Below are 57,671 nucleotides of genomic sequence, written 5' to 3'. Positions count from 1 at the left end.
TAAGAGCACAATGATAAAGAACGCAAGTCGAATGTCAATCTGAGTGGTTGATTTGTTGATTTGGTCTGAGAATTTAAAGAAGCGTTTGAACCACCAGAGTAGAAAGCCCGCTACCACAAAGAGAATCAAAATTAACCATAATGATTTACTGTCTTTACCGAAGACGGATGCATAGATCGTAAGGGCGAAGATTGGTAAGACTTCACCTAAAGCCGCAATTAATAGAATGGTTTGCCCAAAGGCACTACCGGTCACGTCCTTTTCTTTTAGGGCAGCAATTACGACTCCCAGTGAAATGGTAGCAAATAAAATGGAAGCTAACCAAAAATCACTGAAAAGGCCGCTTAATTTACAGAAGTATCCTAGAATTAATGATAGGATAATAACGGTTGCGTAACCCATGAAGGCTAGTTGGACCGAGGAAAAACGAGGAGCGTTCTTGTTTGACTTCTTTTCGAGTTCACTTGGGTTCTTGCTTTTGGGCTTAAATAGTGAAAAATCGATTTCCATTCCACTCAAAAACAGGAGGACAATTACACCGATTTTTGAAAGAATGGACAAGATATTTGAGTCCGATACAATGTTAAATAGACTGGGACCTAAGATGATTCCAACTAAGATTTCTACGACCGCCGTTGGTAGCATAGAAATGTGGAATCTAGCCATGATTAATGGCGTTATGAGGGCCGCCAGTAGAACAATTACTAATGAAATTGAATCCATATTACGATCACCTTGGTTTTTTATATTTTGTCGAGCTGATGTAATATGTTAGAATATTTAGTCAAGTTTAGCAAGCAGGAGGGATTGTCCGTTGGAAAATTCAATTAAGAAATCAGAACAGAAGCACCTTGATTTTGTGGAAAGCAAAATTGAAATGGCAGAAGTCGACGCTGCTAAAAAAATTAAAAAAGCGAAGGGTGACCAATCGGAAATCCAAAAAAACTTTTTTAATGATGTTCGTCTGAAGACCAGTACATATAGTGGTCAGATGGAAACCGGAGTCTCGGTCAGACAGCAACAACAACTGTTGTCAGAACGGGAAAACAGATGGAAGAATGCCGCTAGAGACTTAGGTACGTTAAAACGGCTGGATCAAAACCCTTATTTCGCACGCATTGATTTTCACGAAGAGGGTGAAAAGCACACCGAGACGATCTATATTGGACTAGCTTCATTCACCGATAATCCAGATGACTACTTGGTTTATGATTGGCGAGCTCCCATTTCCAGTATTTACTATGATAGTGGAATCGGTCAGATGACCTATGATTCACCAGCTGGACCACAGAAAGTGGATGTCAAATTAAAGCGACAAATTGAGATTAAAGACGGTAAGATTGAGACCATCTTTGATACGGATGAGGCGTTAGGCGATAATTTATTACTAGAAAATCTGAGTCACCAGTCCGATACGAAGATGAAGAGCATCGTAACCACGATTCAGAAGGAACAAAATCAAATCATTCGGGACACTGATTCTGACCTTCTTTTCGTTCAAGGAGCGGCTGGATCAGGAAAAACGGCTGCAGTTTTACAACGAATTGCGTACCTCCTTTACCGTTACCGGGGGAATTTGAACTCTGGTCAAGTCATCTTGTTTTCACCTAACCAATTATTTAATGATTATATTAATGAAGTTTTACCTGAACTAGGGGAACAAAACATGGTTCAGATGACGTATTATCAGTACACTAATCGGCGCGTTCCGCACCTAAGTGTGGAGACGGTTGGTGAGCGTTTTACTGAGACCCACGAAAAGCACCAGCAGAAAGTGGTCGACTTTAAGAACAGTCTGGACTTCTTTAAGTTGGTGGGGAAGTATGCTCATCATTTAAATAAGGAAAATTTCCAATTTAAGGATATTAAGTTTGAACAGAATGTCTTTATCTCTAAAGAAGAGATTAGTGAGATTTACTATCGTTTTAACCAGAACTATAACTTGCGAAATCGATTGGAAGCTACTAAGGAAGAACTAAGTAAGATTTTGAATCGCCACATTGGAAGTGAAATGCGTAAGAAGTGGGTGGAAGAGACCATTGAAGGTCTTGATCAACAACAACTGCAAGCCATTTACGCCAAGTTTGGTGAGAGTATGGATAACCCAGACAAGGAATACAATTTCCTTGCTAAAAAGATTGTCCAAAATGCCTTTCGAAACGTCAAAAAGGCCATTACCCGAGGTCGTTTTGTCAGTATCAACCGTCAATTCGTTAACTTACTAAGAAATGTTCCTCGAATCGCGGACCTAAGTAAGTATGGAATTAGTGAACAGGAATGGAACGATGGAGTGGAAAAATCGATTGATCGTTTAAAGAATGGGAAAATCAGTGATGCTGACATCTCCATTTATCTCTATTTATACGACTTGATCTCCGGGAAACGGCCTGATGTTCATATGCGTTATCTGTTTGTTGATGAAGTTCAGGACTATACTCCATTTCAGTTGGCTTATCTGAAGTTTAATTTTCCCCGTGCTAAGTTTACTTTACTGGGAGATCTTAATCAGGCCATTTTCACCCATGAAAGTAGCCAAAGTTTGTTAAAAGAAATGGAAACGATGTTTGATCCAGAGAAAACTCGGGTCATCGAGCTTAATAAATCGTACCGGTCAACCGAACAAATCACTGATTTTACGAAGCATTTGATTCCGGATGGAAGTAAGATTCAATCCTTTGCGAGAACGGGAGAACTTCCTAAGATTAACGTGGTAGGTGATGTTGATAGTGGCATTAACGCTTTAAAAGAGACGATTCAGAACAATGATCAAGCCAACGACACCACGGCCATAATTGCGAAATCATTGGATGAATGTAAACGAGTGCACGAAAAGCTCGAGCAGAAGGGGATTAAATCCACTTTGATTCAGACCGAAAATCAGCGGTTAGTTAAGGGTGTCATTGTGGTCCCAGCTTATCTAGCCAAAGGACTTGAGTTTGATGCCGTTGTGATGTGGAATGGTTCTAAACAAGAATATCCAACAGAACGTGACGATCAGTTAGTTTATACGATTTGTAGTCGTGCCATGCATCGTTTAGATGTGATTTCAATTGGTGAATTATCACCACTGTTTAATGATGTTCCAAAGGATGAATATCAGTTGGTAACCAAGTAGGTGATTGGCGATGAAAGATTTTTATGAATTCAGTAAAAATGAATGGAAAGAGTTTTATCCGAACGAATCAGCGCCGATTACTCAGGCTAATTTGGAGCGGTTAAAAGCCTTTAATGACCAAATTTCATTGGATGATGTGTCTAACATCTACATGCCATTGGTTCATTTGTTGGAATTGGCTTCGAAACATTATCAGAATTGGGAAGATACCGAGAGTCACTTTCTAAAACGTTTGACTCCCAAAATTCCGTTTATTATTGGAATTTCAGGAAGTGTAGCAGTTGGAAAATCCACGGCGGCACGCTTATTGCGATACCTTTTTACCGATTTATTACCGGACATGAAGACCCAATTGATTACCACGGACGGCTTTTTGTATCCAACAAAGATCTTAAAGGAGAAGGGAATCCTTGATCGTAAGGGTTTTCCTGAAAGCTATGACATGGAGTCTTTAATTCAATTTTTGGTTAAGATTAAAGCCGGGGTAAAAGAAGTGAAAGCTCCCGTTTATTCTCATCAGACTTATGACATTGTTCCCAACCGATACGATGTCATTAAGAATCCTGATATCTTAATTATTGAAGGGATCAATACCCTCCAAATCCCGGATCATCAGAAGCTTTACATTGGTGATTTTACTGATTTTTCAATTTACATTGATGCTGATCCGAAATTAATTGAAACGTGGTATCTCAACCGTTTCAAAAAGTTAATGAAGACCGCGTTTAAAGATCCGACCAATTATTATTACAAATATGCGAAAGAGGAACCCCAAAAAGCGATTGAAATGGCTGAGAATGTTTGGAATACCGTTAATTTACCAAATTTAAACGAGTATATATTGCCAACCCGAGAACGGGCTAACCTTATTATTCATAAGGGTAAAGGTCATATCGTGGATAAAGTTTACCTTAGAAAATACTAAAAAAGAGTGATTAATTACTGCTATGACAGTAACTAACCACTCTTTTCTTTATGTAAGAGATTTAAAATCCTTGCAAAGTTTACAATTGTAGATTATATTTAAAGCTGAGTTTACAGATGTAAATTAAATGTTTGAGGGATGATAGAGTTGAATGAAGTTAAAAAAATTGATGAAATCACACATGCTGAATGGCAAATTGTGCGGCTAATTTGGACCATGGGTGCTAGTTCATCACGAAGCATTATTGATGCTGTCGCCAGTAAACGGGACTGGAAGGAATCAACTATCAAAACCCTACTTGGTCGCTTGGTTAAAAAGGGACTGCTGACAAGAGTAAAACAGGGTCAGCACTTTGTTTATTCATCAACAGTTAGTGAACAAAATGCGATGAATCTGAGCGCTGAGGAACTTTTTAAACAGATGTGTGATATGCGAAAAGGGCAAACGATTATGGATTTAGTTAGTCAAAGTAAGATTAGTAAGGGCGATATTAATCAGTTGGTAAAAATGTTAAACCAAAAATTAAAAACGGCGCCTGATAAAGTTGACTGTAACTGCTTGCCGGGCAATATGAATATGGATTGTCAGTAGAGAGGAGCTTTTTAATGAAAGACATGAACAACGGGAAGCATGATTCAATGAATAATATGAACATGAATCATGACGACCACAAAATGAAAAATATGAATTCCCAAAATAATAAGTCACAAATGAACATGGGTAGTAATCATAAAATGAAGATGGATCATGGTTCGATTAAGATGAAACATGGATCCATGAACATGAATATGAGCGGTGGCTCAATGGACATGGGTGGCGGCCACATGATGAACATGGGAAACTTTAAGCGTCGCTTTTGGATTTCATTGATCCTTACGATCCCCATCCTATTACTTTCTCCATTCATGGGAATGAAACTACCATTTCAGATTACTTTTTCTGGATCAGACTGGGTTGTCATGATCCTCTCAACGATTTTATTCTTCTACGGTGGAGAACCATTCTTTAAGGGAGCTAAAGGTGAATTAGAGAATCGTGCTCCTGCCATGATGACGTTGATCACGCTTGGAATTGGTGCCTCTTATTTCTACAGTTTATATGCATTTATCATGAACACCTTTGTTAATCCAAGCGGTCACGTGATGAATTTCTTCTGGGAACTAGCAACGTTGATTGTCATCATGCTTCTAGGTCACTGGATTGAAATGGATGCGGTCATGAACGCTGGAGATGCTCTGAAGAAAATGGCGGCATTGCTTCCTAATACCGCTCATTTAGTTGAACCAAATGGCAAGACTAAGGATGTTAATCTGGATCAGTTGCAAGTTGGCAACGTGGTTCTGGTTCAACCAGGTGAAAAAGTCCCATCCGATGGTGTTGTTGATTCTGGCACGAGTGCCGTAAACGAGTCTTTAGTAACGGGTGAATCAAGAGCTGTTGCCAAGAAGCCTGGTAGTAAAGTTATTGGTGGATCTGTTAACGGTGACGGTAGCATTAAGGTAAAAGTTACCGCGACTGCCAAAGATGGTTACCTGGCTCAAGTTATCAAGATGGTTCAGGCCTCCCAGAAGGAAAAATCAAAGGCTCAAACGATGGCTGACAAGGTTTCACGTTGGTTGTTCTATGGTGCCTTGATAATTGGAATTCTGGCATTAATTATTTGGACCATTCTTAGTGGACTGAGTTATGGACTACAAAGAATGATTACCGTCTTAGTAATTGCATGTCCTCATGCTTTAGGACTCGCAATTCCCTTGGTTGTTGCTCGAAGCACCTCAATTGGAGCTCAAAATGGTCTTTTAATTCGCCACCGTCAGGCAATTGAAGAAGTTAAGCGCCTCGACTACGTCTTTATGGATAAGACTGGAACTTTAACCGAAGGGGTCTTCCAGGTTAATGACGTCACATCTGATTCAGATATGAGCGACAATGAATTACTTACAAAGTTCGCTGATCTTGAAGCTAATTCAAGTCATCCCCTTGCAACTGGAATTTTAGCTAAGGCTAAAAAGGAAGGGATCAATGTGACTCCTGCTAAAAATGTTCAAGCAATTCAGGGAGTTGGGTTGACCGGTCAGATTGATGGTCAAGAATACAAGATTGTTACTGCTAAATATTTATCAGACAATCATTTGGACTATAGCCAAAAGCAATTTGATGATTTAGCAAGTCAAGGAAATTCAATCAGTTACCTTGTAAGTAATGACAAGGTTCTGGGGGTGATTGCCCAAGGGGATGTCCTTCGTCCTAAGTCAATTGACCTTATCAAAGCTTTAAGAAGAATGAATATCACTCCAGTCATGCTCACTGGTGATAATGATTTAGCTGCTAAACGAGTCGCACATCAGTTAGGTGACATTGATTATCGTGCTGAACTACTTCCACAGAACAAGGAAGAAATCATTAAGGAGTATCAGAGTAAGGGTAACGATGTCATGATGGTTGGAGATGGTATCAACGATGCACCAAGTTTGTCTCGAGCTAACATTGGAGTTGCCATCGGTGCTGGAACCGACGTTGCAATTGAATCTGCTGACGTTGTTCTAGTCAGAAGTGATCCGGAAGATATCATTGATTTCTTGGATCTAGCTAGAGCAACTAACCGTAAAATGGTGGAGAACCTCTGGTGGGGGGCTGGATACAACATTATTGCGATGCCGCTAGCTGCTGGGATTCTTGCTCCATTGGGTATTATCCTTTCCCCAGCGGTTGGAGCCTTAATTATGTCAGCTTCAACGATTATTGTTGCTGTTAATGCTTTAACTCTTCACATGGGAAAAATTAAAGAATAAATTCTTAAAAGATCATAATTAATAATTAATTAGTTGATTAAGTTAGAGTGGCTTCCATTTGCCACTCTTTTTTTGTATAATCGATTCATTAAGTAACAAATTAAGTAATAAGGGATGGTGGAGTTCATGGATCAAGAAAAGAAAAAATATTCTCCAATGATGAAATTTTCATTATTGGCAGTTTCATTAGTTTTGGCGTCATCATTATCAGTTTCAGCTGAAGTGCCTCAATGGCAGCGTGCGTTCCCTGGACATTCTTACTCAAGTATTGAGTTAATTGCCACCATGCCTGCTCTTGCCGTTATCATTTTTTTGTTGGCAAGTAGTTGGATTGCTAAAAAAATTGGTCCCAAGCGAACGGTGATCTTTGGACTGTTGGTTAGTGGAGTAGCTGGGGTCATTCCCATCTTCGTCACTAATTATTATGTCATGCTCATTTCCAGATTTGCCTTTGGTATTGGTTTGGGATTATTAAATGGATTAGCCGTTAGTCTGATCGGAACCTTCTTTAAGGGAAAAGAGAAGAACCAGCTAATGGGGGTTAGAAGTGGCTTTGAGATGTTAGGGAATGCCATTTCGGCCTATGTTGCTGGTGCGCTACTGGTTGACTTTGGTTGGCACAGTGCCTTCTTGATTTATACTTTGGCATTTCCAGTGGCCATCCTGTTCTTCTTCTTTGTGCCAAATCCACCGCAAGAGGAACATTATCAAGCCGAACGAAAAAATCAATATTTCCCAAAAGTTAATACCGATGTTTTGTTTTGGACAATTCTTTTAGCTGTTTATCAAATTACTTACGTCGGAGCAACCGTTCGAATTGCCGAGTTCATCGAAGGAACAGGGATTGGTTCTACCCAACAATCTGCCGTGGTAATTAGTATTGCCCCAATCTTTGGACTAGTTGGTGGGATTATTTTTAGTGTGGCACTCATGAGATTAAAGAAGTATCTGTTGCCCGTTGGAATCATTGCGAGTGGAATTTGTCAGTTATGGATTGGCTTGTCACATTCCTTCTTTAGTGCCGCACTTGGATTCTTTTTGGTGACTTTCCTTGATACCATGGTAGTTTCATACATTTTAAACATTGCCACCGAAATCTCATCAAAGGGAACTTTAAACCTAACAACTTCGATTTTGTTGATCGGTAGTAATTGTGGAATTTTCTTAGCACCAATCGCTTTAGGTGGAATTGATTCAGTCTTTAGTTCCAATAAACCTGCTTTAACCTTTGTGGTTTGTGGAATTATTCTTCTTGCTATGGGAGCAGTTGGTTTATGGGACATTAAAATCTTTCGTAGAAAAATCTTTAAATAAGGCAGTGCGATGCACCGCCTTATTTATTTTGTCTGAAGGAGGAAATCATGAAAGTCGATTTTAAAAGTGAAAATCACCATCCCTTATCACTAAAAGCCTTTTTAACCCGACAAGGAATTAGTCATCGGATGTATGCTGACCTGAAACGACAAAGCCATCCTTTAGAAATTAATGGTAAGCGAGTTGATCCAGATGGAACCGTTAAATTTGGCGACTTGGTATCAGTTCATTTTCCTAATGAGCAATCAGATCCACGAATCATAACGAGTTTTCAGCCAATTAAAGTGATTTATGAGGATGATAATTGGCTTGTTGTCAACAAGGAGGCTGGGTTAACGTCAGTTCCTGGTCCAAGTAATCAAGACGAGACGTTAGTGAACCGGATTAAGGGTCATTTAGTGAAGGAAAAAGCAGCCAACTTAAAGCCCCATATTATTACCAGGTTAGATCGTTTTACGAGTGGGGTGGTTCTTGTCGCTAAGAATCGGTTAGCTAATAGTTATGCAAACATGGAACTTAATCAGCACCAAATTGATAAACGATATTTAGCACTGGTGGTTGGAAAAATGGATCATAAGCACGGGATGATCGATCAGCCGATTGGTCGGATCGGAAATGACTTTGCACGCCAGGTAACGCCAAACGGACAGTCAGCTCAGACGGAATACTGGGTAAAAGAGGAATTTTCTGGTTATTCATTACTTGAGATTAAGCTTCACACTGGGAGAACCCATCAGATTCGGGTTCACATGACATCCATTAATCATCGGCTTTTAGGTGATCAATTGTATCAAGGTCCCATGGACCAAGGGATTACCCGGCAGGCTTTGCATGCATCATTCATCTCTTTTTTTGATCCATTTCAAAAACAACAGTTGAGCTTTAAAGCCAAAGTACCCGAAGATATGCAGGGGTTGATTTCTAAAAACTAGTATGTAATTTTTTCAAAGTTTGCTACAATTAAATTAAAATAGTAAGGAGTATGATCGAATGGAGGACAACATTCAGTTAGGTGAAAAGCCGTTTGATAAGATGATGTTTGTACTTAAGAATCCGGTGACCGAAAAAAATCATCTCGATTATAAGTTCAAAGAATACGAAATGCAGCAGATTGCAGATGATATCTGGGCAATGCCTGCATATATGAAAAAAGACGATGATTTTACCATCTTTTTTATTGTTACTAAGGTTGACAGTGGAGAAGTCGTGGTAGCAATGGCAGAGGGTCAATCTGGTAAAAACGGCCAGTTTGATCTCTCACGTCCCATTAACACGGGAGCGGGTTTGAATGCTTTAAACAAACACGATCAAAGGCAAGCCCTTGAAGCACTGCACTTTTTAAATTTAATTTCAAAAGCCGGTGAGGGCGAATGGCGAATGGTAGAAGATTAGACAGAGACAAGGAGAATTAACATGGCCCAAATCTATTTAGCAAGTCCCTTTTTCAGTGACGAACAGATTCAAAGAATTGAAGTTGTTGAAAAAGCATTAGAAGCAAACCCAACGGTTACCGATTTTTATTCCCCACGGAAACATCAAGATGCCGAAAATGAACAGTTTACTCTGCCATGGGCAAATGAGATTTATCATCGTGACATGGAAAACCTAGCAGCTGCCAAAGTGGTAGTTGCTGTGGTTGACTTTGTTGGTGATAATGTTGATAGTGGAACTGCTTATGAAATTGGTGCTGGCGTTCAGATGGGCAAACCAGTGGTTGTTTTTCAACAAAAAGATGAACCATTAAATTTGATGATTTCAGAAAGTTTGCATGCTTACCTTAGAAACGGGGAGCAGCTTCAGGCTTATGACTTTTCTAAGATGCCAGAAAGTCATTACACAGGTAGTATTTTTTAATATAAATCGAAATAAAGGAGAAAGATTATGAATAATGATCAATTATCTGGAATGAGATTTTTCGAAGTCACGGTATTAAATGCAGTTATTACGATCCTTGAATTTTTAGGGGGAATTTTTTCTGGAAGCTTATCACTTCTTTCAGATGCATTCCATAATCTGGGAGATTCCATTTCAATTGTATTGAGCTATATTGCTCATCGGATTAGTAAAAAACAGCAAACCAAGCAGAATACGTATGGATTTAAACGAGCTGAAATTATTTCGGCCTTTCTCAATTCATTGTTTTTGATATTGATTTCCATTTTTTTAATTATTGAAGCGATTAGTCGAATTTCACATCCAGAAACCATTGATGGCCCAGTGATGTTGGGAGTTGCGATTGTGGGAACCATTGCTAACTTTGTTTCAGCGTTTCTGCTCAACAAGGGAGCCAAACACAATTTAAACATGAAGGCGACCTACCTTCATCTTCTAAGTGATTCATTGTCCTCACTTGGAATCATCTTTGGTGGAATTTTAATCTCATTTTTTAACTGGACGATTGTGGATCCGATTGTAACGATTTTGGTGGCTTTGTACATCATGTGGGAAAGCTGGCCTATCATTAAGAAGACGGTTGGCATTCTAATGGAATGTGCTCCCAATCTTAATTACGCTGCCATTAAAAAGGATTTGCTTAAAATCAACGGTGTGACTAGTGTTCATCACGTTCATGCCATGATGGTTGACGAGAATAGCATTGTCTCTTCAGCTCATGTCAACATGAAGGATATGCCACTTAGTCAAGTTCAATTAATTTATGATCAAATTAATAAATTATTAAAAGGAAAATATCACATTGACCACGTTACGATTCAACCAGAAGTCGATCGGGGTCGACACGATGATTTATTTTATGATAATGGAAAAGACATCTAAAAAAAGCTTCTATCCATGTAGGATAGAAGCTTTTTTAATGAATTAGAGTGAACTATAAAGTATTGTCAGGATCTAACTTATTAGTTGCGTTAACGTACCATTCTGACCAATCGACGGTAGGATTACCGTTTTCGAAGTAAGTCTGACTTAACTTACTTAATAGACTAGCGAAGTCATCATAGTCGAACTTGATGACATCAGCCACAATATCACGTGGGCTATTATTGCTTACGGTTACAATTTCCCGGTTAAGGTCGGCAATGACGCCTGATTCACCGTCAAATGTACTCATAACTTCCAAGTTGTTGTTTCTGAATAATTGGATATAAAAAGGAACAAAATCGTTAACAACCTTTTGTTGAGCTTGTTCACTTAAATCATTAAACTTTACATTGTCACTCATATTTTTCCTCCTGTGCGATACCATTACAAATCTAATTTAATTATATCTGTCTCGCTACCATTCGTAAAATAATTTTTTGCTGTGGTAACTCTTTGAGATTTTTTGGGGATATTTTGATATGCTAGAAACATTAAAGAAAAGGGGTGAGTCGAATGTTTGGGAAAAATCAGTTAGATCCGGATTCTCGTTTTCGTAACTATAGTGATTTGGTCATTAAAACCTGTATGTTAGCCGGTAAAATCATGATTGAGAATGGTTCTGAAATGACCCGTGTCAACGATACCATCAAACGAATTGCTAGAAACGCCGGCATGCCAAACTTGAAGACTTACATTACAATTACGGGGATCATGATCTCTGTTAACGATAATTCAGAAACACAAATTACTGAGATTGATAAACGAGCTTTTGATCTTCGTAAAATCACAGCCGTAAATGACCTATCCAGACGCTTTGCTGAGCATAAAACCACCCTAGAGCAATTTTATCAGGAGTTACAACACGTAAGTGACCTGGATACGTATTTTCCGTACTGGATGAAAATATTATCCGCAGCAATTTTATCGGGGTCAATTGAAGTGGTCTTTCGGGGAGACTATTCCGTGTTTTTTATTACCTGTGTGATTGGGATGCTGGGATGGATTATCTTTGATTACCTTAACCGCATTGTAAAGGTAGAATTCATTAATGAGTTTACGGCTGCTATTTCCATTGGAATGTTGGCCATGTTAGCGCGTAAATTAGGACTTGGCAGTGGGGTTGATAATATGATTATCGGAGGTGTAATGCCCCTAGTTCCCGGGGTTCAGATTACTAATGCGGTTCGAGATCTTATGTCAGGAAACCTTGTTAGTGGGCCAGCTCGTGCCATGGAAGCCATTATGGGTGCCTGTGCGCTTGGTTTTGGTGTAGCATTAGCCTTGAAATGGTTTGGATAGGAGGGTTGGATATCGAATTCTTAGTTAAAGTTATCGGGGTCTACGTAGCAACCCTTTGTTTTGCGATATTAATCAACGTTCCACCACGCGCACTTAATTTGGGTGGTCTTGTTGGGGTGGCCAGTTACCTAGTTTATCTAACTTACAATTCGATCTTTGGTGGTTACGTTGGTGGAAATGTCTTTGGGGCTTTCACGATTGGGATCCTTGGAATGTTGGCCGCAAGATACAAGAAAATGCCGATCATCGTTTTTAATATTCCTGCCCTGGTACCATTAGTTCCGGGAGGACAGGCTTATGAGGTGATGAAGTACATTGCAACTGGAAACACGCACCTGGCCTTTGTTTACTTGATGCAGGTGGCGATGATTGCTGGTGCTTTGGCAATCGGCTTTTTACTTGCTGAGTTGGCCATTCAACTCTTCTTTCACGTTACGCATCTTTTCAAAAGTTTTGTTTCATAACCATAAACTAAAAAATATCCTCATTGATTTTTTGTCAATGAGGATATTTTTAGTTAGTTTGAAGTTGTTTAACAAAATTCTGGTAATCACGTTCCTCACCAGTATCAGAAATTTGAATCTGATTAAGGTTGGAATTGTGAAGATCATCTTCACTAATGGTTAACTTGTTAGTGAAGGTGGCATTTCCAATTAGGTGAAGTTCATACTGATCTCCTGTCCGCTTGATGTGAGTTCTTACCATCCCACCAGGATTGTAGACGTTAACTAACTCATCAAAGTCGCCATCATGGGTAAGAATTTCATAGATGAGGCTAGTAGCAGTCATTCCAGTTCCACATGCATTGGTCAGACCGACACCACGTTCAAAGGTCCGCACGAATAACTCATTTTCATCCATAACGTTTGCAAAACTCACGTTGACGCCGTCGGTAAAGTATGGATTTTTTTTGTTTAACATGGTTCCGAGATGGACAAGATCGTCAGACTTCACTTGATCCATCCCCATGAAGCTAATGAGATGGGGATTAGGAACGGCAACAGCCGAATACTCTAATCCGGAAATAAAGTCGTCAACTGGCTGATCAATTAGTGGAGTTTTGAGATTTTCTAACGGGAGACTTTTACTATCGAATGAAATGGGGGAAATTTGAACACTAAATGCTGGAACGCCCTCAGCAATGTCAGCTTCCCTTTGAACGTCAAGATCGGCATCGTTGGTTTCTACTTTAAAATGCGTTTGGTTGAACTTTTGAGCGAGATATCGGGATACCGTTCGGAGTCCGTTACCACACATGGAAGCCTCACTGCCATCGGCGTTAAAGACCCGCATTTTACCAAGAGCGCCTGGATGACTGGATGAATCAACCATCAGAAGTCCGTCTGCACCATTTAAGACGTTATTTTCAGGGTCAGCGATGGTTTGTGCTAGTTGTTTTAATTCATTATCATTTAACTTTTGGTGTAGGGTGGTTTGATCCAGGATAAAGAATTGGTTCTCTGATCCATGGACTTTAAGTAAATTAGCCATTGTTTTTTCTCCTAGTAAATTAGTCGGTTATTATCGAAAAAGTTGCGGTATATTAATTTAACCGCTTTGTCTGAATCCTTAATATCGGTTCCGAGCATCACTGAAATCTTAGAGGCCCCCTCATTAATCATGTGAATGGAGATCCCGTTATCCGTTAGTGGACGAATGATTTTTTCGATGGTGTGATTGTCAGATTGCATGCCTTCCCCAACAATCATGATGATGGCATAGTCGTTAATCCAGCGAAGTTGATCGGGATGAAGGGCAGCCTTAATTTCCTTGGTAATTTCTTTTACGATGTGATCATTTAGTTGTGACTTATCAAAAATGATGGTCAAATCATCGATCCCGGAAGGCATGTGTTCGTATGAAACACCGTACTTATACAGAATCTTTAGGATGGTAAGGGTAAATCCAACCTGTTTATTAAGTAAGTAACGATGAATGTAAAGGGCGGAGAAGTGCTTGGCACTCGCCACACCGGTAATTACTCGCGTAGGTTGAAATTTATTTTCGGGAACGATCATCGTTCCTGGAAGATCAGGGGCTGACGTGTTTTTGACGTTGATCGGGATTCCAACCTGAATGGCTGGAATGATAGCCTCATCATGAAATACCGAGAAGCCAGCATATGAAAGTTCTCGCATTTCCCGATAGGTCATTACGTCAATGGCTTTCGGATTCTTAACCACCCGTGGATCGACCGAATAAATCGCGTTTACGTCGGTAAAGTTTTCGTACAAGTCAGCCTGAAGTCCTCTGGCAACGATTGAACCAGTAATGTCAGATCCACCTCGCGAAAAGGTGGCGATTTGGTTGTCATCATTGATACCGAAAAAGCCAGGAAAAACCATTTTTTCTTTTACGTCACGAAACTTGCGGATGTTTTCATAAGTGGCCGGGTTAATTTGAGCGTCTTCAACGTTACCAGTGACTTTGAAACCGATCTGTTTAGGATCCATGAATTTGGCGGGAATTTCAAGCTGATTTAAAATCATGGTTAACATCTGAGCATTCAGAAACTCACCTTGAGCCTTAAAAGTACTCATCAAGTGTGCCGTATCCGAGAACGATTGGTTGGGTAAATCATTTAATTGCGTAACAATTTGATTAATCTGTTGCTCATCAACGTGAAATGAACGGCCAATTTCTTGGTATCGATCAATAATCTGATTGAGGGTATCGGAGAAATCTTCGTGATTAATGACCTGGTTGGCGTACTCAATCAATAGGTCTGTCACCTTAATGTCACCCTTGAAACGGGTTCCAGGGGCTGAAACCACGATGGCTCTGCGATCGGGATCTGATTTAATAATGTTGATTACCTTTTGAAATTGGGGCCCGTTGGCTAGCGAACTACCACCAAACTTAGTTACTTTCATGAATTACTCATCCTTAAGAATTTGATTAAGTTGAATTGTAGCATTATTTTTAGATTTATCAATCGCATTAACAAAATATATGTGAAATAATTATTAATTAAGTTATATCAATTGACGAAATGATCGAAATGGGGTATATTCTTAACAAATTCAAATAGAGGTTGCAGACAACAAGATTAGCTAACGGAGATGTTACTCGTTAATGAACTTAGTGAAAGGGTTGCTTGCCGAAGCACTGTGCCAGAGTAGGGACATGGTTGCTGGGACGTGATTTAATAAGTTGCGGACTGTCGCAGATATTCTGCGGGGAGCTATTCAAGAATATTTGATCAAATAATGTCAAACGAATTATTTTTAGATCTTTTTGTTCAACTCCTGAGCAAAGAGATCTTTTTTTATAAATTATTTAAGAGGTGCGATGATGAAGTCGGTTATTGATAAGCAGGATATTAGGGATCATGATTTGTACATTGGCGGTATTAAAGCCAGTGATTTGGCAAAGGAATACGGAACACCTTTAGAAGTTTATGACGTTACTCAGATCAGAAGTCAGATCAGAAAATTTAAACAAGTGTTTGAAGAACGCCACGTTGATTACTCGGTGAATTATGCTAGTAAGGCTTTTGCCACGATCGGAATGTATCAGATTGTGAAGCAAGAAGGGGCTGGAATCGACGTTGTTTCTGGTGGCGAGTTGTTTACGGCTCTTCAAGCTGATTTTCCGATGAAACGTGTAAGTTTTCACGGCAATAATAAGTCAAAGGATGAATTAGAGATGGCCGTGAAAAACGGGGTAGGGACGATCATGTTGGATAATTTCCATGAGATCGACTTATTACACGATGTTTTAGAGGGACAAAATGCCAATATTGATGTGATGTTGCGAATTACTCCAGGAATTTCAGCTCACACCCATGAGTATATCCAGACGGGTCAAGTTGACAGTAAGTTTGGGTTTGACCTTGGCTCAGGCCAAGCCGATGAAGCGCTTCAACGGGTCTTAAAGGAAAAGCGAATGAACATGAAGGGGGTCCATGCCCATATTGGTTCTCAGATCTTTTCGACGAAAGGCTTTGTGGGAGCTGCCGATAAATTAGTGGATGTGATGAAACACTGGCACGATGACTTTGGGTACACTGCTAAGGTTGTTAATGTTGGTGGTGGATTTGGAATTCAGTATACTGACGAAGAACATCCGGTTGCACCCGAGGAATTTGTATCGGCGATCGTAGATGAGATTAAACAGAAGACAAAATCATATAATTTGCCGACACCCGCAATTTGGATTGAACCAGGACGATCGATCGTTGGTACCGCTGGTTATAGCTTGTACACCATTGGCTCTAGAAAAGATGTTTCTGGAATTAAGTCCTACGTTGCTGTAGACGGTGGGATGGGCGATAACATTCGGCCAGCTTTGTATGAAGCTGATTATGAGGGGGCCCTTGCCAACAACGCTGATGGCAAACCCGTTGAGGATGTTCGCATTGCTGGAAAGTATTGTGAATCGGGCGATATTTTAATTCAAAATCAGCCCATTCCTAAGAGCAAGCCTGGCGACATATTCGTTATTTTTAATACTGGTGCTTACGGATACTCGATGGCTTCTAACTATAATCGCAATCCACGACCGGCCGTGGTTTTCGTCGAGAGTGGAAAATCTCAGATCGCGGTTAAACGTGAGAGCTACGCAGACTTAAGTCGGTTAGATACAAAATTAAAGGAGAATTAGCATGGCACAATTAGACGCACAATCAATCATTAAATTTATTTCTGAGTCAGATAAAAAGACCCCAGTTAAGGTCTACTTAAAAGGTAAGCTAGGCAAAATTAAATTTCCTAAGGGAATTGAGAATTTTACCACGAATAAAACGGGAGTAATCTTTGGCGATTGGGCCAACGTCTCCAAATTTCTCAAGAAAAACAAGAAGTTAATTAGTAAGTATGAAATTGAAAGTGATGCTCGAAATTCGGCGGTGCCACTCCTTGATACCAAGAATCTAGATGCTCGAATTGAGCCAGGTGCCATCATTCGGGATCAAGTGGTAATTGGTAAACACGTAGTTATCATGATGGGAGCCTTGATTAACATTGGAGCCGAAATTGGTGATGATTCGATGATTGACATGGGAACCATTCTTGGTGGTCGTGCCATTGTTGGTAAACACTGTCACATTGGTGCAGGAGCCGTTTTAGCGGGTGTAATTGAACCCGCCAGTGCCGAGCCGGTTCGAATTGATGACAACGTCCTAGTGGGTGCAAACGCCGTGGTAATCGAGGGTGTTCACGTTGGTGAAGGAGCGGTCATCGCTGCTGGATCCGTCGTATTACACGATGTTGAGCCCAACACAATGGTAGCTGGAGTTCCTGCTAAAAAGATCAAAGATATTGATAACCAGACTAAGTCCAAGACAAAACTCGAAGATGATTTAAGGAAGTGATGGATGTGTCCAAGACTGAAACGAAGTTGAGTGATAACGATTTACTAAAAATTTATCGGCATCTTCATCAGATTCCTGAATTAGCCATGCATGAGTTTGAAACCCATGAATATTTAAAGCATGTGATTGACGGGTTGACGACTTCTTATATGGAAACAGAAGTGCCAGAAAAATTACCAACGGCCATCTTGGTGTTAGTTCATGGAACCAAGCCGAAACGGACAATTGGGTATCGAACTGATATTGACGCTTTGCCCGTTAGCGAAAAGACCGACTTACCCTTTGCGTCCAAGCATGCAGGAGTGATGCATGCATGTGGACATGATATTCACATGACGGTAGCTTTGAGTATCCTAAATTACTACTCTCAGCATCAGCCTCAGGATAACCTATTGATGTTTTTCCAACCGGCCGAAGAAAGTGAAAATGGTGGGAAGGTTGCCTATGAAGACGGCATTTTCACCGGAAAATGGCGTCCTGATGAGTTTTATGGATTACATGACAATCCACAGTTGCCGACTGGTGCGATTGGTTGTCGGATGGGAACCCTTTTTGCTGGGACGACTGAAGTTAATGTTGATCTAGTTGGAAAGAGTGGTCATGCGGCTTATCCGCAGGATGCTAACGATATGATCGTGGCCGCTAGTCAGTTTATTAATCAGGTCCAAACGATTGTGTCACGGAGTGTTGATCCCATTGAAGGTGGAGTTGTTACCTTTGGAAAGATGGAGGCTGGAACGATTCGGAATGTCATCGCTGGCCATGCTCGCATTGAGGGAACGATTCGAGGATTAACACAAAAGATGATTGAATTGATTGATCGACGGTTAAAAGAGGTCGCTAGTGGGATTGCTACCAGTTACGATTGCAAGGTTCAATTGGATTTGAATCAAGGCGGTTATCTTCCGGTTGAAAATAATCCAAAGTTAACCAGTAATTTTATTAATTACATGGAGAATCAAGCGGACGTTGATTTTATTAACACAATGCCAGCCATGACCGGGGAAGACTTTGGGTATCTTCTATCTAAGATTCCTGGCACAATGTTCTGGTTAGGCATTGGTGATCCCGATTCTCAACTTCATGAGGCAACGCTTACTCCTAATCCAGCAGCAATTAAGGTTGGCAGTGGAGCCATTATTGGATTTTTGAATTTCCGGATGCAGCAAGCAGCAAAGTAAGGAGATTATATATTATGGTAGAAAAAGCAGATTTACTTACGGCCATCGTCACTCCATTTAGTGATGATGGGGCAGTGGATATTGGACGACTGAAAAAGTTGATTCAACACTTAATTGATACGGGCACCAACGGATTTGTGGTTGGCGGAACAACTGGTGAGACACCAACGTTATCGGAAGACGAAAAATTAAAGTTATACGGCGAATTTGGCAAGATCGTTGGTGACAAGTATCCTGTGATCGCCGGCACTGGTTCTAATAACACGCAACAAACCGCTGAATTCAACCAAAAAGTCATGCAGTTGGATGGAATTGATTACGGACTCGTGGTTGTTCCTTATTACAACAAGCCTAACCAACGTGGCATGAAAGAGCACTTTAAGTATGTGGCGGATCATTCCGATAAACCTATTATCATTTACAATATCCCTGGTCGTACGGGAGTAAACATGGATAAAGAGACGGTGGTTGAATTGTCAGAGTACAATAACATTGCTGGCATTAAGCAATGTGGTTCCCTCCCTGATATGGAATATATTATCTCCAACACTCCCGATGACTTTCTTGTTTACAGTGGAGAAGATCCCCAAGCGTTGGCAACTAAGATGCTGGGTGGTGACGGTGTGATTTCGGTTGCGTCCCATGTCTACGGAGATCAACTTAGAGCTATGTACGATGATTTAGACCACGGCGACTACCAAGCAGCTGGAAAGTTACAGCGTTGGTTAACGCCAAAAATGCAAGCCCTATTCATGTTCCCATCACCATCACCAACGAAGGCTGCTTTGAATGCTAATGGATTAAGCGTTGGTGGGTGTCGTTTACCAATTGCAACCCTCAATCGGGATGAAAAAGAAGAGTTGGCACAAGCACTAGACGTCAATTCTTTGGGAGACATTTTAAATGATTAAAGTATTAGTAGCTGGTTTTCGTGGCTCAATGGGTCAGAAAGCCATTAAAATGATTGAAAAAAATGATGATTTTCAATTGGTTGGAGTCTATGATCCCAAGGCCGAGGATTTAAGTCCTAAGAGTCATAATCTACCCGATGATGTTCATGTATATAATAGTTTTGACCAAATTAATGGCAAAGATATTGATGTTTGGGTGGACTTTACGGTTCCTAAAGCAGCCTATCCTAACACCAAGTTTGCCCTTGAAAATGGCATTCATCCTGTGATCGGAACTAGTGGTCTGAGTGACGATCAGCTTTCTGAGTTACAAAAAATTGCGGATGATCAGGACGTGAGCGGAATTATCGCTCCTAATTTTGGCATTTCGGCGGTGTTGTTAATGAAATTTGCTAAAGAAGCGGCCCAATACTTTCCGGATGCTGAGATTATTGAGATGCATCATCAGGATAAAAAGGATGCACCATCAGGGACTGCTATCAACACCGCTAAGTTAATTAGTGCAGGAAGAAAAGAACAACCCAAGCCAGTGAAGACCGAAGAAACATTGAAGGGTGCTCGTGGAGCTGAGTATGATGGGGTACCAATTCATGCTGTGCGACTGCCAGGATACGTTGCTCACGAACAAGTCTTATTTGGAGGTGATGGCGAAGCCTTAACGATTCGTCAGGATTCTTTTGACCGGGATTCGTTTATGAACGGGCTAAAAGTCGCTATTCAAAAGGTCGATAACGTTAATGGTTTAGTGGTTGGATTAGAAAATATTTTATAGAGGAGCAATTAGTGATGAAAGAGTATAATGTAGCAATTTTAGGTGCCACAGGTGCTGTTGGAACACGTCTCATGCAGAAGTTAGCTGAATCAAATATCCCGGTTAAGAGTTTGAAGTTATTAGCTTCCAAACGGTCAGCTGGGAAAAAGTTAAAGTATCGAGATGATGTTTTGACCGTTGAAGAGGCTACGCCCGATTCTTTTGATGGGGTCGATTTAGTGCTTGCTTCAGCAGGTGGTGCCGTTTCAAAGAAATTGTTACCAGAAGCCGTTAAACGGGGAGCAGTTGCGGTCGATAATACCAGTGCTTTTCGGATGGATCCAGACGTCCCGTTAGTGGTTCCGGAAGTTAACCCGGATGCACTTGAAAATCATCATGGAATTATTGCTAACCCCAACTGTTCTACCATTCAAATGGTGGTTGCCCTAGAACCAATCAGAAAACAGTTTGGTTTAAAGCAAATCATTGTTTCTACCTACCAGGCTGCTTCTGGAGCTGGTCAAAGTGGACTCGATGAGTTAAGGGATGAGGCACAAGAACACCTTGACGGTAAAAAGATGGATGCTCACATCTTCCCAGTTAAGGGTGAGAAGGAACATTATCCACTTGCATTTAACCTACTTCCTCAAATTGATGTCTTTGAAAAAGACGGTTACACCCACGAAGAGTGGAAGATGATTCATGAAACCAAGAAGATCATGTTAAATGACATGAATTCTGGAGCAATTAAGGTTACTGCAACTTGTGTGCGAGTTCCAGTTGAAATTTGTCATGGAGAGTCAGTTTACTTCACCGTTGATGATGCTAAGGATGCTAGTCGAGAAAAGATTCAAAGCATTTTAAACGATGCACCAGGTGTAACGCATAAAGATGATCCAAAGAAGCAACTTTATCCACAACCAATTGACGCTGCCGGCAAAGAAGATACATACGTTGGTAGGGTGCGACCAGATCAAGAAAATGATAATGCTTATAACATGTGGGTAGTTGCTGATAACTTATTAAAGGGTGCTGCCTTAAACACGGTTGAAATTGGTGAGGAACTAGTTAAAAGAGATTTAATTTAGTCGTTAGATCTTCAGATGATGAGGAAAATTAATATGCCTACTTTAAATGAAAATTTACAAAATCGTTTTAATCAAAACCTAACTGAGTTACAACCCTCAGCCATTCGTGCTTTCTCAGAGTCGATTGCCGACATTGATGGATTAGTGATGTTGTCAGTTGGCGAACCGGGTTTTAACACTCCTGAACACGTAAAAAAAGCCATGATGAAAAGCATTGCGGACAACCATTCACACTATTCTCCTCACAAGGGAATTAAGCCGCTTCGTGACGCCATTAGTCATTTTATGAGCCAAAAATACAATCTGCATTATGATCCCGATACGGAAATTATGGTTAATATGGGTGCAACGGAAGCAATTGCTGCATCGGTTTTTACAACGGTTAATCCTGGAGATGAAGTGCTGATTCCAGCACCATTCTATCCACTTTACGAGTCCCTGGTTCGTTTTGCCGGCGGAAAACCGATCTTCATTAACACCGCAAAATCTGATTTTGTTTTAACCCCAGATGAACTGGAAACGGTTCTTACAAAGCATCCCAACGCGAAGGCCTTAATCTTGAATTACCCAAACAACCCTACAGGGGTAGAATACACGCCGGAACAGTTGCAAGCGCTAGTGCCAGTTTTGAAGCAACATGCGATCTTTGTAATTGCTGATGAGATCTATAGTGAGTTGACCTATGGAATCAAACACCATTCACTGGCTGAGTATTTGCCAGACCAAACCGTGGTTATTAATGGAGTTTCCAAATCGCACGCAATGACCGGTTATCGATTAGGCTTTACAATGGGTCCAGCTGAATTTATCACACAAGCCAATAAGATGCATGGTTACCTGGTTTCATCTCCATCAGATCCAGCTCAGTACGGAGCGCTGGAAGCTTTAAGTAATGGGATGGATGATGCTTTCCCGATGCGTGACGAATACCAGAAGAACCGGGATGAAGCCATCGCACGTTTAAAGGGCATGGGACTTAAGCCGATTGCTCCAACGGGAGCTTTCTACATTTTTGTTAAAATTCCCACTAAGTATGGGCAAGATGACGTTAAATTTGCTCAGGATTTGGCCCAGAACGCGAAGGTTGGTGTTATTCCGGGATCAGCCTTTGGTGAAGCTGGTAAGGGTTACATTCGGATTTCGTATGCTGCGTCTAAAGATGACTTAGAAACAGGTTTAACCAGAATGGAAGATTATTTAAATTAGACCAAACAAAAACAGTTAGACATTAATGTCTAACTGTTTTTGTGTTTTAAAGATGAAGAAAAGTTCCAAGGAAGAAACTAATCAGTAAAATGATAAAAACAATCGTAGTAATAATGACGTACATTTTATCATGTTCTTTATAGAAAGAATAGATGGAGACGACCACTCGCAGAACTGGTGTGAGGATCAAAGCAAATACACCTAGCATCATAATCGAATATGGTTTTAACGAAATGATTCCCTTCAGTAATTGACTGAAGGAAGTAAGGTAATAGTGACTTCCAAATCCAGTTGTTCCGGTAACAATGTATAGAACCAATCCAAAAAGCATGATGATGACAGAGATGATAACCCCGATCCGCATGATCTTTCCAATTAATTGTTCAATTCTGATATTTTCAGCTTTTTGTTCCGCCTGACTATTTTTTACGTTGTTTTGATTACTCATGATAGGAGGTTCACCCCGAATCCTTTAAGAATCATCTGCACTCCTAGGTAAATTAAGATCGGAATAAAAATAATTCGAATCAATTTAGAAGGCATGATTTGCATTACTCGTGAACCCACCGTAGCACCTAGAATAATCCCGAGTGCTAGTGGAACAGCAATCTGGGGCAGAATTGAACCATTAAAAAAGTAAATGGTCGCACTAGCGGCTGCGGTTACTCCCATCATTAGATTACTGGTCGAACTAGATGGTTTTAATGGCATTTTCATGAAAGTATCCATGGCAATGACCTTAAAGGCACCTGATCCAATTCCGAGTAATCCACTGGCAATCCCGGCGCCAAACATAACCGTGAGACCAGCAGGAACATTTGTAACTTTATAATCAATTTGTTTTTTTAGGTTCTTATCGTAGTATGAACCATTTAGTTTTAATTTCTTCGCGATGGCATCATTGCTAGTTGCGTTAGTCTGCACCTGTTTACCCCAGATTTTTTTAATCATGTTCAGTCCAGAGAAGAACAGCAGGAGTCCAAATAAAATATAAAGAAAAATGGGATTAATCACTCCTGTTAATAGGGCTCCTGCTACGGCACCAATTGAAGTGGCGATCTCTAAAAACATGGCCACCCTTAAATTTAAGACGTTATCTTTTAGATATGCGATGGTGGCCCCCGAACTAGTTGCGATTACCGCAATAATACTAGCTCCAATGGCGTATTTGATGTCCAGGTTAAAGCCGATGGTTAAAACGGGTGTGATGATCATCCCACCACCAATACCAAGGATGGCACCAAGTACTCCCGCAAAGATTCCCACGAGCACCATGATAATAATACTATGAATCATTCATAAGACCCCAATCTATAAAATTCATGTTGTAATTATATCATATTAGTACGACTGTAATTTAGTCCTTGTCTCTAATGAGTGATTGATATTATGTTATACTTTTTTTATATGAATTCTTGGAGGTAATTGTACTTATGATGATTGGAAGGGACGTTAGTCGCCCGTATAAACTAACCATTTCGTTTCTCCTGTCGTTAATTTTAACGATTGGAGTCAAAATGAGTTTTGGCTACGTTGGTTTTTTAGATTCCATGTTAATTGGAACGATTCAAGGTTATCCTTCTTCATTTGAGGAGACCATTTTTTCAATAATTAGTTTTGTCGCGAGTCCGAAAATGGACATCGTCTGGATCCTGATAATCGCTATTCTTCTGTGGTGGTTTAAATTCAAGGTTCCCGCGTTCTTTTCATTAGTCTTAGTCTTTGGAGGGGACGCCATTGGGTTTGTTATTAAGCACATTGTGGCAAAACCTAGACCATCAATGCATTTGCCAGGTGACACTGGTTTTAGCTATCCCAGTGGTCACGTGCTAGGGGCTTTCTTAGTGATTAGTGTGTTGTGGATTATTGTGGTACCAATGATTAATCGCCAATCAACACGCTGGATTGTCAGAACGATCCTGGTCATCATGCTTTTCTTGGTGATGATTTCAAGGGTTTATCTTAACGCTCACTTTCCGTCTGACACAATTGGAGCCGCTTTGATTGCTTACACTTGGCTTCAGATTTGTGAATATGGTTACGTTAAATGGGCTAGAAGTTTAAGTAACAAACGAATCTTTCAAAATACAATTTATTAATTTTGAAAATTTGATTGATAATCAAAAATGTATCACTTATAATTTAACTATAATTAAATATGAAATTCTAAGAAGAGGCGCGACTTTTATTAGTAATTAGCTGGAGATTTACTAAATCAACGAAGGCTTATGAAAGGAAGGGTTGCCGAAACTAGTCACGTGGTGAATGGTTAGTTGGGTCTTGGTTCAATAAATCAAGGACTGTCGTGCAATCGCACGGAGAGCTTTCTAAGATTACGATTAGTAAGAATACGGACTCTTTTGGAAATCATTCAAAAGGGTCTTTTTATTTATCGTTTTATTACGAGGGATCTTCTTAATTATTTAGGAGGAGAATTTATGTCTGAGAAAAAAGGAAACGGACAAGTTAAGCGGGGTCTAAAGTCAAGACACGTGTCTATGATTGCCCTAGGTGGTTGTATCGGAACTGGTCTTTTTGTAACTAGTGGTGGGGCCATTCACAATGCTGGCCCCGGTGGAGCCTTAGTGGCTTATGTATGTATGGGAATCATGGTGTACTTTTTAATGACCAGTTTAGGAGAGATGGCCACTAATATGCCGGTTTCTGGATCATTTGCAACGTATTCGGCTAAATACGTGGACCCAGCTTTAGGATTTGCCATGGGTTGGAATTACTGGTTTAACTGGACCATTACCGTAGCTGTTGATGTCAGTACGGTGGCCATTGTGATGCAATTTTGGCTTCCGCATTTTCCAAGTTGGATCTGGAGTTTGGCGGCGTTATCACTGATTTTATTGATTAACATTTTATCGGTAAAGGCGTTTGGTGAAACGGAATTCTGGATGTCACTGATCAAAGTGATTACCATCTTTATTTTCCTTGCCGTTGGGGTATTAACCATCTTTGGAATTATGGGTGGTCACTTCATTGGGATGCGTAACTTTACTTATAAACAAGCTCCCTTCGTAAATGGAATTCCCGGGATTTTAAGCGTCTTTGTAATTGCCGGGTTCTCATTTCAAGGAACCGAATTAGTTGGAATTACTGCTGGCGAATCAGAAGACCCACAAAAGACGGTTCCCAAGGCCATTCATGAAGTTTTCTGGCGAATTATTTTATTCTATATTTTAGCAATCGTTGTGATTGCTGCCATCATTCCGTACACTAGTCATGACCTACTCGGATCGAGTGCTTCTGATGTTACAATCAGTCCCTTCACCATTGTGTTTGAAAGAGCTGGCCTAGCCGGGGCAGCAAGCATTATGAACGCTGTTATTTTAACGTCGGTTATTTCTTCAGCTAACTCAGGGATGTATGCCTCTACCAGAATGCTGTATTCGATGGCTGATGAAGGTTATGCTCCTAAAATTTTTGGTAAGGTATCAAAACGTGGAATTCCGGTGCTGGCACTCTTAGCAACCATGGTAGTTTCACTTCTAACCTTCATGACTAGTATTTTTGGATCCAAAATTTACATGTGGTTAGTGGCTGCTTCAGGCTTAACTGGATTTATTGCTTGGTTTGGAATTGCTCTATCACACTATCGATTTAGAAGGGCCTTTATAAAGCAGGGTCATAAGCTTTCTGAGCTTAAGTATCATGCAACCTGGTTCCCAGTTGGTCCGATTATTACGCTACTCTTGTGTATCGTTGTAATTTGTGGTCAAGACATCGGAGCCTTCGCTCACTTCAACTTATTTGAAATTGCGGTCACTTATATGAGTGTTCCCCTTGTAATTATTTTGTACTTTAGTTACAAGATCATTCATCATACTCACATTATTCCGTTGGACAAAGTGGATGTCTCACCATCGGAAGATTACACGGATGAAATTAAAAAGAATGAAAGTAAATCTTAAATTCATGATTTTGAAATGGTACAATTACAAGTGCAAATTCTTTAAAACTAGTCTAAGGGGATTAAATAAATGATTGTATTATCTGGAACTATTGGAGCAGGGAAGACGACATTAACGACGTTACTCGCTGAGAGGTTGAACTCCCCAGCTTATTATGAGTCCGTCGATGATAATAAGATTCTTCCATTGTTCTATAAAGATCCGAAGAAGTACGCCTTTTTACTCCAAATTTATTTTTTGAACAAACGCTTGGATAGTATTAAAGAAGCTTCCACGAATAAGTACAGTGTAATGGATCGTTCGATTTTTGAGGATTCACTGTTGTTTCATTTAAATGCTGATCTAGGACGAGCTACTGAAACTGAGGTTCAAATCTACGATTCTTTGTTAAAAAATATGATGGAGCCTAGTCCTGGCGGTAAATATCAAAAGACGCCTGATTTATTAATCTATATTGATATTTCGTTTAGTACCATGCTGAAAAGAATCAAAAAGCGGGGACGGGATTATGAACAGATTGACAACGATAGTAGTTTATATGAGTATTATCGTGAATTAAATCAGCGGTATGCGACTTGGTATAAAAATTATGATTTGTCGCCGAAGATTAAAATTAATGGTGATAAGTATGATTTTGTTGAGGATCCAAATGCTAGAGAAAAAGTTTTAAAGACTCTTTCTGATAAAATTCAAGAAGTATTAGGATAATTTCTTAGATTATTGTATAATTAGTTTGATAAATAAACGTGACGTGCCTATTAATTAAAATCACAGAGAGATGACGTTGGTGAGAGTTGTCATTTGAAAATTCCAGCACGTGTTTCGGGCGGTTAATCCCGCACGGCAATTACCGTTATTAATTAATCGAGTGCCTTAATTGGAACTTGGGTGGTACCGCGAAAAGACTTTCGTCCCAACATGACGAAGGTCTTTTTGTGTCTTTTAAGGGAGGAAATTAAAATGTTAGATATGAAGTTGATTAGAAGCAATCCAGATTGGTATAAGGGAAAGTTGGCAGAACGAAATGTTCCTGGCGAAGTGATTGATAATTTGCTAAGAAAAGATTCGGAACGTCGTGATCTAATTGTAAAAAGTGAATCGTTAAAGGCGGAGCGAAATGAAGTTTCCGAAAAGATCTCACAGCTAAAGCGCAATAAGGGGAATGCTGATGACCAAATTCAACGAATGCGCGAGGTTGGCAAGGAGATTAAAGAACTTGATGAAAAATTAGAGGGAATTAAAGCTGAACAACATGATATTGAAGCTCATTTACCGAACGTTCCTGCCGATGAAGTTCCGGTCAGTCTCACAGAAGAAGGGGCTAAGGAGCTTAGAAGAATTGGTGAGCCACGTAAATTTGATTTTACGCCTAAACCCCACTGGGAAATTGGTGAAAATCTGGATATTTTAGACTTCAAAAGAAGTGCCAAGGTATCCGGAAGCCGATTTGTATATTACTTAGGGGCTGGAGCTCAGTTAGAACGGGCTGTCTATAACTTTTATTTGGACCAAAATACGGAGGTTGGGTACACAGAAGTGCTGCCTCCTTACATGGTGAACTCTGATTCAATGTTTGGAACGGGACAGTTCCCTAAGTTTTTAGAAAACAAAGCCGGCTTTGAGATCAAAGACAGTGATTTAACCATGATTCCAACCGCTGAGGTACCATTAGTTAACTTTTACCGGGATGAAGTGATTCCTGAAGCAAAACTGCCAGTGAAGTTTACGGCCTTAACCCCCGCTTTCAGATCGGAAGCTGGGAGTGCTGGTAAGGATACACGTGGTTTAATTCGTTTACACCAATTCAATAAGGTTGAGATGGTGCAGTTTACTAAACCAGACGAATCATGGGATGCTTTGGAAGAAATTATCCATCAAGCTGAGACTCTCTTACAAAAACTCGGAATTCCGTATCATGTCATTACTTTAACTTCGAGTGATATGAGCTTTACCGCCGCTGAGACCCATGACTTAGAAGTTTGGATGCCAGCTCAGAATCGGTACCGTGAGATTTCAAGTTGCTCTAATACCCTTGATTTTCAAGCAAGAAGGGCTCATATTCAATATCGGGATGAGAACGGGAAGCTTCAGTATGTTCATACCCTGAATGGTTCTGGCTTAGCAGTTGGAAGAACGGTAGCTGCCATTTTAGAGAATTATCAAAATGAAGATGGAACCGTGAATGTACCAGAAGTTTTGCAACCTTACATGCATGGAATGAAAAAAATTGTTAAAAATGAGAAATTTTAACCAAAATCAGTAGAAATCAATGCGACATTTCGGTATAATAATATTTGTTGTCTGACTGGCGTGAAGAAACAGTATCATCATTGTAGGTTAGCCAAATTTGTTCTTGACGCTTAAACTGCAAAATGATATTATATAATAGTTGTCATCACACAGTATGTGGGTGATATCTATCAATGGAGGATTAGCTCAGCTGGGAGAGTATCTGCCTTACAAGCAGGAGGTCACAGGTTCGATCCCTGTATCCTCCATTTGAGCCGTTAGCTCAGTTGGTAGAGCATCTGACTTTTAATCAGAGGGTCGGCGGTTCGAACCCGCCACGGCTCATTGCCAGTAACACATTATTATGCGGGCGTGGCGGAACTGGCAGACGCGCTAGATTTAGGTTCTAGTGTCTTAGGACGTGGGGGTTCGAATCCCTTCGCCCGCATTGATTTTTTGCCGACTTAGCTCAGTTGGCTAGAGCGCTTCACTAGTAATGAAGAGGTCGTAGGTTCGAATCCTATAGTCGGCATATGCGGAAGTAGTTCAGTGGTAGAACGCCACCTTGCCATGGTGGAGGTCGCGGGTTCGAATCCCGTCTTCCGCTTTTTTTGGTATCATCCTGCCGGAGTGGCGGAATTGGCAGACGCACAGGACTTAAAATCCTGCGGTCAGTGATGACCGTACCGGTTCGATCCCGGTCCCCGGCATTTAAATATTGGAATTTTAGTGAGAGAGCCCTAGTATTAGGAGCTCTCTTTTTTATTCAAAATATTAATTCTATACTGGAAATGCCACCAAAACAGCGATACTATAGAACTGAATTGATATTGTGATATCCATAATAAGTTGATTTAACGTTAAGGTCCCGTGTAGAATATGAATAACGTAATCAACATAATTGATCAGACGTAGATTTAGAATCCAAGGAGAAACAAGATGAAACTCGAGAAAAAGTCGCCTTATGGGCTGAACAACGTCAGTGCTTTACTTAATGACGTTTCAATGAACGATGATCAATTAATTCATGCTGGCGAAAAAATGAGTAATGATGCCAACATGGAAGCAATGCGAAATTTCAAAGCTAAAAAGCGAGACATTAAACCGATCTTAACCGAAAGAGATTCGTTGTTACTAAGTGGTTTACTTGGGTTGAAGCGTGAACGAATGGCTAAGAATCCATTTTCGTTTTATCGCGGAAGCGTGGAACTCATGAATCATGACTTAGAGCGTATCCCAATGAGTGATATTAATCTGCTGATTGCTGGTGATGCGCATCTAGGTAACTTTGGTTTTTATGGTTCACCAGAACACCAACTTTTGTTTGATTTAAATGATTTTGATGAATCACACGTTGGCCATTTTGAGGATGATCTTCTACGTTTTATGGTAAGTGCCTTGCTTGTTGCTAAACAACAAGGATTTGATATTGAAAATGAGGTTAATCCGTTTCTAAGGGACGTGCTCGATACCTATCGCAGCGCGTTAGTGAGAATGACGGAAATTCCAGCCATGGATAAACTTACACTTCCTAATTCCATTAGAAATATTTCTAAAATCTTTGGTACGCTGAAAGATGGCGAAAAACACTTTAAGAAGTCATTTCAAAAAATCACCGCTAAAAGCATTAACAAAGCTCTTAGAAGTACTTCTGATTATGCTGTTGAGAAGTATACAACGGTACTTTCAAATGGCGAACGGCGATTTATTGATAATGAACCGGTGACGGTTCACATTGGTAAGAAAGATTATCAAAAAATTAGTGATGGTCTTGATCGTTACTACAATCATACTAAAAGTGACATTCGTTTCTTTCTTTCCAATTTTCAAATTGTTGACATCGTGAGACATAGTGTTGGTGTTGGAAGTGTAGGGACGCTATGCTTCTTGGTATTATTGGAGGATGCTAACAATAATTATCTGGTCTTACAGATTAAACAAGCCCTTCCGATTTATAAAAATAACGTAATTGGAATGAATAAGAACGATTCGTTGGGTGAGAACATTGTGGATTGTCAGTTGATCCTTCAAACGGCATCGGATCCGTTTTTGGGTTGGTTTAATACCCAAGACAAGAGTTATTACGTACGTCAGTTTAAGGATATGAAAGGTTCAGTAAACCTTAACAAGTTAGATTTAGATGCATTTAAAGATTACGTGCTAGTTTGTGTCATCTTGTTAGCACGGGCACACAGTCAGTCTCCAACCTTTCCAATGATCATTGGTTATTTAAAAAATAGTGATAAGGTTAAAAAGTCATTTATTGAATTTGCAAATGAGTATATGAAACAAGTGGAGATGGATTATCACACATTTATTAAGGATTTGAAATAACATGAAAAGAAATGAAGAATACGTTGACTCATGCTATAACCGGGATTTGAGCTGGACATTATTTAATCGAAGAGTGATTAATTTAGCTACTGAGACGGTCACACCATTCCTAGAGAAACTAAAATTTTTAGCAATTGGGTCCAACAATTTAGATGAATTTTATAGTGTTCGGGTACCAAGTATTCAGGGTCAGATGGAATTAAGTGATAATGGGGTCGAAAAAAAGTCCGGCCTTCACTACAGTCAGATTCTAAATCAGATTCATACCCGCAATAATGAAAACTTCCAGATTCAATATCATGACTACGATAAACTTAATCGTGAATTGAAAGAAAAGGATATTTGTTCGATCGAATCATATGAAGATTTGGACGACAAGCAAAAAAACAAAGCTAATCAATATTTTATTAAAAACATTCAGCCAGAACTGGCTTTCAAGGAATTTGATAAGAATTACACTCTGAAATTTCTCTCCAATAAACAAATTGCAATTGGAGTATTAGTTAAGGGTGACGACAAAAAAGTCATTCGGATTATTCCAGTACCACTTAAATTTGATCGATTGGTTCCAGTAAAATCCAATGGAATTGATACTTATATTTTGTTAGAGGACCTGATTAATCACAACTTAAAACGGTTATTTAATGGAAAAGAAATTACAGGTACGGTCGTCTTTCGCGTTACCCGTGATCTTGATGCTACTTTAGACGTTGAAAAAGAAGATAATAATTTTGAAACCATTTCTAGAATGCGTCAGTACCTTGTTGATCGTGAAAAGGGAAAAGTAACTAGATTTGAAGTTGAAGAATTTGATGGTAATACCGATGATGACTTTTTGCGTGATTTTATTTCCAAATTCAATCTTGGCGAAGATGCCATTTTTAAAATCCCTGGACCCGTTGATCTAACTTATCTTTTTGAGATTGTTAGTAAGTATTCCCCTGACTATCCCGAATATTGTTATGCTAAATTCAATCCACGGACCTGGTCTGATTCAGAATCAATGCTTGCTTACCTAGATCAAAAGGATCTGTTGATTCAGTATCCTTATGATTCGTTTAGTCAGTTTTTACAGTTCTTAAGGGAAGCCGTTGAGAGTCCCAAGACCGTTGCTATTAAGCAAACACTATATCGGGTTTCAAAGCATTCTGAAGTGGTTGATTTATTAGCTAAAGCTGCTCAAAAGGGGATTAAGACTACCGTAGTGGTTGAACTGAGAGCTCGGTTTGACGAGAAAAATAATTTAAAAGTCACTGAAAAGCTAAAAAACGCTGGGGTTCATGTCATTTTTGGAAAGCAGGACATGAAGGTTCACAGTAAGACTTGTTTAGTCTTAACTAAAGAGGGTGAGCATCCTCAAGGGTACATTCAGGTTGGAACTGGGAACTATAACATGCAAACTGCCAAGGGATTTGTTGATTTGAGCTTCTTTACCAGTAAAGATGATTATGTCAGAGATTTATCCAAGTTCTTTGATTACTTACAGGCCCCGGATGCCGCTCAACCGAGTTATCAAGTTTTATCCGCATCTCCTCACCAAATTCAGGATCAGGTGATTGATGGAATTCAAGAAGTGAAAGAAAGTTACCTAAAAACTGGGAAAGGTGCTGTCTTTCTAAAAATTAATTCTTTAACCGATGTGGAAGTTATTTCAGCTATCTATGATGCCGCTCGCGTTGGGGTACCGTTCCGATTGGTAGTTAGAGGTGCTTGTTGTCTCAAGTTAGGAATTTGTGGTAAGAAAGAAAAAATTGTGGTTTCAAGTATTGTTGGTGAGTTTTTGGAACACAGTCGGATCTACGGTTTCTTCACTAATGATGATTCTAAGTTATGGATTTCGTCGGCTGATTTAATGACTAGGAACATGGATAATCGGGTTGAGTTAGCGGCTCCAATTCTTGATCCTAAACTGAAAAAGCAGTTACTCAATATCATTGATATTTATGCGCAGGATGATGTGGACGGCAGCTTTCTTAAACCGGACGGACAGTACTTTAAGTTTAAGCATCCTAAGGGCAAATCAGCCCAACAAACCTTTCTTAGGATTATTGATGATCCAAAGTTGAATAATAAAAAACACATTTCTAAGCGTCATGACATTCGCATTAACGTAAAGAATGGCTCGAATCTCAAAAATGATTGGACCTACATCTCAATTTTAGTGGTTACAATCATCGTAGTTGTGGCGATTTTATTGTGGTGGTAAAAATAACTAGATATTTCTAGTTATTTTTTTGTTTTTCTTTACCAAAAGTGCTAGTCTCTGGTATAATATTATTTGTTCGCTGGTAATTAGTGAACTTCTAAATATTTTATGCACCTATAGCGCAATTGGATAGAGTGTCTGACTACGAATCAGAAGGTTGTAGGTTCGACTCCTACTAGGTGCATTCATCGGGAAGTAGCTCAGCTTGGTAGAGCACCTGGTTTGGGACCAGGGGGTCGCAGGTTCGAATCCTGTCTTCCCGATTTTTATATATACTCACATTTTAATGTTTACGCATCGGGAAATAGCTCAGCTTGGTAGAGCGCCACGTTCGGGACGTGGAGGTCGCAAGTTCGAATCTTGTTTTCCCGATTTTTTTATTACGTTCGTTTACAAGAGCATTTACTTGGAATTTACGATTCTTCTTTGTATAATAATAGTCAACATTAGTCAGAGATGAGATGAGTTTATGGCAAGCCGTAATATATCAGACATTATTGAAGATTATTTAAAGGATATGCTGGGTGACAACGATCAAGAGCGAGTTGAGATTCGTCGGTCAGATATTGCCAATCATTTTGATGTGGTACCATCACAGATCAACTATGTAATCAAAACTCGATTTACCTTGCGGAATGGTTATCTAGTTGAAAGCAAACGTGGTGGCGGTGGCTATATCAGAATTGAAAAAATCAATTTAATGGATAATTCGGATGTCTTAGATAGTTTGATCGACTCAATTGGTGATGAAATTTCTGAAAAAGATGAAGAATCAATTTTAACTACCTTGTATGCTAATGGAGTTATTACCGAAAAAGAGAAGAACATGATTGCAGCTATCTTGAAGAAGGAAGCAATCAGTTTGCCTGATCAGACAATGGAGTATCAGGTTAGAGCGAGCGTTTTGGAGGCTTTACTTTACCGGCTTAAGTATGAGTGTTAGTTTAATTGTGGATTATGATTTGAAGAGAAATGAAGGGAGATTTGCATATGCATAATTTATTTACCCCTAGTGCAAAAAACGTTTTAGTAATTGCCCAAGAACAAGCAAAAAGCTTTCAACACCAAGCTGTTGGAACCGAACACATGTTGTTGGCACTTACAATTGAAAAGAATGGGATTGCTTATCAGACTCTTCAACAACTCGCTGTCAGCGAGGCAGACGTTAGAGAAGAAATTGAGCAGTTAGCTGGATATGGCAACTTGAAAGTTGATGGCAACACTTACTTGCCATATTCACCAAAAATGAAGGAAATTCTAGCCTTAGCTGGGAAAATTGCGAAACAATATGGAGCAACTAAGGTGGGCACTGAACATATCTTGCTAGCTTTGACTAGTGATGATGCAATGCTCTCTTCTAGAATTTTGACTAACTTAGGCGTTAGCCCGGAACAAGTTCGGAAAGTAACTATCCGAAAGATGGGAGTTGCAGACACTAACATGGCTTCTGATACTAATTCTAATAATGATTCAGAACAAAGTGATACCCCAACCTTAGATTCACTTGCCCGTGATTTAACCAAAGCTGCTCGTGATAATCAGCTTGATCCAGTTGTGGGACGTACTTCAGAAGTTCGGCGTGTAATTCAAGTCTTGAGTCGAAGAACTAAGAATAATCCGGTTCTAATTGGTGAACCCGGAGTCGGTAAAACTGCCATTGCTGAAGGCTTAGCGGAAAAGATCGTTGGTAAGTCGGTTCCGGCTGATATGCAAAATAAACGTGTCATGGAACTTGATATGGGATCATTAGTTGCTGGCACTAAGTATCGTGGCCAATTTGAGGATCGTTTGAAGAAGGTTCTAAAAGAGGTTGAAGATAGTGGAAATGTAATTCTATTTATTGATGAATTGCATACCCTAATTGGTGCTGGTGGTACTGAGGGATCAGTTGATGCCTCAAACATTTTGAAACCATCCCTTGCTCGAGGTCAAGTTCAAGTAATGGGCGCTACCACACTTGATGAATATCAAAAGTACATTGAATCCGATGAAGCTTTGGAACGTCGATTTGCAACGGTTGAAATTGAAGAACCAAGTAAGGATGAGTCTCGTAAGATTCTTAAGGGATTACGTCCTAAGTATGAGGAACATCACCATGTTCAGATTACTGATGATGCTATTAATGCTGCTGTTGATTTATCTAGTCGATACATCAGCAATCGTTATCTACCTGACAAGGCCATTGATCTAATGGATGAAGGTGCTGCTAAGGTTAGACTTGATTCAACTGGTAAAGATGACAAGTTGGCAAATGCTGAGTCTAAGTTAAGTTCCGTTAAGAACGACAAGGACAAAGCAATTGAAGAACAACGTTTTGAAGATGCAGTTTCAATTCGGAAGCAAGAACAGAAATTGCAGAAGGAAATTGCTGATTTAACTCAGAAACAAAGAATTAAAGAAAATGATGCTAACAAGACGCATAATTATCGATTGAAGGAAAATGCTGAAGACATTGCACAGATTGTTTCCGAATGGACTGGAATTCCAGTTACTCATTTGAAACAGTCTGACAAGAAACGTTTGGTAAATCTGGAAAAGATTTTGCACGAACGAGTGGTAGGTCAAGACGAGGCCGTTTCAGCTGTTGCCCGAGCAATTCGTCGTGCAAGAAGTGGACTTAAAGATCCTAATCGTCCAATTGGATCATTTATGTTTCTTGGACCAACTGGAGTTGGGAAGACTGAACTTGCTAAGGACTTAGCTGAAGCAATGTTTGGTTCAGAAGATGACATGATTCGTGTTGACATGAGTGAATTCATGGAGAAGTACTCAACTAGTCGAATGGTTGGATCTGCTCCTGGATACGTTGGATATGACGAAGGTGGTCAACTAACTGAAAAGGTTAGAAAGCATCCTTACTCAGTTGTTTTACTTGATGAGGTTGAGAAGGCTCATCCTGACGTCTTTAACCTGTTACTTCAAGTTCTAGACGATGGATACTTGACTGATGCTAAAGGTCGAAAGGTTGACTTTCGAAATACTGTTATCATTATGACCTCTAACATTGGAGCTACTGAACTTCAGTACAAGAACACCGTTGGATTTGCGGCCGAAAAGTCGGATGACGACTATGCTGCAATGAAGGCTACCATTCAAGATCAGTTGAAGAAATTCTTCAAACCAGAATTCTTGAACCGAATTGATGATACGGTTGTCTTCCATTCTTTGACTAAATCAGAACTTCACCGTATCGTGAAATTGATGTCGCAAGACTTACTCAATCGAGCTGATGGAATGGGTTACAAAGTTCGGATGACACCTGCTGCCATTGATTTGGTTGCTGAAGTTGGGTACAATCCAACTTATGGTGCACGACCAATTCGGAGAGCACTACAAGATAAGGTGGAAGATCCATTGAGTGAAGATTTACTTGCTGGTAAATTCAAACCTGGTGACCAGATCACCATTGGAGCCCATAAGAATAAGATCACGATTAATAAACGTGATGTTAAGAATCCAAAAGAAGAAATTTTAAGTAAATAACGTAAAAAAATCCCAGTAAAAATTTACTGGGATTTTTGGTGCATATTCTTTGACATTATCAGGGATTCTTTGTATTATGTATAGAGTATGTAACTGGGAATTGAAATGAGTCGTTGCGATCTATTGTCCGTGATGGCGTTTATAAGAACCAAAAGTAAGATTTTAATCTTATTTTTGGATTTTTTTTGCTCAAAAACCTGAAAAATGGCTATTTGTAACAAAAACGTAACATTTCTTTTCGTAGAATTTTAGGGAGAGGTGAATAACTTGGCAGGACACATTGTAAAGTACGGAAAACACAGGACCCGTAGAAGTTATTCCAGAATTAAGAAAGTATTGGATCTTCCAAATTTGATTGAGATTCAAACTAATTCTTATAACTGGTTCTTAGACGAAGGTTTGCGTCAAATGTTTAAAGATATTATGCCAATCGAGGATTTTCAAGGGAAGCTTTCATTAGACTTCGTTGATTATAAACTATTGGAACCTAAGTACACGGTTGATGAAGCACGTGCTCATGAGGCAAATTATTCAGCCCCATTACACGTTACTCTTAAGTTAACGAACCATGAAACTGGTGAAATCAAGACCCAAGATGTTTTCTTTGGTGACTTTCCATTGATGACTGACCAAGGGACTTTCATCATTAATGGTGCGGAACGAGTTATTGTTTCACAATTAGTTCGATCACCTGGTGTTTACTACCACAAGGATCTCGATAAAAATGGTCGTGAAATTTACAGCTCAACTGTAATTCCTAACCGTGGTGCTTGGATGGAATTTGAAACTGATGCTAAGAACATTTCATACGTTCGAATCGATCGAACAAGAAAGATTCCTTTGACTGAATTAGTTCGTGCACTTGGTTTTGGTTCTGATGATGAAATCACTGAGATTTTTGGGAAGACTAACGATAGTCTTTCACTTACCCTTGAAAAGGATGTTCATAAAGATGCTGATGATTCCCGTGTTGAAGAATCATTAAAGGATATTTATGAACGATTGCGTCCTGGTGAACCCAAGACCGCTGAATCAGCAAGAAACTTATTGACTCAAAGATTCTTTGATCCTAAACGTTATGACATGGCTCCCGTTGGTCGTTACAAGACTAACCAAAAGTTAAGCATGAAGACCCGCTTGATGGGATTAGCATTGGCTGAAACCTTAGCTGATCCTGATACTGGTGAAATCATTGCTAACAAGGGTGATGTCATTGATAAGGGACTGATGGAAAAATTGAAGCCATACTTGGCTAAGAAAGATTTCAAGGCTTACACCTTTAATCCATCTGACCAAGCGGTTGTTACTGATCCAGTGACAGTTCAAGTAATTAAAGTATATTCAAACACAGATCCTGATAAGGTCGTTCCTATCATTGGTAATGACAATATCGATCTGGACTACAAACACATTACCCCAGCTGATATTTTAGCTGAAATTAACTACTTCTTTGATCTTCAAGAGGGAATTGGTTCCATTGATGATATTGATCACTTGGGGAACCGTCGTGTTCGTTCAGTTGGTGAATTGCTGCAAAACCAATTCCGAATTGGACTTTCACGAATGGAACGAGTTGTTAGAGAAAGAATGTCAATCCAGGATGCTTCAACTGTAACACCACAACAATTGATCAATATTAGACCAGTGGTTGCTTCAGTTAAGGAATTCTTTGGTTCATCACAACTCTCACAATTCATGGATCAAACCAACCCATTGGGTGAATTAACCCACAAACGTCGTTTATCTGCTTTAGGACCTGGTGGTATCACTAGAGACCGTGCCGGATATGAAGTTCGTGATGTTAATTACACCCACTATGGTCGAATTTGTCCAATTGAAACTCCCGAAGGTCCTAACATTGGACTAATTAACTCACTTTCGAGTTATGCTCGGGTTAACAAGTATGGATTTATCGAAACTCCATACCGTCGTGTTGACTGGACTACTCATAAAGTTACCGATAAGATTGATTATCTGACCGCTAATGACGAAGATAAATACGTTATTGCCCAGGCTAACTCTCCATTAAATGAAGATGCTACCTTCCAAGATGATCAAGTTATGGCACGTGATAAGTCACAATACGTTGAAACTAATTCAAAGAATGTTGACTACATGGATGTTTCACCAAAACAAGTTGTTGCGGTTGCAACGGCATGTATCCCATTCCTAGAAAATGATGATTCTAACCGTGCTTTGATGGGTGCTAACATGCAGCGTCAGGCGGTTCCTTTGATTAGACCACATGCACCACTTGTTGGTACTGGAATGGAATATCAAGCTGCTCATGATTCTGGAGTTGCTAAGATTGCTAAATATCCTGGAACTGTAGAATACGTTGATGCAAGAGAAATTCGAGTACGACGCGATAATGGAACTTTAGATACTTACAAGTTGATGAAGTTCATGCGTTCAAATGGTGGTAAGAACTATAACCAAACCCCAATTGTCAAAGTTGGAGATCACGTTGACGCTGATGAAATTATTGCGGATGGTCCAGCAATGGAAAATGGTGAATTAGCATTGGGTCAAAACCCAACCGTTGCCTTTATGACATGGCAGGGTTATAACTTTGAAGATGCCATCACTATTTCAGAACGACTCGTTAAATATGATGCGTACACCTCAATTCATATTGAAGAGTACGAATCAGAAACTAGAGATACTAAACTTGGACCTGAAGAAATGACTCGTGAGATTCCAAATGTTGGTGAAGATGCACTTAAGGATCTTGACGAAGATGGAATTATCAGAGTTGGTGCCGAAGTTCATGACAATGACATTTTGGTTGGTAAGGTAACTCCTAAGGGTGTTACTGAATTATCTTCTGAAGAGAGATTACTTCACGCTATCTTTGGTGAAAAGGCTAGAGAAGTTCGTGATACATCCCTTCGAGTACCTCATGGTGCCGGTGGAATTGTTCAGGACGTTAAGGTCTTTACCAGAGAAAATGGTGACGAATTGAAGCCAGGTGTAAACAAGATGGTTCGAGTTTACATTGCCCAGAAACGTAAGCTTCAAGTTGGTGACAAGATGGCTGGTAAGCATGGTAACAAAGGTACCGTTTCCGTTATCATTCCTGAAGAAGATATGCCTTACATGCCAGATGGTACTCCAATTGACATTTTACTAAGTCCCATGGGTGTTCCATCACGTATGAATATTGGACAGGTGCTTGAAATGCACTTAGGGATGGCCGCTAAGAAGCTTGGTATTCACGTTGCTACTCCTGTATTTGATGGAGCTCGTAGTGAAGACATTACTCAAGCTTTGAAGGAAGCCGGAATGCCTGCTGATGGTAAATCCGTTCTATATGATGGTAGAACTGGTGAACCATTTGACAAACGAATTGCTGTTGGAGTCATGGGTTACTTGAAACTTAACCATATGGCAGAAGACAAGATTCATGCTAGAGCCATTGGACCTTACTCACTGGTTACTCAACAACCACTTGGTGGTAAAGCTCAATTTGGTGGCCAGCGTTTTGGTGAAATGGAAGTTTGGGCCCTTGAAGCATATGGTGCTGCTCATACCCTACAAGAAATTTTGACTTACAAGTCAGATGATGTTGTAGGACGTGTAAAGACTTATGAAGCCATTGTTAAGGGTGATCCAATTCCAAAGCCCGGTGTTCCTGAATCATTCCGAGTTTTAGTTAAAGAATTACAAGCATTAGGCCTTGATATGAAGGTTCTGGATGCTGATAACAAACAAATCGATTTGCGTGATATGGATGATGACGAAGATGTTGTTAACGTAAACGCATTGAGTAAGTTTGCTCAAAAACAAGATGAAAAAAATGAGAAAGACAAAGAAAAGAAGAATGAGAGTGACAAACAAACTCCAACTTCATCTGACGCTGACTCAAAAAATGATACAAATGACGACAATAAATAATAAAGGAGGGTACGCCAATGGTTGATGTTAATAAATTCAAAAGTATGCAAATTGGTTTAGCTTCACCTGAAACCATCCGGAGTTGGTCATACGGGGAAGTTAAAAAGCCAGAGACAATTAACTATCGAACTCTAAAACCTGAAAAAGACGGTTTGTTTGATGAAAGAATTTTCGGTCCTACTAAGGATTGGAAGTGTGCCTGTGGTAAGTACAAGGGTGTCAGATACAAGGGCATCGTTTGTGATCGTTGTGGTGTTGAAGTTACTCGTTCTAAAGCTCGTCGTGAACGAATGGGACACATCGAATTAGCCGCTCCGGTAACCCATATTTGGTACTTTAAAGGTATCCCAAGTCGAATGGGATTAGTTCTTGACATGAGCCCAAGAGCTCTTGAAGAAATCATCTACTTTGCTTCATACGTTGTTACTGATCCAGGTAACACACCAATGGAGAAGAAGCAGTTGCTTTCAGAGCAAGAATACCGTGACAAGAAGCGTGAATATGGAAACCGTTTCCACGCTGAGATTGGTGCGGAAGCGATCAGAACTTTATTAAATGATGTTGATATCGATAAAGAAGTTAAAGAATTAAAGGATACCCTTAAAAAGGCAACTGGCCAAAAGAGAACCCGTGCGGTTCGTCGTTTGGACATTCTTGAAGAATTTGCTACTTCTGGTAATCAATTGTCATGGATGGTTATGGATGCAATTCCAGTTATGCCACCTGATTTACGTCCAATGGTTCAACTTGAAGGTGGTCGTTTTGCCACTTCTGATTTGAATGATTTGTACCGTCGGGTAATTAACCGAAATAATCGTTTGAAACGTTTGCTAGACCTTAATGCTCCTGGCATCATTGTTCAAAACGAAAAACGAATGTTGCAAGAAGCTGTCGATGCCTTGATTGATAATGGTCGTCGTGGTCGTCCTGTTGCTGGTCCTGGTAATCGTCCACTCAAATCTCTTTCTCACTTATTGAAAGGGAAGCAAGGACGATTCAGACAGAACTTGCTTGGTAAACGTGTTGATTATTCAGGTCGTTCAGTTATTGATGTTGGTCCTAATTTGAAGTTAAGCCAAATGGGACTGCCAGTATCAATGGCTCTTGAATTGTTCAAGCCATTTATCATGCATGCTTTGGTTCAACGTGGATTGGCTTCAAACATCAAGAATGCTAAACGTCAGATTGAACGTCAAGATGACGCTGTCTTTGAAGTTCTTCCTGATGTAATTAAAGAACATCCAGTTCTTTTGAACCGTGCCCCTACCTTGCATAGACTTGGAATTCAAGCCTTTGAACCTGTCCTAGTTAGTGGTAAGTCAATGCGTTTGCACCCATTAGTTTGTGCTGCATACAATGCTGACTTTGATGGTGACCAGATGGCTATTCACGTTCCTCTATCTGATGAAGCTCAAGCCGAATCAAGATTGTTAATGGCTGCTGCTGGACACATTTTGGCACCCAAGGATGGTAAGCCAGTTGTTACTCCTTCACAGGATATGGTAATTGGTAACTACTATCTAACATTTGAAGAAGCAGGTGCCGAAGGCGAGGGAATGATATTCAACGACCCAGACGAAGTTGAATTAGCGTACCGTGATGGAAAAGTTCATTGGCATACCAGAATTGGTATTCCAGCAAGTGCTTTTCCTGACAAGTCATTTACTGACGATCAAAAAGGTAAGATCTTAGTAACTACGGTTGGTAAGGTAATCTTTAATGGAATTTTGCCAAAGGAATTCACTTACCTTAATGAACCAACTTCAACTAACTTGCATGGATACGTTCCTGACAAGTACTTCTTGAAGCCAGGTGAGGATATCCATGAACATTTAAAGAATGCTGAATTGGTTAAACCGTTTAAGAAAGGCTTTCTAAGTGACATCATTGCTGAAGTTTACAGTCAATACCAAGTTACGGAAACTTCCGAACTGCTTGATCGAATTAAAGACTTAGGTTATGACAAATCCACTAAATCTGGTTTAACTGTTGGTATTTCTGACATTACTGATTTGAAAGAAAAACCAGAAATTGTTGCTAATGCTCATAAAAAAGTTGATACCATTACTAAACAATTCCGTCGTGGTTTAATCACTAACCAAGAACGTTACGAACGAGTTGTTAACGTTTGGAACGATGCAAAAGACGAAATTCAAAACAAATTGATGAAAAACTTCGATCCTCAGAACCCAATCTTTATGATGAGTGATTCTGGTGCTCGTGGTAACATTTCTAACTTTACTCAGTTAGCTGGAATGCGTGGTTTGATGGATTCTCCTAATGGTGAAATCATGGAACTGCCAATTACTTCTAACTTTAAGGAAGGACTTTCAGTCTTGGAAATGTTCATTTCAACCCACGGTGCTCGTAAAGGTATGACCGATACGGCTCTTAAGACTGCTAACTCTGGTTACTTGACTCGTCGACTTGTTGATGTTGCTCAAGACGTTATTGTCAGAGAAGAAGACTGTGGAACTGATCGTGGATTGGTTGTTCGTGCCATTACTGAAGGTGACGAAATGATCGAACCATTGTATGATCGAATTCTTGGTCGTAATGCAATGAAGACCGTTAAGAACCCTAAGACTGGTAAAGTAATTGTTAAGAAGAATCAAATGATTGATGAAGATGTTGCACAAGAAATTGTGGACGCTGGCATTGATTCAGTTGAGATTCGTTCGGCATTTACATGTAACACAGCTCACGGTGTTTGTGAGAAGTGTTACGGTCGAAACCTTGCTACTGGTGACGAAGTTGAAGTTGGTGAAGCTGTTGGTACCATTGCCGCTCAATCGATCGGTGAACCTGGTACTCAGTTAACCCTTCGAACTTTCCATACTGGTGGTGTTGCAAGTAGTTCTGATATTACCCAAGGACTTCCTCGTGTTCAAGAAATCATGGAAGCTCGTAATCCTAAAGGTAAAGCAATCATCAGTGAAGTTACTGGTACCGTTGAATTAATTGAAGAAGATCCTGCTGAAGGAATTAAAGAAGTTACCGTTAAAGGTAAGTCCGATACCCGAAAGTACAAGATTCCAATTAAGGCTCGTATGAGAGTTGCTGAAGGCGACACTGTTCGTCGTGGTGATCCTCTTAATGAAGGTTCAATTGATCCTAAGGAATTGCTTAAAGTTCGTGATGTCTTGTCAACTGAAACTTACTTGTTAACTGCGGTTCAAGAAGTTTATAGAAGACAAGGTGTTGAAGTTAACGATAAGCATGCCGAAATCATGGTACGACAAATGTTACGTAAGGTTCGTGTTATGGACCCAGGTGACACCGATATCTTACCTGGTACTTTTATGGACATTGATGACTTCAAAGACCGTAATAAGGACGCAGTTATTAGTGGTAAAACACCTGCAACTGCTCGTCCAGTCTTGCTTGGAATTACTAAGGCTGCTCTTGAAACTAACAGTTTCTTGTCAGCTGCGTCATTCCAGGAAACCACTCGTGTTCTTACTGATGCTGCAATTCGTGGTAAGGTTGATCCATTAGTTGGTTTGAAGGAAAATGTTATCATTGGTAAGTTATTACCTGCTGGAACTGGTGTTGGAAAATACGAAAACATCGAACCAGAAGAAGATGGTAAGACTTCTACCAAGGGCGTTACTTCTTTAAGTGATGTTGAAAAAGAAATGCAACAAAAAGATTCTAGTAAAAACTAGATTTTAAACTAAAAGAGCTCATCATATGATGAGCTCTTTTTTGATACATATTTTGATTGAATTAATCTTTTTTAAACGTAACTTCATTGTTATTAAGGGATGCGATCCTCGCCAATGATTCAAGATGAATTCCATGATTAGTGATCCAATCAGCACCAGGTTGAAATGATTTTTCAATTACGATTCCAACCCCAACGAGATGAGCTTGAGCAGCTTCTACAATTTTAATCATCCCCTTGGTTGCTTCGCCATTGGCGAGAAAATCATCAATAATTAGAACATTATCATTAGGTGAAATAAATTTCTTTTCGATGAAAATCCGATTTGTTTTTTGCTTGGTGTATGAATATACATCGGCGGAGTAAGCCGCATCATTTAAAGTAGAGGGTTTCTTCTTTCGGGCAAAGATAACCGGGACACCTAATACTAGTCCAGTCATGACCGCTGGTGCAATTCCTGATGATTCTACGGTGATAACCTTAGTGATGTTGTCATCAGCAAAGCGTTTCACAAATTCCTTGCCAATTTCATACATTAAAGTTGGATCAATTTGATGATTTAAAAAGGAATTGACCTTTAAAATGTTGCCGGGTAAGACCTGACCCTTATTTTTGATTGCATCTTCTAATTCTTTCATTAATTATTCTCCCATTCAAAAAGACCCTAGGTACAGTCGTCTAGGGTCTTGTTCTAATAGTTTGGAATTATGGTTCCAAGTAGAGACAGCCGACCCATTACGGCAATATATTAGACTTTTAGTTATTAATGCAATAATAATTGAATTTTATGGTTTTGGCAAACTAGATTAATACGATAAGTAGGGCTGTATAAATGAATGGAACAAACGCGATCACGTGCTTTGTCATTATAAATGAATAGATAATGGCTAGAAGGGAGCCAATTAGTATGACGAGATTAGTGAGAAGGATGCCGTGAGCAATTGTTAAAATCAAAAATAAATCTAAATCCCCATCTCCGATCAAATGAGCATGTTGATTTATGATTATGAGAATCAAGTAACACAAGATTTCAAGGAAAATGATGGCAAATGACTGCGAAGAAATGGTAACGGCAAGTGCGAGTGAGATGACCGAATTGGGCAATGGAAAGTGATAGGTTAACAAGTCGAAGGTGGCTGAGATTTGAATTAATAAGAGTAAGCATAAATTTTTGCCATTGCTTAAATTGATTGGTGGAAATAATGTAAAAGTTAGAGCTGTCGTACATTCAAAGTAGAATAGGTGAAATGGCAAGTGTACCTTACACTTTCGGCACTTTCCCAGTTGAATCAGATAACTAACGATTGGGATGAGTTCATACCATTTTAAGGTAACTCGACAACGACTACAGTGGGACCGTCCCACGATGAAGTTTTGGTGTGAAACTGTTCGTTCCACCATGACGTTTAAAAAGGAACCAACGATGGATCCTACAACAAACCAATAAATTAGCATAATAAAACCTCCACCAAAAAGTACGGAAACTAGGAGAAGTCTTGTTGACACGTCTTTTTCTACGTGGTATTCTACTTATTGTGCTTATAAACAACTAAGCGATTTTTTTAACTTCAAAAAAGAACCGCCTGGATGTGTGGACTTAAAAAATATATTATATTAGGAAAGGGAGGACTTTTTAGATGCCTACAATTAATCAATTGGTTCGTAAAGGCCGTAAATCTAGAACTTCTAAATCAAAATCCCCAGCTTTAGGCTTCGGATATAACAGTTACAAAAAGAAAAACACACAAAACCCTGCACCTCAGAAACGTGGAGTTGCAACTCGTGTTGGTACTATGACTCCTAAAAAGCCTAACTCAGCTTTACGTAAGTACGCTCGTGTTAGACTTTCTAACTTGATTGAAGTTACTGCATACATTCCTGGAATTGGACATAACTTGCAAGAGCATAGTGTTGTTTTAATTCGTGGTGGACGTGTTAAGGATTTGCCTGGTGTTAGATATCATGTTGTTCGTGGTGCTTTAGATACTGCGGGTGTAAGTGATCGTCGCCAAGGTCGTTCTAAATACGGTACTAAGAAACCGAAGGAATAGACAATTAATTAAGTTATTATTGAGGAGGACTTTTACATGCCTAGAAAAGGGAAAGTGCAAAAAAGAGAAATCCTTCCTGATCCAATCTACAACTCAAAATTGGTTTCTAAATTAATTAACCATTTGATGTTAGATGGTAAGAGAGGGACTGCATCAGAAATTTTATACGGTGCATTTGACATGATCAAAGATCAAACTGGAAATGACCCAGTTGATGTATTCGAAGAAGCAATGAAGAACGTTATGCCAGTTCTTGAAGTTAAGGCTCGTCGTGTTGGTGGCTCTAACTACCAAGTTCCAATCGAAGTTCGTCCTGATCGAAGAACTACTTTAGGCTTACGTTGGATTGTTAACTATGCAAGACTACGTGGTGAACATACTATGACTGAACGTCTTGCAAAAGAAATCATCGATGCTTCAAATAACACCGGTGCAGCAGTTAAGAAGCGTGAGGATACTCACAAGATGGCCGAAGCTAACCGTGCCTTTGCACATTACCGTTGGTAATCAGCTTTTAGCTTTTTTACTGTTAAAGTGGGTGGCTAAAGTGATTTAGCCACTTTTTTAAAATAATGAAATTGTGAATGATTGAGAGGAGTTAAATAATGGCTAACAAGCGAGAATTCCCGTTAGACAAAACTCGTAATATTGGTATTGTTGCCCATATTGATGCCGGTAAGACTACTACTACTGAACGTATCCTGTACTATACCGGTCGTATCCACAAAATTGGTGAAACCCATGAAGGGGATTCACAAATGGACTGGATGGAAGAAGAAAAAGAACGTGGTATCACCATTACTTCAGCTGCTACTACTGCTGAATGGAAGGGATACCGTGTTAACATCATTGATACCCCAGGACACGTTGATTTCACTGCCGAAGTCGAACGTTCACTTCGTGTTCTAGATGGTGGAATTGTTGTTTTAGACGGTCAAGCTGGGGTTGAACCACAGACTGAAACCGTATGGCGTCAATCATCAGACTTTGCTGTTCCACGAATTGTTTTCATTAACAAGATGGATAAAGTGGGTGCTGATTTTGACATGTCAGTAAAGAGTTTGCACGATCGTTTAGGTGCTAACGCCCAAGCTGTTCAGATGCCAATTGGTGCTGAAGCAGACTTTACTGGTGTTATTGATTTAATTACCATGCAAGCATACGTCTATGACGAAGACAAAGAAGGATCAGAATGGGATGTTGATGAAATCCCTGCTGATATGCAAGAAGAGGCTCAAAAGCGTCATGATGCATTAATTGAAGCCGTTGCTGATGTTGATGATGACATTATGGAAAAATTCTTGGATGGAAAGGAAATCTCACAAGATGACCTTAAAGCCGGAATTCGTCGTGCAACCTTAAATCTTGACTTTTACCCTGTATTCGCTGGTTCTGCGTTCAAGAATAAGGGAGTTCAGATGTTGATGGATGGTGTTGTTGACTATCTTCCATCTCCACTTGATGTTCGTCCTTACACTGCGCTTGACCCAGATGATGACGATAAGAAGGTTGAAATTCGTGCCAATGATAAAGAACCATTTGCCTCATTAGCATTTAAGATTGCTACCGATCCATACGTTGGTCGTTTGACTTACATTCGTGTATACCGTGGTACTTTAAAGGCTGGCTCATACGTCTTAAATGCTACTAATGGTAAACGTGAACGTGTTGGTCGTCTTCTTCAAATGCATTCCAATAATCGTCAAGAAATTCCAGAAGTATTCTCAGGTGATATTGCTGCTGCAATTGGTTTGAAGAATACTACCACTGGTGATTCATTGACTGATCCAGATCATCCCTTACATCTTGAATCAATGGAATTCCCTGAACCAGTTATTCAGGTTGCTGTTGAACCAAAGACTAAGGCTGATCAAGATAAGATGAATGATGCTTTACAAAAGTTATCTGAAGAAGATCCAACCTTTAGAGCTGAAACTAATCCTGAAACTGGTCAAACTTTAATTGCCGGAATGGGTGAACTTCAGTTGAACATCTTGATTGAACGTATGAGACGTGAATTTAACGTTGAAGCTAACATCGGTGCTCCTCAAGTTGCTTATCGTGAAGCCTTTACTAAACCAGTTAAAGCTGAAGGTAAGTTCATTCGTCAGTCTGGTGGTAAAGGTCAATACGGTGATGTTTGGATTGAATTTACTCCAAACGACGAAGGAAAAGGATTCGAATTCGACGATGCCATCGTTGGTGGTGTTGTTCCTAGAGAATTCATTCCATCAGTTGAACAAGGTCTAAAAGAAGCCATGGAAAATGGTGTCCTTGCTGGATATCCATTGATTGATCTGAAGGCTAAGCTTTATGATGGTAGTTATCATGAAGTCGATTCAAGTGAAGCTGCATTTAAGATTGCTGCTTCAATTGCCTTGAGAGAAGCTGCTAAAAAAGCTGATCCAGTTATTCTTGAACCAATCATGAAAGTTGATATTCGTGTTCCAGAAGAATACATGGGTGATGTCATGGGACAAGTTACTGCTCGACGTGGAAACGTTGAGGGTATGGAAGCCCAGGATAAAGCACAAAATATCCATGCAATGGTTCCACTATCAGAAATGTTTGGTTATGCAACTGATTTGCGTTCCGCTTCTCAGGGACGTGGAACATTTGTAATGAGCTTTGATCACTACAGTGCCGTTCCTAAGAGCATTCAGGAAGACATCATTAAGAAAAATGGTGGCGACAACAAAAAGGAAGAAAAGTAATTTCTTTAAAAGTTCTAGAAATTTGAAATGGTTTCTAGAACTTTTTTTATTGCTAATATTCTGAGAACCCTTGAAAAGTCAAAGAATATCAGGTATGATAGTTAAGTACTTGGTTTTGGGGGATAGACTGCCCAAAATTGTACAATGTTTAGCTTTGATGTGGGAGGTTGCGACACACCCGGCCGCTTTGCCATGCGAGGATGTGCCGGTAATTTCCACGGAGCTAGTCTTATTTTGAAAATAGACGAAGGAGGGAAAAACATGGCAAAAGAAAAGATTCGTATTCGTTTGAAAGCTTATGAACACCGTATTTTAGATCAAGCTGCTGACAAGATTGTGGCAACTGCACAACGGACTGGTGCTACTATTTCTGGTCCAATTCCATTACCAACGGACAGAGCCCTATATACCGTATTAGCATCACCATTTAAGTACAGTAAAGCTCAAGAACAATTTGAAATGTTAACTCACAAGCGTTTAATTGATATTTTGAACCCAACACCTAAAACTGTTGATTCATTAATGAAATTAGACTTGCCAAGTGGTGTTGACATCGAGATCAAACTATAATAATTACAAAATATCGGAGGTGTACTCATGGCTAAAAAAGGAATCTTAGGTAAAAAAGTCGGAATGACTCAAGTTTTTACTGATAACGGTGAACTCGTTCCAGTTACTGTTGTTGATGTAACCCCTAACGTTGTTTTACAAGTTAAGAACAACAAATCAGATGGTTACGATGCAATTCAACTTGGATTCGATGACAAACGTCCAGTATTAAGCAATAAACCTGAACAAGGTCATGTTAAAAAAGCAAAAACTACTCCTAAGCGCTTCATTCGTGAAATCAGAGATGTTGACTTGGGAGATTACAAAGTTGGAGACAAAGTTAAAGCTGATGTATTTCAACCAGGTGACGTCGTTGATGTAACGGGTACTACTAAAGGTCATGGTTACCAAGGTAACATCCATAAAAACGGACAACGTCGTGGACCTGAAACCCACGGATCAAGATATCACCGTCGTCCCGGTTCATTAGGTGTCATCATTAACCGAGTTGTTAAGGGTATGAAATTACCAGGACGAATGGGTAACAATCGAGTTACCATTCAAAATCTTGAAGTCGTTAATGCAGACGTTGATAACAACGTATTGTTAATCAAGGGAAATGTTCCTGGTGCAAACAAATCATTAGTAACAGTTAGAACATCAGTTATTGAATCAAGAAAATAAGAAAGGAGGAACCGTAGATGGCAAGCGTAACATTATACAAACAAGACGGTAGTAAACAAGGAACGGTTGATTTAAACGATGCTGTTTTTGCCGTTGAACCAAATGAAAACGTTGTTTACGACACTGTCGTAATGCAAAGAGCATCACAACGCCAAGGTACTAATGGTGTTAAATTCAGAGGTAAAGTGCGTGGTGGTGGTAAGAAACCATGGCGTCAAAAAGGTACTGGCCGTGCTCGTCAAGGTTCTATTCGTGCCCCACAATGGGTTGGCGGTGGAGTTGTCTTCGGACCAACCACTCGTTCATACGCATATCACCTTCCAAAGAAGGTTACTAGATTAGCTGTTAAATCAGTTCTTTCTGAAAAAGTTGCAAATGATGATTTAGTAGTAGTTGATTCATTAGACTACAAGGCTCCAAAGACTAAGGATTTATCAGATCTTTTAAAGAAACTGGACGCATCAACTAAGACACTAGTAGTTTTGGAAGATAACAATGAAAACGCCGCACGTTCCGCAAGAAATATTGAGAATGTACGAGTTATTAATGCCAAGAGTGTTAATACACTTGATGTGTTAAACAGTAACAAGGTTGTTATTACAAAAGCTGCTCTTTCTCAAGTAGAGGAGGTGCTCGCATAATGGAAGCACGAGATATCATTTTACGTCCGGTAGTTACTGAAGCTTCAACCGATGTAATGGACGACAAAAAATATACTTTTGATGTTGATGTACGAGCAACTAAGACTCAAGTTAAAAATGCTGTTGAAGAGATTTTTAACGTTAAAGTTGTTAAAGTTAATATTATGAATGTAAAAGGTAAGAAAAAGCGACAAGGACAATATGTAGGACGCACAAAGAAGCGTCGTAAGGCTATTGTTACTTTGTCCGATGATTCTGATGAAATTAAGATTTTCTCAGAAGAATAATCTTTGAATAGGAGGGAAATAACGTGGCTCTAAAAAAGTACAAACCAACTACTAATGGCCGTCGTAATATGACTAGTATTGACTATAGTGAAATTACTACCAACGTGCCAGAAAAAAGTTTAATTGAGTCAAATGCTCATAGCGGTGGTCGTAATAGCCAAGGTAAAATGACTGTTCGACATCGTGGTGGTGGAAACAAACATCGTTATCGTTTAATTGATTTTAAGCGTGATCACGATGGCGTTCCTGCAACCGTTAAGACCATTGAATATGATCCAAACAGAACCGCAAACATTGCCTTAATCGTTTATGAAGACGGAGTTAAATCATATATCATTGCGCCTAAGGGATTGAAAGTTGGAGATGTTGTTGAATCTGGTAAGGATGCTGATATTAAGGCTGGTAACACTCTTAGATTAGCTGATATTCCTGTTGGTTCAACTATCTTTAATATCGAATTAAAGCCTGGTAAGGGTGGACAACTTGTTCGTTCTGCTGGGGCTTCAGCACAATTACTTGGAAACGAAGAAAAGTATGCATTAGTTAAATTGCCATCTGGCGAAGTTAGAATGGTACTTTCAGTTTGCCGTGCTACTGTTGGTAGTGTTGGTAATGATGAACATGGATTAGTTGTTTGGGGTAAAGCTGGTAGAACTCGTTACCGTGGTCAAAGACCTCACGTACGTGGATCTGTTATGAACCCTAACGATCACCCACATGGTGGTGGTGAAGGTAAAGCTCCAGTTGGTTACCCAAGTCCATTGTCTCCATGGCATAAGAAGACAACTGGTAAGAAGACTAGATCAAAGAAAGCACGTTCAAACAAGTTTATTGTTCGTCACCGTAAAGGTTCAAAGATGTAGTCTGAGTCATTTATTTATTGAGTAATTGCAGAGGAGGTTTCATAATGAGTCGAAGTTTAAAAAAGGGACCTTTTGCCGATCAATCACTATTAAAGAAGATCGATGCACAAAAAGATCAAGATAAAAAATCGGTAATTAAAACATGGTCACGTCGTTCAACCATTTTCCCAAGCTTTATTGGATACACCATTGCTGTTTACAATGGTAGAAAACATGTCCCAGTTTACATTCAAGAAGACATGGTGGGCCACAAGCTCGGAGAATTCGTACCTACTCGTACATTCCATGGACATGGAAATGGCGACGCAGATAAAAAGACAGTTTAAGCAAGGAGGATAACCAATGGCTGAACAACAAGTTACATCAGCAAAAGCTACTGCAAAGACTGTTCGTATCGCCGCTCGTAAGGTTCGCCTTGTTGTAGATCTTATTAGAGGCAAAAGCGTATCAGAAGCTACTGCAATTTTAAAGTTCACCCCTAGAGGTGCTTCACCAGTTGTAGAAAAGGTTTTGATGTCAGCTGTAGCAAATGCAGAAAATAATTTTGATTTAGATCGTCAAGATCTAGTTGTTAGTGAAGCATATGTTAACGAAGGACCAACCTTAAAACGTTTCCGTCCCCGTGCTAAAGGTTCTGCTTCACCAATCAACAAAAGAACTAGTCACATTACAATTGTAGTGTCAGAAAAGTAGGAGGGATAAACGTGGGTCAAAAAATTAATCCAAATGGTTTACGAATTGGCGTTAACCGTGGTTGGCAAGCTAAATGGTATGCTAACGACGATAAGTTCGCTTCATACTTAAACGAAGATTTAAAAATTCGTAACTATCTAGCAAAGAGACTCGCTGATGCTTCTGTATCAAGTGTTGACATTGAACGTGCTGCAAAGCGTGTTAATGTTTCTATCCATACTGCAAAACCAGGAATGGTTATTGGTAAAGGTGGAGCAGAAGTTGAAAGTCTACGTAAAGAATTAAACAAGTTAACTGGCCGTCGTGTTCATGTTAATATTGTTGAAGTTAAAAAGCCCGACTTAGAAGCTGATCTTGTTGGTGAAAACGTAGCAAGACAACTTGAAGGTCGTGTAGCATTCCGTCGTGCAATGCGTCAGGCAATGCAAAGAGTTATGCGTTCTGGAGCAAAAGGTGTTAAAGTTCAATCTTCAGGTCGTTTAAATGGTGCTGATATGACACGAATCGAGAGATACTCAGACGGAAGTGTTCCACTTCATACTCTTAGAGCTGATATCGATTATTCATGGAATGAAGCAGATACTACTTACGGTAAAATCGGTGTTAAGACTTGGATCAACCGTGGTGAAGTTTTGCCCGATAAACCGGAGGAAAAAACTGAAAAAGGAGGGAAATAAGCATGCTAGTACCTAAACGTGTTAAGTTCAGGAGACAACACAGAGGTAAGCTGCGTGGTCATTCAAAAGGTGGAAATACTGTTACTTTTGGTGATTACGGTTTGCAAGCACTTGATTCACATTGGATCAGTAACAGACAAATCGAAGCTTGCCGTGTTGCCATGACTCGTTATATGAAACGTGGTGGAAAAGTTTGGATCAAAATTTTCCCTCAAAAATCATATACTGAAAAAGGTATCGGTGTTCGAATGGGTAAAGGTAAAGGTACCCCAGCAGGTTGGGTTTCAACTGTTAGACGGGGAAAAGTTCTTTTCGAAGTTGGCGGTGTTTCCAAAGAAACTGCTGAAGAAGCTTTACGTTTAGCATCCATGAAGTTACCTGTTAGAACCCGAGTTATTAAACGTGAGGAAGTAGGTGGCGAATCAAATGAAGGCTAAAGAAATTAATGAATTAACCACTGATGAAATGCGTGCTAAGGAACAAGATTACAAGAAAGAATTGTTTAATCTTCGTTTTCAATTAGCCACTGGTCAATTAGAAAATACTGCTAGATTGAAGACTGTGCGAAAAACAATCGCTAGAATCAAGACGGCGTTAAGACAACAAGAATTAAAGAAATAGAATACGATAGAAAGGAAGGTTAACACTTTATGAGCGAAGAACGTAACGAACGTAAGAGTTACAGAGGCCGTGTTGTTTCAGACAAGATGGATAAAACCATTACAGTTGTTGTTGAAACTTACAAAACTCATCCAACTTACGGGAAACGTATTAAATATTCTAAGAAATATAAAGTTCAAGATGAAAATAACGAAGCAAAAGTTAACGATATTGTTGACATCATGGAAACTCGTCCATTGTCTAAGACTAAGCGCTTCCGTCTAGTAGACGTTGTTGAAAAGGCAATTATTATCTAGCTTTTTTATCTATCGTATTCTGATTTTAAGTTGAAGGGAGGACACTAACCATGATCCAACAAGAGAGTCGTTTAAAGGTTGCTGACAACTCTGGAGCACGTGAACTTTTAACTGTTAAAGTCCTAGGTGGTTCAAGAGTTAGATACGCAGGTATCGGTGATGTGATCGTTGCTACTGTTAAACAGGCAACACCAGGTGGCGTTGTCAAAAAAGGAGACGTCGTTAAGGCTGTTGTTGTTAGAACAAAGTCCGCTGCACACAGAACTGATGGTTCATATATCCGTTTTGATGAAAATGCCGCTGTTTTGATTAACGATGATAAGAGTCCTAAAGGTACCCGTATTTTCGGTCCGTTTGCTCGTGAATTACGTAGTAATAATTTTATGAAGATCGTTTCATTAGCGCCTGAAGTACTTTAATACTATTGGAAAACAAGGAGGTGCCAGGATTATGTTCTTGAAAACTGGTGACAAAGTTCGTGTTATTAGCGGTAAAGACAAGGGTAAAGACGGTAAAGTCGTTAAAACCATTGCTGCTAAGAACCGTGTAGTTGTTGAAGGAATCAACAAGATCAAGAAACATCAAAAGGCTTCACAAGACAATCCCCAAGGTGGAATTGCTGATGTAGATGCTCCAATCGATGCTTCAAATGTAATGCTAATTGATCCATCTACTAACGAACCTACTAAGGTAAGTTTTGAAGTTAAAGATGGCAAAAAAGTTCGTATTTCAAAAAAATCAAACAAACCAATCGATTAGGATTGGAATTGAAAGGAGGAAATTAATCGCATGGCAGCTCGCTTAGAAGAAAGATACAAAGAAAATATTCTCCCAGCACTTGTTAAGAAGTTTGACTATTCGTCAGTAATGGAAGCACCAAAGCTTGACAAAATTGTTTTAAACATGGGTGTTGGTGATGCTGTAACAAATTCTAAAAATCTTGATGAGGCAGTTCAAGAATTAAGTTTAATTTCTGGACAAAAGCCTATTGTAACTAAAGCTAAAAAATCAATTGCCGGTTTCCGTCTTAGAGAAGGAATGCCAATTGGTGCCAAAGTTACATTAAGAGGAGAAAGAATGTACGATTTCTTAGATAAGTTAGTTAATGTTTCATTGCCACGTGTTCGAGATTTCCACGGTGTAAGTAACAAATCATTTGATGGTCGTGGAAATTACACATTGGGTATCAAAGAACAACTAATTTTCCCAGAAATTAATTACGATGATGTTAACCGTGTTAGAGGTTTAGATATCGTACTTGTAACAACCGCTAATACGGATGAAGAATCACATGAATTGTTAGCTCAATTCGGAATGCCATTCGCTAAATAGGAGGTTTAATATTGGCTAAAAAATCATTAATTAAAAAAAGTGAACGTCCAGCTAAGTTCTCAACTCAGAACTACACTCGTTGTGAACGTTGTGGTCGACCTCGTGCGGTTTACCAAAAGTTTCACTTATGCCGAATTTGCTTGAGACAACTTGCCCACAAGGGTCAAATTCCTGGTATGAAGAAAGCTAGTTGGTAAAATAATAAAACTGAAAAGGAGGTTTCACGTTTATGTCCATGACAGATCCAATTGCAGACTTTTTAACTCGAATTCGTAACGCCAATATGGCTAGACACGATTCAGTTGACGTTCCTGCATCAAAAATCAAAAGAAACATTGCTGAAATTTTGAAGCGTGAAGGCTTTGTACGCGATGTTGAATACATCGATGACGATAAACAAGGTGTTATCCGTGTATACCTTAAATATGGAAAAGACAATCAACGTGTTATTACTGGTTTAAAGAGAATTTCAAAGCCAGGATTACGTTCATATGTTAAATCAGATGATGTTCCTAAAGTTTTAAATGGTTTAGGAATTGCAATCATCTCAACTTCAGATGGTGTTATTACTGACAAAGAAGCCCGCGACAAAAAAGTCGGTGGCGAAGTATTAGCATACGTTTGGTAAAAATTAAAAAAGAATTGGAGGTGTTAATATGAGTAGAATTGGTTATAAAACTGTTGATCTTCCAGACGGCGTTGAAGTAAGTCACAGAGGTACTAACGTAACTGTTAAAGGACCAAAGGGTACACTTACTGCCACATTTGCACCAGAAATCAAGATGCAAGTTAAGGGTAATGAAGTAAACTTCACCCCAACTGGTAAGTATGACAACAAAGAACGTGCCTTACATGGTACAACCCGTGCTAACTTCAACAACATGGTTGAAGGAGTTATGAATGGTTTTCATAAGACCCTTAAATTAGTTGGAGTTGGATATCGTGCCCAATTAAAGGGTAATACTTTGACTTTAAACGTTGGTTACTCAAATCCTGTTGAAGTTCAAGTTCCTGAAGATCTCACTGTAGCTGTTCCTGATAACACTACTATTAACATTAGTGGAATCAACAAGCAACATGTTGGTGACTTCGCTGCCGAAGTTCGTTCATACCGTTCACCAGAACCATATAAGGGTAAGGGTATTAGATATGAAAATGAACACATTACCCTCAAGGAAGGTAAGACTGGTAAGTAGTTTAACAATATAAAAAATAAGAGGTGACTATTTTGATTTCCAAACCAGACAAGAATAAAACACGTAAGATTCGTCATAATCGTGTTAGAAGTAAAATTTCTGGTACTGCTGAGTGCCCACGTTTGAACGTTTTCCGTTCTAATAAAAACATTTACGCTCAAGTTATTGATGATGTAAAGGGTGTAACGCTAGCTAGTGCCTCAACTGTTGACAAGGAAGTTTCCGGAAACAATAAATCAGAACAAGCCGCAAGCGTTGGCGCTCTACTCGCTAAACGTGCAGTTGAAAAAAATGTTAAAAATGTTGTTTTTGATCGTGGTGGATACTTATATCACGGACGTGTACAAGCCCTTGCAGATGCAGCACGTGAAAATGGACTTGAATTTTAAAAAAGGAGGAATATAACGCACATGGCAAAGTTTATTAATCCAGACAAACTGGACTTAGAAGATAACGTTGTTGCTATCAACCGGATTACTAAGGTTGTTAAAGGTGGTCGTCGACTACGTTTTGCTGCATTAGTTGTTGTTGGTGACAAAAATGGCCACGTTGGCTTTGGTACTGGTAAAGCTCAAGAAGTTCCTGAAGCAATCAGAAAAGCCGTTGATAGTGCCCAAA

58 protein-coding genes, 9 tRNA genes and 3 riboswitches (2 of these 70 cut by a window edge) are annotated in these 57,671 nt (G+C 39.6%); of the genes, 59 read left to right on the top strand and 8 right to left on the bottom strand.

The window, feature by feature from the left end:
* Positions 1–723, bottom strand: the beginning of a protein-coding gene (locus FC73_RS06065) for a cation:proton antiporter domain-containing protein (RefSeq protein ID WP_010022655.1). It extends 1,134 nt beyond the left edge of the window; 723 of the gene's 1,857 nt are visible here — the first part of the coding sequence; the start codon lies at positions 721–723; its stop codon lies beyond the left edge, outside the window.
* A 91-nt stretch (positions 724–814) separates the two neighbouring features.
* Between FC73_RS06065 and helD the strand changes: the two genes are divergently transcribed.
* The 9 genes from helD to FC73_RS06020 all read left to right on the top strand — a co-directional run bounded on the left by helD (position 815) and on the right by FC73_RS06020 (position 10,921).
* The gene (gene helD, locus FC73_RS06060; RefSeq protein WP_010022656.1) at positions 815–3,115 is read left to right on the top strand and encodes an RNA polymerase recycling motor HelD; all 2,301 of its coding nucleotides are present in this window, start codon (positions 815–817) and stop codon (positions 3,113–3,115) included.
* Between the two features lie 10 nt (positions 3,116–3,125).
* Positions 3,126–4,040, top strand: a complete 915-nt coding sequence (gene coaA, locus FC73_RS06055) for a type I pantothenate kinase (protein WP_010022658.1) — start codon at positions 3,126–3,128, stop codon at positions 4,038–4,040.
* Positions 4,041–4,187: 147 nt separating this feature from the next.
* Positions 4,188–4,631, top strand: coding sequence for a CopY/TcrY family copper transport repressor (locus FC73_RS06050; RefSeq protein WP_010022660.1), 444 nt, complete (start codon positions 4,188–4,190; stop codon positions 4,629–4,631).
* Between the two features lie 14 nt (positions 4,632–4,645).
* Positions 4,646–6,832 carry a heavy metal translocating P-type ATPase gene (locus tag FC73_RS06045; RefSeq protein ID WP_010022661.1) on the top strand — a complete coding sequence of 729 codons (2,187 nt, stop codon included), beginning with the start codon at positions 4,646–4,648 and terminating at the stop codon, positions 6,830–6,832.
* A 126-nt stretch (positions 6,833–6,958) separates the two neighbouring features.
* Complete coding sequence (locus FC73_RS06040; RefSeq protein ID WP_010022662.1) at positions 6,959–8,146, top strand: MFS transporter; 1,188 nt, start codon at positions 6,959–6,961, stop codon at positions 8,144–8,146.
* A gap of 47 nt (positions 8,147–8,193) precedes the next feature.
* On the top strand, positions 8,194–9,078 hold the full coding sequence (locus FC73_RS06035) for an RluA family pseudouridine synthase (protein WP_010022664.1): 885 nt from the start codon (positions 8,194–8,196) through the stop codon (positions 9,076–9,078).
* 58 nt (positions 9,079–9,136) lie between these two features.
* Positions 9,137–9,538 carry a hypothetical protein gene (locus tag FC73_RS06030; RefSeq protein ID WP_010022665.1) on the top strand — a complete coding sequence of 134 codons (402 nt, stop codon included), beginning with the start codon at positions 9,137–9,139 and terminating at the stop codon, positions 9,536–9,538.
* Between the two features lie 21 nt (positions 9,539–9,559).
* Positions 9,560–10,000 carry a nucleoside 2-deoxyribosyltransferase gene (locus FC73_RS06025; RefSeq protein WP_010022667.1) on the top strand — a complete coding sequence of 147 codons (441 nt, stop codon included), beginning with the start codon at positions 9,560–9,562 and terminating at the stop codon, positions 9,998–10,000.
* Between the two features lie 27 nt (positions 10,001–10,027).
* A complete protein-coding gene (locus tag FC73_RS06020; RefSeq protein ID WP_010022668.1) occupies positions 10,028–10,921 on the top strand; it encodes a cation diffusion facilitator family transporter in 894 nt (297 codons plus the stop codon).
* 52 nt (positions 10,922–10,973) lie between these two features.
* On the opposite strand, the gene FC73_RS06015 is transcribed toward FC73_RS06020, so the two are convergent.
* Entirely contained in the window at positions 10,974–11,324 is a 351-nt protein-coding gene (locus tag FC73_RS06015) for a hypothetical protein (protein ID WP_010022669.1), read from the bottom strand.
* A gap of 152 nt (positions 11,325–11,476) precedes the next feature.
* On the opposite strand from FC73_RS06015, the gene FC73_RS06010 reads away from it, so the two are divergent.
* Together FC73_RS06010 and FC73_RS06005 are read left to right on the top strand one after the other, a co-directional pair.
* A complete protein-coding gene (locus FC73_RS06010; protein WP_010022670.1) occupies positions 11,477–12,262 on the top strand; it encodes a threonine/serine exporter family protein in 786 nt (261 codons plus the stop codon).
* A gap of 5 nt (positions 12,263–12,267) precedes the next feature.
* The gene (locus tag FC73_RS06005) at positions 12,268–12,726 is read left to right on the top strand and encodes a threonine/serine exporter family protein (protein WP_010022671.1); all 459 of its coding nucleotides are present in this window, start codon (positions 12,268–12,270) and stop codon (positions 12,724–12,726) included.
* Between the two features lie 49 nt (positions 12,727–12,775).
* Here the strand turns inward: FC73_RS06005 and dapF are convergent, their stop codons facing one another.
* Together dapF and FC73_RS05995 are read right to left on the bottom strand one after the other, a co-directional pair.
* Positions 12,776–13,753 carry a diaminopimelate epimerase gene (gene dapF / locus FC73_RS06000; RefSeq protein WP_010022672.1) on the bottom strand — a complete coding sequence of 326 codons (978 nt, stop codon included), beginning with the start codon at positions 13,751–13,753 and terminating at the stop codon, positions 12,776–12,778.
* 11 nt (positions 13,754–13,764) lie between these two features.
* Positions 13,765–15,135, bottom strand: coding sequence for an aspartate kinase (locus FC73_RS05995; protein ID WP_010022674.1), 1,371 nt, complete (start codon positions 15,133–15,135; stop codon positions 13,765–13,767).
* Positions 15,136–15,282: 147 nt separating this feature from the next.
* A riboswitch (Lysine riboswitch) is annotated at positions 15,283–15,457 on the top strand.
* 96 nt (positions 15,458–15,553) lie between these two features.
* On the opposite strand from FC73_RS05995, the gene lysA reads away from it, so the two are divergent.
* The 7 genes from lysA to FC73_RS05960 are packed head-to-tail and all read left to right on the top strand — an operon-like array spanning position 15,554 to position 22,713.
* Positions 15,554–16,867, top strand: coding sequence for a diaminopimelate decarboxylase (lysA, locus tag FC73_RS05990; RefSeq protein ID WP_115791467.1), 1,314 nt, complete (start codon positions 15,554–15,556; stop codon positions 16,865–16,867).
* A gap of 1 nt (position 16,868) precedes the next feature.
* Positions 16,869–17,576 carry a 2,3,4,5-tetrahydropyridine-2,6-dicarboxylate N-acetyltransferase gene (gene dapD, locus FC73_RS05985; protein ID WP_010022676.1) on the top strand — a complete coding sequence of 236 codons (708 nt, stop codon included), beginning with the start codon at positions 16,869–16,871 and terminating at the stop codon, positions 17,574–17,576.
* Positions 17,576–18,757, top strand: coding sequence for an N-acetyldiaminopimelate deacetylase (locus FC73_RS05980; RefSeq protein ID WP_010022677.1), 1,182 nt, complete (start codon positions 17,576–17,578; stop codon positions 18,755–18,757). Before dapD ends, FC73_RS05980 begins: the two co-directional genes overlap by 1 nt.
* Before the next feature lie 14 nt (positions 18,758–18,771).
* Entirely contained in the window at positions 18,772–19,668 is an 897-nt protein-coding gene (gene dapA, locus FC73_RS05975; protein WP_010022678.1) for a 4-hydroxy-tetrahydrodipicolinate synthase, read from the top strand.
* Positions 19,661–20,440 (top strand): 4-hydroxy-tetrahydrodipicolinate reductase, encoded by a 780-nt coding sequence (gene dapB, locus FC73_RS05970; RefSeq protein WP_010022679.1) that lies wholly within the window; start codon positions 19,661–19,663, stop codon positions 20,438–20,440. The genes dapA and dapB overlap by 8 nt, the downstream gene beginning before the upstream one ends.
* Positions 20,441–20,451: 11 nt before the next feature.
* Positions 20,452–21,507 (top strand): aspartate-semialdehyde dehydrogenase, encoded by a 1,056-nt coding sequence (locus FC73_RS05965; protein WP_029327189.1) that lies wholly within the window; start codon positions 20,452–20,454, stop codon positions 21,505–21,507.
* A 33-nt stretch (positions 21,508–21,540) separates the two neighbouring features.
* Complete coding sequence (locus FC73_RS05960) at positions 21,541–22,713, top strand: aminotransferase class I/II-fold pyridoxal phosphate-dependent enzyme (protein WP_010022682.1); 1,173 nt, start codon at positions 21,541–21,543, stop codon at positions 22,711–22,713.
* Positions 22,714–22,759: 46 nt separating this feature from the next.
* On the opposite strand, the gene FC73_RS05955 is transcribed toward FC73_RS05960, so the two are convergent.
* Together FC73_RS05955 and FC73_RS05950 are read right to left on the bottom strand one after the other, a co-directional pair.
* A complete protein-coding gene (locus tag FC73_RS05955; protein ID WP_010022684.1) occupies positions 22,760–23,161 on the bottom strand; it encodes a DUF1634 domain-containing protein in 402 nt (133 codons plus the stop codon).
* Complete coding sequence (locus FC73_RS05950; protein WP_056936303.1) at positions 23,158–24,009, bottom strand: sulfite exporter TauE/SafE family protein; 852 nt, start codon at positions 24,007–24,009, stop codon at positions 23,158–23,160. Before FC73_RS05950 ends, FC73_RS05955 begins: the two co-directional genes overlap by 4 nt.
* Positions 24,010–24,146: 137 nt before the next feature.
* Here FC73_RS05950 and FC73_RS05945 point away from each other — a divergent pair, with 137 nt between their 5' ends.
* The 19 genes from FC73_RS05945 (at position 24,147) to rpoC (ending at position 44,450) form a co-directional block, all read left to right on the top strand.
* A complete protein-coding gene (locus FC73_RS05945) occupies positions 24,147–24,812 on the top strand; it encodes a phosphatase PAP2 family protein (protein WP_010022685.1) in 666 nt (221 codons plus the stop codon).
* 64 nt (positions 24,813–24,876) lie between these two features.
* A riboswitch (Lysine riboswitch) is annotated at positions 24,877–25,047 on the top strand.
* A 104-nt stretch (positions 25,048–25,151) separates the two neighbouring features.
* The gene (locus FC73_RS05940) at positions 25,152–26,633 is read left to right on the top strand and encodes an amino acid permease (RefSeq protein WP_010022686.1); all 1,482 of its coding nucleotides are present in this window, start codon (positions 25,152–25,154) and stop codon (positions 26,631–26,633) included.
* Between the two features lie 69 nt (positions 26,634–26,702).
* Complete coding sequence (locus FC73_RS05935) at positions 26,703–27,341, top strand: deoxynucleoside kinase (RefSeq protein ID WP_010022689.1); 639 nt, start codon at positions 26,703–26,705, stop codon at positions 27,339–27,341.
* Between the two features lie 252 nt (positions 27,342–27,593).
* Positions 27,594–28,883 carry a serine--tRNA ligase gene (gene serS / locus FC73_RS05930; protein WP_010022691.1) on the top strand — a complete coding sequence of 430 codons (1,290 nt, stop codon included), beginning with the start codon at positions 27,594–27,596 and terminating at the stop codon, positions 28,881–28,883.
* 175 nt (positions 28,884–29,058) lie between these two features.
* Positions 29,059–29,131: transfer RNA gene (locus FC73_RS05925), tRNA-Val, on the top strand.
* 3 nt (positions 29,132–29,134) lie between these two features.
* A tRNA-Lys gene (locus tag FC73_RS05920) sits at positions 29,135–29,207 on the top strand.
* A gap of 21 nt (positions 29,208–29,228) precedes the next feature.
* A tRNA-Leu gene (locus FC73_RS05915) sits at positions 29,229–29,310 on the top strand.
* A gap of 10 nt (positions 29,311–29,320) precedes the next feature.
* A tRNA-Thr gene (locus tag FC73_RS05910) sits at positions 29,321–29,394 on the top strand.
* Positions 29,395–29,397: 3 nt separating this feature from the next.
* Positions 29,398–29,469 (top strand) — tRNA-Gly (locus tag FC73_RS05905).
* A 17-nt stretch (positions 29,470–29,486) separates the two neighbouring features.
* Positions 29,487–29,572, top strand: a tRNA-Leu gene (locus tag FC73_RS05900).
* A 229-nt stretch (positions 29,573–29,801) separates the two neighbouring features.
* Positions 29,802–31,196 carry a DUF2252 domain-containing protein gene (locus FC73_RS05895; protein ID WP_010022693.1) on the top strand — a complete coding sequence of 465 codons (1,395 nt, stop codon included), beginning with the start codon at positions 29,802–29,804 and terminating at the stop codon, positions 31,194–31,196.
* Between the two features lies 1 nt (position 31,197).
* Positions 31,198–33,402, top strand: a complete 2,205-nt coding sequence (gene ppk1 / locus FC73_RS05890) for a polyphosphate kinase 1 (protein WP_010022694.1) — start codon at positions 31,198–31,200, stop codon at positions 33,400–33,402.
* A gap of 110 nt (positions 33,403–33,512) precedes the next feature.
* A tRNA-Arg gene (locus tag FC73_RS05885) sits at positions 33,513–33,586 on the top strand.
* 5 nt (positions 33,587–33,591) lie between these two features.
* Positions 33,592–33,665, top strand: a tRNA-Pro gene (locus FC73_RS05880).
* Positions 33,666–33,700: 35 nt separating this feature from the next.
* Positions 33,701–33,774 (top strand) — tRNA-Pro (locus FC73_RS05875).
* A 97-nt stretch (positions 33,775–33,871) separates the two neighbouring features.
* Positions 33,872–34,345 (top strand): CtsR family transcriptional regulator, encoded by a 474-nt coding sequence (locus FC73_RS05870; protein ID WP_010022695.1) that lies wholly within the window; start codon positions 33,872–33,874, stop codon positions 34,343–34,345.
* A 47-nt stretch (positions 34,346–34,392) separates the two neighbouring features.
* Positions 34,393–36,885 carry an ATP-dependent Clp protease ATP-binding subunit gene (locus FC73_RS05865; protein ID WP_010022696.1) on the top strand — a complete coding sequence of 831 codons (2,493 nt, stop codon included), beginning with the start codon at positions 34,393–34,395 and terminating at the stop codon, positions 36,883–36,885.
* A gap of 258 nt (positions 36,886–37,143) precedes the next feature.
* Complete coding sequence (rpoB, locus tag FC73_RS05860) at positions 37,144–40,782, top strand: DNA-directed RNA polymerase subunit beta (RefSeq protein WP_081454164.1); 3,639 nt, start codon at positions 37,144–37,146, stop codon at positions 40,780–40,782.
* Positions 40,783–40,799: 17 nt separating this feature from the next.
* Complete coding sequence (gene rpoC / locus FC73_RS05855; RefSeq protein ID WP_056936302.1) at positions 40,800–44,450, top strand: DNA-directed RNA polymerase subunit beta'; 3,651 nt, start codon at positions 40,800–40,802, stop codon at positions 44,448–44,450.
* Positions 44,451–44,511: 61 nt separating this feature from the next.
* Here rpoC and FC73_RS05850 read toward each other — a convergent pair whose 3' ends face one another.
* Positions 44,512–45,087 carry a xanthine phosphoribosyltransferase gene (locus FC73_RS05850; protein WP_010022702.1) on the bottom strand — a complete coding sequence of 192 codons (576 nt, stop codon included), beginning with the start codon at positions 45,085–45,087 and terminating at the stop codon, positions 44,512–44,514.
* Positions 45,088–45,124: 37 nt separating this feature from the next.
* A riboswitch (purine riboswitch) is annotated at positions 45,125–45,220 on the bottom strand.
* Positions 45,221–45,250: 30 nt separating this feature from the next.
* The gene (locus FC73_RS07175; protein ID WP_010022703.1) at positions 45,251–45,904 is read right to left on the bottom strand and encodes a prepilin peptidase; all 654 of its coding nucleotides are present in this window, start codon (positions 45,902–45,904) and stop codon (positions 45,251–45,253) included.
* A gap of 182 nt (positions 45,905–46,086) precedes the next feature.
* Between FC73_RS07175 and rpsL the strand changes: the two genes are divergently transcribed.
* From rpsL to rpsE, 22 genes are all read left to right on the top strand, one after another.
* The gene (gene rpsL / locus FC73_RS05840) at positions 46,087–46,500 is read left to right on the top strand and encodes a 30S ribosomal protein S12 (RefSeq protein ID WP_010022704.1); all 414 of its coding nucleotides are present in this window, start codon (positions 46,087–46,089) and stop codon (positions 46,498–46,500) included.
* Positions 46,501–46,536: 36 nt separating this feature from the next.
* On the top strand, positions 46,537–47,007 hold the full coding sequence (gene rpsG, locus FC73_RS05835; RefSeq protein ID WP_010022705.1) for a 30S ribosomal protein S7: 471 nt from the start codon (positions 46,537–46,539) through the stop codon (positions 47,005–47,007).
* A 98-nt stretch (positions 47,008–47,105) separates the two neighbouring features.
* Positions 47,106–49,214, top strand: coding sequence for an elongation factor G (gene fusA, locus FC73_RS05830; RefSeq protein ID WP_010022706.1), 2,109 nt, complete (start codon positions 47,106–47,108; stop codon positions 49,212–49,214).
* 261 nt (positions 49,215–49,475) lie between these two features.
* Positions 49,476–49,784: a 30S ribosomal protein S10 gene (rpsJ, locus tag FC73_RS05825; RefSeq protein WP_010022707.1), complete on the top strand. Its 309-nt coding sequence runs from the start codon at positions 49,476–49,478 to the stop codon at positions 49,782–49,784.
* A 27-nt stretch (positions 49,785–49,811) separates the two neighbouring features.
* Complete coding sequence (rplC, locus tag FC73_RS05820; protein WP_010022708.1) at positions 49,812–50,447, top strand: 50S ribosomal protein L3; 636 nt, start codon at positions 49,812–49,814, stop codon at positions 50,445–50,447.
* Positions 50,448–50,464: 17 nt separating this feature from the next.
* Positions 50,465–51,088 carry a 50S ribosomal protein L4 gene (gene rplD, locus FC73_RS05815; RefSeq protein ID WP_010022710.1) on the top strand — a complete coding sequence of 208 codons (624 nt, stop codon included), beginning with the start codon at positions 50,465–50,467 and terminating at the stop codon, positions 51,086–51,088.
* The gene (rplW, locus tag FC73_RS05810) at positions 51,088–51,375 is read left to right on the top strand and encodes a 50S ribosomal protein L23 (protein ID WP_010022712.1); all 288 of its coding nucleotides are present in this window, start codon (positions 51,088–51,090) and stop codon (positions 51,373–51,375) included. Before rplD ends, rplW begins: the two co-directional genes overlap by 1 nt.
* 23 nt (positions 51,376–51,398) lie before the next feature.
* Entirely contained in the window at positions 51,399–52,238 is an 840-nt protein-coding gene (rplB, locus tag FC73_RS05805) for a 50S ribosomal protein L2 (protein WP_010022713.1), read from the top strand.
* Between the two features lie 44 nt (positions 52,239–52,282).
* Positions 52,283–52,564 (top strand): 30S ribosomal protein S19, encoded by a 282-nt coding sequence (gene rpsS / locus FC73_RS05800; RefSeq protein WP_010022714.1) that lies wholly within the window; start codon positions 52,283–52,285, stop codon positions 52,562–52,564.
* Positions 52,565–52,580: 16 nt separating this feature from the next.
* On the top strand, positions 52,581–52,931 hold the full coding sequence (gene rplV / locus FC73_RS05795) for a 50S ribosomal protein L22 (protein ID WP_010022715.1): 351 nt from the start codon (positions 52,581–52,583) through the stop codon (positions 52,929–52,931).
* Between the two features lie 11 nt (positions 52,932–52,942).
* On the top strand, positions 52,943–53,608 hold the full coding sequence (gene rpsC, locus FC73_RS05790; RefSeq protein WP_010022717.1) for a 30S ribosomal protein S3: 666 nt from the start codon (positions 52,943–52,945) through the stop codon (positions 53,606–53,608).
* A gap of 2 nt (positions 53,609–53,610) precedes the next feature.
* Entirely contained in the window at positions 53,611–54,045 is a 435-nt protein-coding gene (rplP, locus tag FC73_RS05785) for a 50S ribosomal protein L16 (protein WP_010022718.1), read from the top strand.
* Positions 54,035–54,229, top strand: a complete 195-nt coding sequence (rpmC, locus tag FC73_RS05780; protein WP_010022719.1) for a 50S ribosomal protein L29 — start codon at positions 54,035–54,037, stop codon at positions 54,227–54,229. The genes rplP and rpmC overlap by 11 nt, the downstream gene beginning before the upstream one ends.
* A 29-nt stretch (positions 54,230–54,258) precedes the next feature.
* Positions 54,259–54,525 (top strand): 30S ribosomal protein S17, encoded by a 267-nt coding sequence (rpsQ, locus tag FC73_RS05775; protein WP_010022720.1) that lies wholly within the window; start codon positions 54,259–54,261, stop codon positions 54,523–54,525.
* A gap of 50 nt (positions 54,526–54,575) precedes the next feature.
* Positions 54,576–54,944, top strand: coding sequence for a 50S ribosomal protein L14 (rplN, locus tag FC73_RS05770; protein ID WP_010022721.1), 369 nt, complete (start codon positions 54,576–54,578; stop codon positions 54,942–54,944).
* Positions 54,945–54,975: 31 nt separating this feature from the next.
* Positions 54,976–55,284, top strand: a complete 309-nt coding sequence (gene rplX, locus FC73_RS05765) for a 50S ribosomal protein L24 (RefSeq protein ID WP_010022722.1) — start codon at positions 54,976–54,978, stop codon at positions 55,282–55,284.
* A 30-nt stretch (positions 55,285–55,314) separates the two neighbouring features.
* Positions 55,315–55,857, top strand: a complete 543-nt coding sequence (rplE, locus tag FC73_RS05760; protein ID WP_010022725.1) for a 50S ribosomal protein L5 — start codon at positions 55,315–55,317, stop codon at positions 55,855–55,857.
* 11 nt (positions 55,858–55,868) lie between these two features.
* Positions 55,869–56,054 carry a type Z 30S ribosomal protein S14 gene (locus FC73_RS05755; RefSeq protein ID WP_010022727.1) on the top strand — a complete coding sequence of 62 codons (186 nt, stop codon included), beginning with the start codon at positions 55,869–55,871 and terminating at the stop codon, positions 56,052–56,054.
* A gap of 32 nt (positions 56,055–56,086) precedes the next feature.
* Complete coding sequence (gene rpsH, locus FC73_RS05750; protein ID WP_010022729.1) at positions 56,087–56,485, top strand: 30S ribosomal protein S8; 399 nt, start codon at positions 56,087–56,089, stop codon at positions 56,483–56,485.
* Positions 56,486–56,513: 28 nt separating this feature from the next.
* Positions 56,514–57,053, top strand: a complete 540-nt coding sequence (gene rplF / locus FC73_RS05745; protein ID WP_010022731.1) for a 50S ribosomal protein L6 — start codon at positions 56,514–56,516, stop codon at positions 57,051–57,053.
* Positions 57,054–57,085: 32 nt separating this feature from the next.
* Positions 57,086–57,442, top strand: a complete 357-nt coding sequence (gene rplR, locus FC73_RS05740) for a 50S ribosomal protein L18 (RefSeq protein ID WP_010022733.1) — start codon at positions 57,086–57,088, stop codon at positions 57,440–57,442.
* Between the two features lie 21 nt (positions 57,443–57,463).
* Positions 57,464–57,671: the beginning of a 30S ribosomal protein S5 gene (rpsE, locus tag FC73_RS05735; RefSeq protein WP_010022734.1), read on the top strand. It continues 296 nt past the right edge of the window; 208 of the gene's 504 nt are visible here — the first part of the coding sequence; the start codon lies at positions 57,464–57,466; its stop codon lies beyond the right edge, outside the window.

The sequence above is a fragment of the Fructilactobacillus fructivorans genome (genome assembly GCF_001434095.1).
Taxonomy (GTDB): Bacteria; Bacillota; Bacilli; order Lactobacillales; family Lactobacillaceae; genus Fructilactobacillus; species Fructilactobacillus fructivorans.
The sequence above is the reverse complement of the archived record's forward strand: the minus strand, read 5'-3'. Positions and strand labels throughout refer to the sequence as shown.

Excerpts from the sequence above, each read along its gene's own strand:
- coaA (WP_010022658.1), top strand. The coding sequence starts at position 3,126 with ATGAAAGATTTTTATGAATTCAGTAAAAATGAATGGAAAGAGTTTTAT.
- FC73_RS06045 (WP_010022661.1), top strand. The coding sequence starts at position 4,646 with ATGAAAGACATGAACAACGGGAAGCATGATTCAATGAATAATATGAAC.
- FC73_RS06040 (WP_010022662.1), top strand. The coding sequence starts at position 6,959 with ATGGATCAAGAAAAGAAAAAATATTCTCCAATGATGAAATTTTCATTA.
- FC73_RS06035 (WP_010022664.1), top strand. The coding sequence starts at position 8,194 with ATGAAAGTCGATTTTAAAAGTGAAAATCACCATCCCTTATCACTAAAA.
- FC73_RS06030 (WP_010022665.1), top strand. The coding sequence starts at position 9,137 with ATGGAGGACAACATTCAGTTAGGTGAAAAGCCGTTTGATAAGATGATG.
- FC73_RS06025 (WP_010022667.1), top strand. The coding sequence starts at position 9,560 with ATGGCCCAAATCTATTTAGCAAGTCCCTTTTTCAGTGACGAACAGATT.
- FC73_RS06020 (WP_010022668.1), top strand. The coding sequence starts at position 10,028 with ATGAATAATGATCAATTATCTGGAATGAGATTTTTCGAAGTCACGGTA.
- FC73_RS06015 (WP_010022669.1), bottom strand. The coding sequence starts at position 11,324 with ATGAGTGACAATGTAAAGTTTAATGATTTAAGTGAACAAGCTCAACAA.
- FC73_RS06010 (WP_010022670.1), top strand. The coding sequence starts at position 11,477 with ATGTTTGGGAAAAATCAGTTAGATCCGGATTCTCGTTTTCGTAACTAT.
- dapF (WP_010022672.1), bottom strand. The coding sequence starts at position 13,753 with ATGGCTAATTTACTTAAAGTCCATGGATCAGAGAACCAATTCTTTATC.
- FC73_RS05995 (WP_010022674.1), bottom strand. The coding sequence starts at position 15,135 with ATGAAAGTAACTAAGTTTGGTGGTAGTTCGCTAGCCAACGGGCCCCAA.
- lysA (WP_115791467.1), top strand. The coding sequence starts at position 15,554 with ATGATGAAGTCGGTTATTGATAAGCAGGATATTAGGGATCATGATTTG.
- dapD (WP_010022676.1), top strand. The coding sequence starts at position 16,869 with ATGGCACAATTAGACGCACAATCAATCATTAAATTTATTTCTGAGTCA.
- FC73_RS05980 (WP_010022677.1), top strand. The coding sequence starts at position 17,576 with ATGGATGTGTCCAAGACTGAAACGAAGTTGAGTGATAACGATTTACTA.
- dapA (WP_010022678.1), top strand. The coding sequence starts at position 18,772 with ATGGTAGAAAAAGCAGATTTACTTACGGCCATCGTCACTCCATTTAGT.
- dapB (WP_010022679.1), top strand. The coding sequence starts at position 19,661 with ATGATTAAAGTATTAGTAGCTGGTTTTCGTGGCTCAATGGGTCAGAAA.
- FC73_RS05960 (WP_010022682.1), top strand. The coding sequence starts at position 21,541 with ATGCCTACTTTAAATGAAAATTTACAAAATCGTTTTAATCAAAACCTA.
- FC73_RS05955 (WP_010022684.1), bottom strand. The coding sequence starts at position 23,161 with ATGAGTAATCAAAACAACGTAAAAAATAGTCAGGCGGAACAAAAAGCT.
- FC73_RS05950 (WP_056936303.1), bottom strand. The coding sequence starts at position 24,009 with ATGATTCATAGTATTATTATCATGGTGCTCGTGGGAATCTTTGCGGGA.
- FC73_RS05945 (WP_010022685.1), top strand. The coding sequence starts at position 24,147 with ATGATGATTGGAAGGGACGTTAGTCGCCCGTATAAACTAACCATTTCG.
- FC73_RS05940 (WP_010022686.1), top strand. The coding sequence starts at position 25,152 with ATGTCTGAGAAAAAAGGAAACGGACAAGTTAAGCGGGGTCTAAAGTCA.
- FC73_RS05935 (WP_010022689.1), top strand. The coding sequence starts at position 26,703 with ATGATTGTATTATCTGGAACTATTGGAGCAGGGAAGACGACATTAACG.
- serS (WP_010022691.1), top strand. The coding sequence starts at position 27,594 with ATGTTAGATATGAAGTTGATTAGAAGCAATCCAGATTGGTATAAGGGA.
- FC73_RS05895 (WP_010022693.1), top strand. The coding sequence starts at position 29,802 with ATGAAACTCGAGAAAAAGTCGCCTTATGGGCTGAACAACGTCAGTGCT.
- ppk1 (WP_010022694.1), top strand. The coding sequence starts at position 31,198 with ATGAAAAGAAATGAAGAATACGTTGACTCATGCTATAACCGGGATTTG.
- FC73_RS05870 (WP_010022695.1), top strand. The coding sequence starts at position 33,872 with ATGGCAAGCCGTAATATATCAGACATTATTGAAGATTATTTAAAGGAT.
- FC73_RS05865 (WP_010022696.1), top strand. The coding sequence starts at position 34,393 with ATGCATAATTTATTTACCCCTAGTGCAAAAAACGTTTTAGTAATTGCC.
- rpoC (WP_056936302.1), top strand. The coding sequence starts at position 40,800 with ATGGTTGATGTTAATAAATTCAAAAGTATGCAAATTGGTTTAGCTTCA.
- FC73_RS05850 (WP_010022702.1), bottom strand. The coding sequence starts at position 45,087 with ATGAAAGAATTAGAAGATGCAATCAAAAATAAGGGTCAGGTCTTACCC.
- FC73_RS07175 (WP_010022703.1), bottom strand. The coding sequence starts at position 45,904 with ATGCTAATTTATTGGTTTGTTGTAGGATCCATCGTTGGTTCCTTTTTA.
- rpsL (WP_010022704.1), top strand. The coding sequence starts at position 46,087 with ATGCCTACAATTAATCAATTGGTTCGTAAAGGCCGTAAATCTAGAACT.
- rpsG (WP_010022705.1), top strand. The coding sequence starts at position 46,537 with ATGCCTAGAAAAGGGAAAGTGCAAAAAAGAGAAATCCTTCCTGATCCA.
- fusA (WP_010022706.1), top strand. The coding sequence starts at position 47,106 with ATGGCTAACAAGCGAGAATTCCCGTTAGACAAAACTCGTAATATTGGT.
- rpsJ (WP_010022707.1), top strand. The coding sequence starts at position 49,476 with ATGGCAAAAGAAAAGATTCGTATTCGTTTGAAAGCTTATGAACACCGT.
- rplC (WP_010022708.1), top strand. The coding sequence starts at position 49,812 with ATGGCTAAAAAAGGAATCTTAGGTAAAAAAGTCGGAATGACTCAAGTT.
- rplD (WP_010022710.1), top strand. The coding sequence starts at position 50,465 with ATGGCAAGCGTAACATTATACAAACAAGACGGTAGTAAACAAGGAACG.
- rplW (WP_010022712.1), top strand. The coding sequence starts at position 51,088 with ATGGAAGCACGAGATATCATTTTACGTCCGGTAGTTACTGAAGCTTCA.
- rpsS (WP_010022714.1), top strand. The coding sequence starts at position 52,283 with ATGAGTCGAAGTTTAAAAAAGGGACCTTTTGCCGATCAATCACTATTA.
- rplV (WP_010022715.1), top strand. The coding sequence starts at position 52,581 with ATGGCTGAACAACAAGTTACATCAGCAAAAGCTACTGCAAAGACTGTT.
- rplP (WP_010022718.1), top strand. The coding sequence starts at position 53,611 with ATGCTAGTACCTAAACGTGTTAAGTTCAGGAGACAACACAGAGGTAAG.
- rpmC (WP_010022719.1), top strand. The coding sequence starts at position 54,035 with ATGAAGGCTAAAGAAATTAATGAATTAACCACTGATGAAATGCGTGCT.
- rpsQ (WP_010022720.1), top strand. The coding sequence starts at position 54,259 with ATGAGCGAAGAACGTAACGAACGTAAGAGTTACAGAGGCCGTGTTGTT.
- rplN (WP_010022721.1), top strand. The coding sequence starts at position 54,576 with ATGATCCAACAAGAGAGTCGTTTAAAGGTTGCTGACAACTCTGGAGCA.
- rplX (WP_010022722.1), top strand. The coding sequence starts at position 54,976 with ATGTTCTTGAAAACTGGTGACAAAGTTCGTGTTATTAGCGGTAAAGAC.
- rplE (WP_010022725.1), top strand. The coding sequence starts at position 55,315 with ATGGCAGCTCGCTTAGAAGAAAGATACAAAGAAAATATTCTCCCAGCA.
- rpsH (WP_010022729.1), top strand. The coding sequence starts at position 56,087 with ATGTCCATGACAGATCCAATTGCAGACTTTTTAACTCGAATTCGTAAC.
- rplF (WP_010022731.1), top strand. The coding sequence starts at position 56,514 with ATGAGTAGAATTGGTTATAAAACTGTTGATCTTCCAGACGGCGTTGAA.